The following is a 57671-nucleotide window of genomic DNA, read 5'->3' as shown; positions in this document are numbered from 1 at the left end:
CAAGTAATGCGGCGAGTGATGATGCTTTTGTTGCTGAAATTGTTAACTTAATCAGTAAATATAAAAATTAGAACACGCTATCATTGGATATACTGTAGCCTGATGTGCCAGCCATAATTTGAGCAGTAGTAATATCACGGTATTTAATGGTTAACCGTTCTTCCGGTTCGATATCATTACGTAAAATATTATTTGGACATTGATGGGTGTAATCAATAATGGATGCTTCGTTTAATTTCACTGTGAAATATTTTTCTATTCCGCCATTTTGAGCGGTACGATAATAATCGAAGACGAGATTGAGTGTTTCATTATTTGAAACGGCAATTAGCAATAATGGTGATGATTTATCAATCAGTTTGGTGAACTCGATAGGTTGGTGTGATAAGTTTTGGGCTCTGGATATGGAGAAGTTTAATTCTGTGACAAATATCGCGTCTTGCTTGCCCGATTGATAACGATTTCCGATGGAGTCCAATGTGCCGCAACCACGAGAAATCAGACCTTGCTGTTTCCCTTGTAACGTTAGATAGATTAAATTAGCCATTAATTGAGTCCGTTTTGAGTCCGTTTATAGGTAAATTTAAGTTATGTTAAACAATAAAATCGCCATCGTCACGTTATTGTTACTCTTAGGTAACCCAGTATCATCATATTCTGAATCAGTAAATAAATGCATTCCTGAAGAAAAAAATTTTGCTATCTGTGAAACTTTAGCTAAACAAGGGGATGATGAGGCTTTATTGGTGGTCGGGCGCTTTTATGAAACGGGTACTGGCGTCGAAAAAAATCTCGAAAAGGCAGAAGAAATTTATCAGAAACTGGCGGATAAAAATGATGCAAATGGGATGAATCGTTTAGCGATGCTAACAGAAGACCAAGGGAAAAAAGACGAAGCTATTTTACTTTATCAAAAAGCTGCTGAACTTGGGTCATCCTCCGCAGATTACAATTTAGGTATATTATACAAATATAATAATGACTACATCAAAGCGAGACAAATGTTTGAAATAGCAATCAAGAAACATCAATCAAGTAGCGCAATGATGAGTTTGGGAGATTTATATCGTGATGGCCGTGGAGGGGAGCAAAATACTGATTTAGCTGAAAAGTGGTATAAAGAATCAATACAATCTGGTAATTATTTTGCGATTACTCGATTAGGTGATTTGTACAGTGACTTAGAAAATTATGATGGCGCAATAAAATGCTATGAAATAGCCATTACAAAAGGGGATCCCGCTGCAATGAATTCAATGGGATTGCTTTTTCAGCATGGTTTTGGTGTTCAACGCGATATTAATAAAGCGGTAAAGCTCTATCAAGATGCTTCAAATAAAGAAGGGCTTGGTGGGTTGATTAACTTGGGATTGATGTATGAGGAAGGGCTAGGGGTACCTCAAAGCTACGAAAAAGCCATAGAATTATACGAAAGAGCCTATCAATTAGGTTATACGCAGATACAATCAAGGATCGATTTTTTAAATAAAAAATTAATAAAAAAATAATGAGGCTATAATTTAAATTACAGAGATTTTCGTTGAGGGTTGAGGCATGGTGACTAGGCTCATTCGCAACTCACTATCTATTTTATGTGGCAACCCAGCGACTCATTTACTTAGCTCCTAATTGCACCTTGAATTATTTGGAGTTTAATTTAACTCTAATACTGAGTGTAAAAACTAACTTCATCGATTGATTTTACGGCAATGTTAGGTTCGCTACTAACCACAGTACAATAGCGAATTTAGAACAGAATCTGGAATAGAGTTAAGCTCATTAAACCCTTTTTTCTCCCCGCAAAAAAACAACAAAAGTTGGCTTATTAATTCGATTTATGGTATAAAGCGCGCCGGCAATCCATATTCTCGATGAACAAATGTGACTTTAACCTTGGTTGATGGCACCACATAATTAGAATTATGGGTAAGCTTAAACTAAACTCAATTGTGTATAACACACACAGGTCGACACATGCACCGGGGTGCTCTTATGCGTCTAGACGCAGCTTTGGAGTCGGTGTTATGGGATCTGTGGAGGCATAACCCCAATTACTTAAATACAGAGGTATTAAATGGCAACTGTTTCCATGCGCGATATGCTACAAGCGGGCGTACACTTTGGTCACCAGACTCGTTACTGGAACCCTAAAATGAAACCTTTCATTTTCGGCGCTCGTAACAAAGTACATATCATCAACCTGGAAAAAACTGTTCCAATGTTCAACGAAGCTCTGGCTGAGTTGACTAAAATTGCTTCTCGTAAAGGCAAGATTCTGTTTGTTGGTACTAAGCGTGCAGCAAGCGAAGCCGTTCAAGAAGCTGCTAACAGCTGTGACCAGTATTTCGTTAACCATCGCTGGTTAGGCGGTATGCTGACTAACTGGAAAACAGTTCGTCAGTCAATCAAACGCCTGAAAGATCTGGAAGTTCAGTCTCAAGACGGTACTTTCGACAAACTGACCAAGAAAGAAGCGCTGATGCGTACTCGTGAACTTGGCAAGTTAGAAAACAGCTTAGGCGGTATCAAAGATATGGGCGGTTTACCTGACGCTCTGTTCGTTATCGATGCAGAACACGAACATATCGCTATCAAAGAAGCAAACAACCTGGGTATCCCAGTATTTGCTGTCGTTGATACTAACTCTGATCCAGACGGTATCGACTTTGTTATCCCTGGTAACGACGACGCAATCCGTGCAATCAAATTGTATCTGGGCGCTGTAGCAACTACTGTTCGTGAAGGTCGTTCTCAAGATCTGGCTGTACAAGCAGAAGAAAGCTTAGTAGAAGCTGAATAATAAGGCCTGCTCAGTAGAGCCCTTATTAACCAGGTATTGCTATATGGTTAGAAGGGGGCCTTTGTGGCCCCTTTTATCTATCTGAATCAGAATTATCCTTGGGGGGATCCTCCCGCAAGGTATATCGAGGAATAAATCACATGTCTGGAATTACCGCTGCATTGGTAAAAGAACTGCGCGAACGTACTGGCGCAGGTATGATGGAATGTAAAAAAGCACTCGTTGAAGCGAATGGTGATATCGAATTAGCCATCGACAACATGCGTAAATCAGGTCAGGCTAAAGCGGCTAAAAAAGCAGGCCGTGTTGCTGCTGAAGGTGTTATCCTTGCAGAAGTTTTTGCTGACGGCAAAACTGGCGCACTGATCGAACTGAACTGTGAAACTGACTTCGTTGCTAAAGATGCTGGATTCCTGGCATTCGGTAAAGAAGTGATGGCTTCCGTTGTTGCTGATAAAAATGCAGATATCGATGCACTGAAAGCAAAATTTGAAGACACTCGTACTGCTCTGGTTGCTAAAATCGGCGAAAACATCAACATCCGTCGCGTTGCAATCCTTGAAGGCGCACAAGTAGGTAGCTACCTGCACGGTGCACGTATCGGTGTTTTAGTTGCAGCTGAAGGCGCGGACGAAGAACTGCTGAAGCACATTGCTATGCACATCGCGGCAAGCAAGCCTGAATATGTTACTCCTGATGATGTACCTGCTGATGTTGTTGCTCACGAGCACCAAATCCAGCTAGACATCGCTATGCAATCTGGTAAACCACGCGAAATCGCAGAAAAAATGGTTATTGGTCGCATGAACAAATTCACTGGCGAAATCTCACTGACTGGCCAGCCTTTCGTTATGGATCCAAGCAAATCTGTTGGTGATCTGCTGAAAGAGAAAAATGCGAAAGTAACTAACTTTATCCGTTTTGAAGTGGGTGAAGGTATCGAGAAAGTTGAAACTGACTTCGCAGCAGAAGTTGCTGCAATGAGTAAGTAAGTAGTCAGCTTTACAAGGAGCCGCCGATTGGCGGCTCTGTTTTAATTAGCATATACCCGAAATCCTTCAAGTTACAGTTGTGTTGACTGTGTTCAGTTAGTCGAGTCATAGAGTTTATCTATGCTCCCCGTCTATCTTAACTCGTCGCTCACCTACAACTCGAATTATTTGGAGTATATCCCAAAAAATTAAGGTACGTAGAAATCGCCTTATGCATTCTGCGTGTGTTACCCCAATAAATTATCTGTGTAGGACAGAACACCATGGCAACCAATGCAAAACCCGTTTATCAGCGTATCCTGCTTAAGCTCAGTGGCGAAGCCTTACAAGGCGCAGAAGGTTTTGGAATCGATGCTAGCGTTTTAGATCGTATGGCTCAGGAAATCAAAGAACTCATAGAGCTGGGTATACAGGTCGGTGTGGTTATTGGCGGTGGTAACCTGTTTCGTGGTGCTGGTTTGGCACAAGCGGGTATGAACCGTGTGGTTGGTGACCATATGGGGATGCTGGCTACCGTGATGAACGGGCTAGCCATGCGTGATGCATTGCATCGTGCTTATGTGAATGCAAGACTAATGTCTGCAATTCCACTTAACGGCGTGTGTGATAACTATAGTTGGGCTGAGGCTATCAGTCTGTTACGTCATGGCCGCGTTGTGATTTTTTCTGCGGGAACAGGGAATCCATTCTTTACAACTGACTCTGCTGCGTGTTTACGTGGCATTGAGATCGAAGCAGATGTTGTATTGAAAGCAACAAAAGTTGATGGTGTGTATTCAGCGGATCCAGCAAAAGATCCAGATGCTGTACTTTATGAAACATTAACTTATCAAGACGTCCTTGAGCGCGAATTGAAAGTAATGGACTTGGCTGCATTTACGCTAGCGCGTGACCATAATTTGCCTATTCGTGTTTTCAATATGAATAAGCCAGGTGCTTTACGCCGTGTTGTTATGGGCGAAAATGAAGGAACTCTGATTTCTCACAATTAATACTCAGAGACATCGGCTGAGTTTAATTGTATTATCTAACGTAAATTCAGAAAGTTTAAGCGAGGCTGCATTGCGGCCTTTAATAACCAGTTTTTAAGGGTTGAAAACGTGATTAATGAAATCAAAAAAGATGCTCAAGACCGCATGGAAAAGAGCGTCGAAGCACTGAAAAATCAAATCAGTAAAGTTCGTACTGGTCGTGCATCTCCAAGCCTGCTTGATGGTATTATGGTAGATTACTACGGTTCAGCAACACCTTTACGTCAATTAGCGAACGTGACTGTTGAAGACGCACGCACATTAGCTATCTCTGTATTTGACCGTTCTATGTCACCTGCGATCGAAAAAGCAATCATGGCTTCAGATCTGGGCCTAAACCCATCATCAGCGGGTACAGTGATTCGTGTTCCACTTCCACCATTGACAGAAGAGCGTCGTAAAGACCTGATCAAAGTGGTTCGTGCTGAAGCTGAACAAGGTCGTATTGCTGTTCGTAACGTGCGTCGCGATGCTAACGATAAAGTAAAAGCATTGTTGAAAGACAAAGAAATCAGTGAAGATGATGAGCGTCGCTCACAAGATGACATTCAAAAATTGACTGATAACTTCATCAAAAAAGTTGATGATGCTTTAGCTCAAAAAGAAGCTGAGCTGATGGAGTTTTAATCCATCCAATAAAGCCATCAAAGGAGCAACTTTGGTGGTTTTATTCTCTCATATCAAATGATCTAATAATCATCCTTTCTTAGCGATCAAGCTGATATAATCTCAGTATTGAATAAATACAGAGTATCTGCATTATGAAACGTCTTACTATTCTAGGTTCTACAGGTTCAATTGGTACTAGCACACTTTCTGTTGTCAGAAACAACCCCGATAAATTTAAAATTGTTGCCTTAGTGGCTGGCAGAAATGTAGCTGAATTGGCAAAGCAATGTCTTGAATTCCAACCACAATATGCTTCGATGGCAGATGAGGTTTCAGCTCAAGAGCTACGTGTAATTTTGACAGATAATCACTGTAAAACGGAAGTTTTGTCTGGGCGTGAAGCGGCTATTCAACTTGCAGGCCTTGATGATGTCGACCAAGTCATGTCTGCAATTACAGGTGTTGCTGGCTTGCTCCCTACATTGGCAGCCATTCGCAAAGGAAAACGAATTTTATTAGCGAATAAAGAGTCACTGATCACCAGTGGTCGACTATTCTTTAATGCGATTCGTGAACATGGTGCTTCTGTTTTCCCAATTGATAGTGAACATAATGCCATTTTCCAAAGCTTGCCTGAAATTATTCAATTGAACCTCGGTTTTGCCGACCTATCTGCGTCTGGTATTTCGAGTATTATTTTGACTGGCTCAGGTGGTCCATTCAGAGAAACGCCATTATCTTATCTCGATAAGGTAACGCCTGATGAAGCCTGTAATCATCCAAATTGGTCGATGGGCCGTAAAATTTCTGTTGATTCAGCGACTATGATGAATAAAGGTCTTGAATATATTGAGGCTTGTTATTTCTTTAATGCCGATCAACAACAAATGGAAGTTATTGTTCATCCTCAATCGGTGATCCATTCAATGGTTCGCTACCGTGATGGTAGTGTGATTGCACAGCTCGGTACGCCTGATATGTGCACGCCTATCTCTTATAGCATGGCTTATCCACAACGTATTTCTTCAGGCGTTGAGCCACTGGATTTTGCAAAATTGTCGTCATTAACATTTGTTCAGCCTGATTATCAGCGCTACCCTTGTTTGAAACTTGCCATTGATGCTTGCCATCAAGGTCAAGCAGCAACCACGATTTTAAATGCTGCCAATGAAATATCCGTCGCAGCCTTCCTTGAAGGAAAGGTTCGTTTTACAGATATTGCGAAAATTAATCTTGCAACATTAGAAAAACTGCATTTATCTGAACCAGTTTCAATTGATGAGGTCTTAGACATCGATAATCAGGCTCGATGTGAAGCTGCACAATTAATCAAACAGACATTTTCGGTCTAGTATGTGATTTATTTAGTTGCTGATAAGCATGATAAGTCTTTAATATGTCACGCGCATATATACTCAAAAGAGTTCGAGTTGCGGGTAGGCGACAAGCGAAGATAGGCGGGGAGCATATATAGGTTATGTGGCTCGGCTAGTTGAGCGTAGTCAACCCCTCGGCAGCTTGAAGTATGACGAGTATAAAAACATAATATCGGTATTTAGCGCTGAATTAAGGATCTGTCTTATCAGCAAACTCAAAAATAACAGGTATGATTATGCTGAATTCTCAACGCTATGCATACAAGGATTAATATTTAATGAACTCTAGTGGTGAAAATCTCTCCAACTCAGGGCTACCAAAGCATGTTGCTATTATTATGGATGGCAATGGGCGCTGGGCAAAGCAGAGAGGGAAATTAAGAATAACTGGGCATAAGGCTGGCGTTGAGTCTGTGCGTAATGCGGTACGCTTCGCAGTTAAAAATAACATTAGTTCACTGACGTTATACGCCTTTAGCAGTGAAAACTGGAGAAGGCCTGAGAAAGAAGTCAGTTCCTTAATGGAGCTATTTGTATTTGCTCTCGATAATGAAGTAAAAAACCTACACAAGAATAATGTAAAACTACAAATTATCGGTGATATTGGTCGATTTAGCGAACGTCTTCAAAAACGTATTCAAAAAGCAGAAGAACTTACTGCAAACAATACAGGATTAAGGTTAAATATCGCAGCAAACTATGGTGGTCGTTGGGATATTGCTAATAGTGTGAAACAGGTTTTTGAGCGCGTACAAAACGGCGAATTGACTATTGATGATATCAATGAAGAGTCAATTAATGATTATGTTTGTATGCATGAGCAAGAAGACGTTGATTTGGTTATTAGAACGGGCGGTGAACACCGCATTAGTAACTTTTTATTATGGCAGGTTGCTTATGCCGAATTCTATTTCACCAATGTACTGTGGCCAGATTTTGATGAAATGGTGTTTCAGAATGCAATTGATGCTTTTAGTCAACGCGAGCGACGTTATGGTGGGGCTGAGTCAGATGATGAGCTCGTTAAGTAAAAGGGGTAAATTGTGCTGAAATATCGTTTAATTACAGCAATTATTTTAATTCCGCTGGTTATTGCCGCGCTTTTTTTGCTTTCACCTGCTGCATTTGGCTATGTTGTAATCGCAGTGTGTGCACTAGGGGCTTGGGAATGGGCACAATTTGCCGGATGGCAAACCCAAGCTAAACGCATCGTTCTTGCGGTCGTTTTTGCTGTTGCATTATTAGCAATGCAATTCTCTTTTGCTGATATGACCATGTTGGCGAATGAACCTTTGATTTTATATGGCTTGTGGGCAGGACTCATTTGGTGGGTCGTAGCGATAGTATTAGTTGTCACTTATCCTCAATCAGCCCAAGCTTGGGGACAATCAGCGATTGTTCGCGCTTTATTTGGTGTATTGACCATTATCCCTTTCTATTGTGGCATGATGGTATTGAGAACGATTGGCTATCATACTGATACTTTCTTTGGTGCATGGTGGTTGCTATATGTGATGTTGTTGGTATGGGGTGCAGATTCCGGAGCGTATGCTTTTGGCCGTACCATGGGACGTCATAAGATGGCACCAAAAGTTTCTCCTGGTAAAACATGGGAAGGGTTAGCTGGCGGCTTAATCACAGCAGGAATTATTTCTTGGCTATTTAGTTTATTTGCGCCAATCCCTGTTATGCCTGATTATTTGCTGGTTACATCAATTATTGTTGTTGTAGTATCTGTATTCGGTGATTTGACTGAAAGCATGTTTAAACGTCAATCAGGGATCAAGGACAGTAGTCATTTAATTCCAGGTCACGGTGGAATTCTTGATAGAATCGATAGTCTAACCGCTGCAATACCGGTATTTGCTGGCCTGAATTTATTAGTTTTTAATGGTTTCGGTCTTTAGGATAGGAAATGGGATTTTTTTGGAGTTTAGCGGCATTTATCATTGCTATTGGCGTGTTAATTACCGTACATGAATTTGGTCACTTTTGGGTCGCTCGTCGTTGTGGTGTTTATGTCGAACGTTTTTCTATCGGTTTTGGGAAAACGTTATGGCGTAAAGTTGACCGTCAGGGGACCGAATTTGTTATTGCCATGATCCCATTGGGCGGCTATGTCAAAATGTTGGATGAGCGTGTAGGGGATGTGACACCTGAACGTCGTCATCTAGTTTTTAATAATAAAACCATTGGGCAACGCGCCGCAATTATTAGTGCGGGACCAATTGCGAACTTTTTATTAGCAATTGTTGTCTACTGGTTGGTATTTATGATTGGAGTTCCATCCGTTCGCCCAATTATTGAAGATGTAAAAGTGGGTTCAGTAGCGGCTGAGGCAAATTTTTTGCCTGGAATGGAACTAAAATCAATTGATGGTATCGAAACGCCTGACTGGAATTCAATTCGTCTAGCGTTAGTGGGTAAAATTGGTGATCGTCAATTAACCGCAGAAGTGTTGCCTCAAGGTTTTAGTGAGCCTGTGACTAAAACAATTGATTTAACGACTTGGCAATTCGATCCTGAAAAGCAAGATCCTGTGCTTTCTCTTGGTATCATGCCTGTTTCGGCTAAAGTGTCATCTGTTATTTTAAAAGTTTCACCGGGGCTTGCTGGCGAACGCGCAGGTTTACAAGCAGGGGATAGAATTGTTAGCGTAGATGGGAATACCATTGATTTATGGAATCCTGTTACGCGGTTTATTCGTCAAAGTCCGAATCAACCAATGAAATTAGGCGTTGAAAGAGACAACCAGCTCATTTCGCTCATATTGACTCCAGATAGTCAAAAAGGGAAGGGTGGAGAGCAAATTGGAATTGCGGGAGTCGAACTTTCAGTGTTACCGTTAGCGGATGAATATAAAATGGTGCAGCAATATGGGCCATTTTCTGCAATTTACCAAGCTAGCGATAAAACATGGCAGTTGATGAAGCTGACCGTGAATATGATGGGTAAATTGGTTGTTGGGGATGTCAAACTTAACAACTTGAGTGGGCCGATCTCGATCGCTAAAGGCGCGGGGGTATCGGCAGAGTCAGGCTTGGTATATTATTTGATGTTCATCGCGCTGATAAGCGTGAACTTGGGCATTATCAATTTGTTTCCATTGCCTGTATTAGATGGGGGGCACTTGCTCTTCCTATTAATTGAGAAAATTAAAGGAAGTCCAGTGTCTGAGCGAGTACAAGACTTTAGTTATCGGATAGGTGCAATGGCATTGATTCTGTTAATGGGACTTGCACTTTTTAATGATTTCTCTCGCTTCTAACAAGTAAGCCGGGGACCAGTAAGGAATACGCATAACAACGATGGCGATGAAAAAGTTGCTCATAGCGTCGCTGCTTTTCGGCAGCGCCACTGCATACGGTTCAGACGGATTCGTAGTTAAAGACATTCGTTTCGAAGGTCTACAACGCGTCGCCGTTGGTGCAGCATTATTGAACATGCCTGTAAGGGTAGGTGACTCGATTGATAACGATGATATTAGTCGTTCAATTCGATCTCTATTCTCTACCGGTAACTTCGAAGATGTTAGGGTCCTGCGTGATGGAAACACGCTGATCGTTCAAGTTAAAGAGCGGCCAACCATCGCGAGTATCACTTTTACAGGTAACAAATCTGTTAAAGACGATATGCTCAAACAAAACTTGGAAGCATCAAATATTCGTGTTGGTGAAGCCCTTGACCGCACGACAATCGCGAACATAGAGAAAGGTCTAGAAGACTTTTACTATAGTGTTGGTAAATACAACGCGACAGTAAAAGCCGTTGCTACACCACTGCCTCGTAATCGTGTTGATTTAAAATTTGTATTCTCTGAAGGCGTTTCTGCAAAAATCCAGCAGATCAACGTGGTCGGAAATAAAAATTACACGACAGCGGAATTGGTCAATAAATTCCAATTACGCGATGATGTGCCATGGTGGAACTTAGCAGCAGACCAAAAATATCAGAAACAAAAACTGGCTGGTGATTTAGAAACCCTCCGCAGCTTCTATCTTGACCGAGGTTATGCTCGCTTCAATATTGATTCCACTCAGGTCAGTTTGACGCCAGATAAAAAAGATATCTACATTACGATTAATGTGACGGAAGGCGATCAATATAAGATCTCCGGCGTTGAGGTTAATGGTAATACGGCAGATCATCTCACAGAAATTCAAGAACTCATTACCATTACTCCGGGTGAGCTGTATAACGGTACCCAAGTAACGGGTATGGAAAACAAAATTAAAGACCTTCTTGGTCGATATGGTTATGCCTACCCACGTGTAATGACTCAGCCTGAAATTAATGATGAAGATAAAACCGTAAAACTGCATGTCAATATTGACGCAGGTAACCGTTTCTATGTTCGTCAAATTCGTTTCCAAGGTAATGATACTAGTAAAGATACCGTCTTACGTCGCGAAATGCGCCAAATGGAAGGTGCTTGGCTGGGTAATGATTTGGTTGAGTTAGGTAAAGAACGTCTGAATCGTACTGGCTTCTTTGAAACTGTTGACGTCGAAACGCAACGTGTGCCAGGTAGTCCTGACCAAGTTGATGTAGTTTACAAGGTAAAAGAACGTAACACGGGTTCAATGAACTTTGGTGTTGGTTTTGGTACTGAAAGTGGCGTCAGTTTCCAAGTTGGTGTGACACAAGATAACTGGTTAGGTACAGGTAATGCAGTTGGTATTAACGCAAGTAAAAACGATTACTCAACCAACGTTGAGATGTCATTTACTGATCCATACTTTACCGTTAACGGTGTGAGCTTGGGTGGTCGTATTTTCTATAACGACTTCCGTGCGAAAGATGCTGATTTATCTGGCTATACTAACAAAACTTATGGTTTAGACAGCTTCTTAAGCTTCCCATTCAATGAAAATAACTCATTCCGCCTTGGTGCGGGTTATGTTCATAACTCACTTTCTGATATGCGCCCTCAAGCTGCGATGTGGGATTACCTCTATTCAATGGGGGATAAGCCACCAATTAATGACGACGGTCGCAATAAAGAGAAGTTTAATGCCGATGACTTCACGGTTAACGTAGGTTGGACCTATAATTCATTAAACCGTGGTTTCTTCCCAACATCAGGTAATAAAACTAACCTGTCTGGTAAAGTGACGGTTCCAGGTTCTGATAACGAATACTATAAATTGCGTTTTGATACGGCTCAGTACTACCCAATCAATGAAGATGAAACTTGGGTGATTTTAGGCCGAGCACAAGCTGGTTTTGGTGATGGTATTGGCGGTAAGCAAATGCCATTCTATGAAAACTTCTATGCAGGTGGTTCGAGTACCATTCGTGGTTTCCGCTCCAATAACATCGGTCCGAAAGCCGTTTATCTGAAAAATGTGAATGGGGTCGTTGGTCCAGAGCCAGGTAGTCCATCAAGTGATGCGGTTGGTGGTAATGCGATGTATGCAGCGTCATTTGAGCTGATTACCCCGACACCATTCATTGATGAGAAATACGCCAACGCAGTACGTACATCGTTGTTTGTTGATGCAGGTACTGTATGGGATACCAACTGGAACAGTATTGATCCAGCATGGCGTGCGGGCATGCCTGACTATGGTAAAGCAACCAATGTCCGTGCATCTGCGGGTGTTGCTTTACAATGGATGTCGCCACTTGGGCCTCTGGTCTTCTCCTATGCGCAGCCTATTAAGGACTACGAAGGCGATAAATCAGAACAGTTCCAATTCAATATTGGTAGAACATGGTAATCTAGATCGTGTCTATCTAAGGAAAACCCCCATATATAGCGTGGGGGTAACCAAAATTTCCAGCCATAAATATGGGTTAAGGAGTTTCGTGTGAAAAAATTGTTGTGTGCAGCGGGTGTGAGTCTGGCTTTAGCGATGTCTGCGGGAGCTTACGCAGATAAAATTGCTGTTGTGAACGTTGGTGAAATTTTCCAAAATATGCCAGCACGCGAAGCCGTTGCTAAACAGCTTGAGAACGAATTCAAGAGCCGTGCGACAGAGTTGCAGAACTTGGAAAAAGATCTCCAATCACGCGTAGAGAAACTGCGCCGTGATGGTGCAACAATGAAGCAAAGCGATCGTGAAAAGCAAGAAAAAGAGCTGATGACTAAACGTGATCAGTTTGCTGAAAAAGCGCAGAAATTTGAAGAAGACAATCGTCGTCGTCAAATGGAAGAGCGCAACAAAATTCTCAGCCGTATTCAAGATTCTATTAAATCTGTTGCAGCCAAAGAAGGCTATGATGTCGTTATCGACGCAAATGCAGTTGCTTATGCAAAAGATAGCATTGACATCACCAGTCAGGTTCAAAAACAGGTTAAATAATAGATGTCTTCAATTCGATTAGCTGATCTTGCTCAGCAGTTGAATGCACAGTTACACGGTGATGGCGATATTGTCATCACCGGTATTGCTCCGATGTATTCAGCAAACAATCAACAAATTACCTTCCTGTCTGATAGCCGTTACAGCGATAAATTAGCTGAATGTCAGGCGGCTGCTGTAGTCCTAACAGCGAAAGACCTAGAAGCTTGCAAAGTTGCAGCTTTGGTTGTTGATAATCCATATCTGGCTTATGCACGCATGGCTCAAATAATGGATACCACTCCAAGTCCCGCAGAAAATATTCATGCGTCAGCTGTGATTGCTGAGGATGCGATATTAGGTAGCAATGTTGCGGTTGGTGCAAATGCCGTCATTGAAAGCGGTGTGGTGCTTGGTGATAACGTTGTCATCGGTGCAGGTTGCTTTGTTGGTAAAAACACGCGTATTGGTGCGGGTAGCCGCTTATGGGCAAATGTTAGCATCTACCATCATATTGAAATTGGAGAGCAATGTTTGATCCAATCAGGTACTGTTATTGGTTCTGATGGTTTCGGCTACGCAAATGACCGTGGTAAATGGGTTAAAATCCCGCAACTTGGCACCGTCATTATTGGTGATCATGTCGAGATTGGTGCATGTACCACTATCGATCGCGGCGCATTAGATAATACGGTTATTGGTAGTAATGTTATTATTGATAATCAATGTCAGATAGCACATAACGTAACCATTGGTGAAGGTACTGCCGTCGCGGGTGGGGTCATCATGGCGGGAAGTTTGAAAATTGGCCGTTATTGTATGATTGGTGGTGCGAGTGTGATTAACGGTCATATGGAGATCTGCGATAAGGTGACCGTCACAGGTATGGGTATGGTCATGAGACCAATTACTGAGCCTGGCGTATACTCTTCGGGTATACCTTTACAGCCTAATAAAACATGGCGTAAAACAGCAGCTTTAGTGTTAAATATCAATGAAATGAATAAGCGCTTGAAAACAGTTGAGCGTGAATTAGATAGCCAAATTCAAAAAAATCAGTAATCATTTTGTAATTCAGGTTAAAATAACCGACTGAGTTACGTTTTTCCGGCCTGCCAGTTAACCTAACTTCATGGTTAAAGCAGGCCGATTCGTTAATTAAATTGAATTAATAGACAGGAAGAGTATTTCGATGAGTGATAATCATACTCTGAACATTGAAGAGATTTTAGAACTGCTTCCGCACCGTTACCCGTTCCTTTTGGTTGACCGTGTATTGGATTTCGAAAAAGGGAAATCCCTACGTGCAGTAAAAAATGTCTCATTCAACGAGCCATTTTTCCAAGGCCATTTTCCCGGCAAGCCAATTTTTCCAGGTGTTTTGATTCTGGAAGCAATGGCACAAGCAACGGGGATTCTTGCGTTTAAAAGCGTAGGGAAATTGGAACCTGGTGAGCTGTATTATTTTGCTGCGATCGATAACGCTCGCTTCAAGCGCCCTGTGTTACCGGGAGATCAGATGATCCTCGAAGTAGAGTTTATTAAAGAACGTCGAGGCGTTGCGCGTTTTAAAGGTGTTGCAAAAGTTGATGGAGAAGTGGCCTGCGAAGCAGAAATGATGTGCGCCCGTCGCCGTGAGGTCTGATATGATTGATAAAACAGCCTGTATTCATCCCTCATCCATTGTTGAAGATGGAGCTATTATCGGTGCCAATGTTCGTATTGGCCCTTTTTGTTATATTGGCGCTAACGTTGAAATAGGCGAAGGCACTGAGCTCAAATCTCACATTGTTATCAACGGCCATACAAAAATTGGTCGTGATAATGTGATTTATCAGTTTGCTTCAGTTGGCGAAGCAAACCAAGACTTGAAATATCAAGGTGAACCTACACGTGTCGAAGTCGGCGATAGAAACCGTATTCGAGAAAGTGTGACAATCCACCGCGGTACAACTCAAGGTGGTGGTTTGACCAAAGTGGGTGATGACAACTTATTAATGGTTAATGCACATATCGCTCATGACTGCATCATTGGTAATCGCTGCATTATTGCTAATAATGGCACCTTGGGCGGACACGTTACACTCGGTGATTTTGCCATTATTGGTGGAATGACGGCGGTTCACCAATTCTGTCAAATAGGTGCTCATGTTATGGTCGGCGGTTGCTCAGGTGTTGCACAAGATGTTCCACCTTATGTTATCGCTCAGGGTAACCATGCGACACCTTATGGCTTAAATATTGAAGGCCTGAAGCGTCGAGGTTTTGATAAAGAGTCACTCCATGCTATCCGTAATGCTTATAAAGTGCTTTATCGATCAGGTAAGTCACTGGAAGATGCACGTAGTGAAATTGCTCAGCTTGCACTAGCAAACCCGCATGTGAAGGTATTTAGTGATTTCTTAGAAGATTCAGCAGAATCTAACCGTGGTATTATTCGTTAAATAAAAATAGCGAAATCAGGGCCGATACTCTAAATAACACAAGGTGCAGTGAGGCGACAAACCAATGCGTCGCTAGAAGCATAGAAAATTATGTGACTGGCGCGAGTGAGTGTAGTCATCCTATCTTAATGCGAAACGCTGCAACTTAAAAAGTATGGCGAGTATATTAAGGAGAGAACTTTGGCGGATCATAATCGCCCACTGACTATTGGCCTTGTCGCTGGCGAAACATCCGGCGATATACTGGGTGCAGGGCTTATCAGAGCATTAAAAGAGCAGGTTCCTGATGCACGTTTTGTCGGTGTTGCGGGACCTTTAATGCAAGCTGAAGGCTGTGAAGCTTGGTATGAAATGGAAGAACTTGCAGTGATGGGGGTTGTTGAAGTTTTAGGGCGCCTCCCTCGGTTATTGTCTATACGTAAAGATTTAACTGAACGTTTTACACAACTGCAACCTGATATTTTTGTCGGTATTGATGCACCTGATTTTAATATCACGCTCGAAGGGCGATTAAAATCAAAAGGTATTAAAACTATTCATTACGTTAGCCCATCAGTATGGGCGTGGCGGCAAAAACGGGTATTTAAAATTGGTCGATCCACGAATTTGGTGCTAGCCTTTTTACCGTTTGAAAAAGCATTCTATGACCGTTTTAATGTGCCTTGTCGTTTTATTGGGCATACTATGGCGGACGCAATTCCACTTCAAGTGAACCAATTAGCAGCAAGGCAACGTCTTGGTATACCTGATAATGCAAAATGTTTAGCTATCTTACCCGGAAGCAGGCATTCAGAAGTGGAGATGTTGAGTGCGGATTTTTTAAAAACCGCGGCCATTCTCAATCAACATTTTACCGAATTACATATTGTTGTACCGTTGGTCAATCAAAAGCGGCGCGAACAATTTGAAACTATTCGTCAGCAGGTCGCTCCAGAGCTGAAAATTCATTTATTAGATGGTCAAGCTAGAGATGCGATGATAGCAGCGGATGCAGCATTATTAGCTTCTGGGACTGCGGCGTTAGAGTGTATGTTAGCAAAATGTCCGATGGTGGTTGGCTATCGAATGAAGCCCTTTACCTTTTGGTTAGCAAAACGTTTAGTGAAAACGCCTTATGTTTCACTGCCCAATTTGTTAGCAGGAAAAGAAATTATCAAAGAACTGCTGCAAGAAGAGTGTCAGCCTGAGAAATTAGCCCAGCAATTAATGCCGTTATTAGAAGGTGGCGAACAGGTTGAGCAGTTAAAAGCAACATTTTTACAGCTTCACCAGTTGATCCGCTGTGATGCGGATAGGCAAGCGGCTGATGCTGTTTTGGACTTGGTTAGAAATTAATGGATTTTATATACCCGGAAGCCAACTTAATTGCTGGCGTTGATGAAGTTGGGCGTGGCCCACTTGTTGGTGCGGTTGTTACTGCCGCGGTCATTTTGGATCCTAATAAACCCATTATCGGGTTAGCTGACTCAAAAAAACTCACAGAAAAAAAACGCGAGCAGTTATTTATTGAGATCCAAGAAAAGGCATTGTGCTGGTGTATAGGCCGAGCTGAGCCAGAAGAAATTGATGAGATCAATATCCTGCATGCCACTATGTTAGCGATGCAACGAGCCGTTGCAGGTTTAAGCATCACACCTGATTTTGTTTTAGTGGATGGAAATCGCTGCCCTAAATTATCAATGCCTTCACAGGCGGTGGTCAAAGGTGATAGCTTGGTCAAAGAAATCAGTGCTGCTTCGATTTTATCTAAAGTCGTTAGGGATAGAGAAATGGTGGCGCTAGATAAAACTTATCCTGAATATGGCTTTGCGAAACATAAAGGCTATCCAACGGCTTATCATTTAGAAAAATTGGCTCAACATGGCGCAACAAAATTCCATCGTACGAGTTTTGCGCCAGTGCGCCGTGCATTAGCAGCGAAAGACTGAGTATAAATTAGATGGCTGAACCTCGTTTTATTCACTTACGCGTTCATAGCGACTATTCCATGATTGATGGATTAGCGAAAACTGGCCCATTAGTCAAAAAAGTGGCAGCAATGGGGATGCCTGCTTTCGCTATTACTGACTTTACTAACCTTTGCGGGTTAGTGAAGTTTTATGGTGCGACGCACAGTTCAGGGATCAAGCCTATTATTGGGGCTGATTTCTTTGTTGAAAGTGAACAATTGGGCGATGAGATAGCGCATCTAACCGTCTTAGCACGTAATAATGAAGGCTATCAAAACTTAACATTACTAATTTCAGAAGCTTACCAAAAAGGTTATGGTGCGATAGGCCCGACTATCCATCGTGATTGGTTAGTTAAACACAAAGCGGGTTTAATTCTACTGTCCGGTGGACGAAAAGGCGATGTTGGGCAATTTTTATTGCGGGGCAATCAGGCGCTTGTTGAGGAATGTTTAGCGTTCTATGAAACCCATTTCCCGAATAGTTATTATCTCGAACTAATACGAACGGGAAGGCCGGATGAAGAAAGCTATTTACATGCTGCGGTAGAGCTTGCGACTCAGCGTGGTTTGCCTGTCGTGGCGACTAACGATGTGCGTTTTATTGAGAGCAGTGATTTTGACGCTCATGAAATTCGCGTTGCCATTCATGATGGTTTTACTTTATCAGATCCTAAACGACCTAAAAATTATAGTCCTCAGCAATATTTACGCACTGAAGCAGAGATGTGTGAATTATTTGCTGATATTCCCGAAGCCTTAGAAAACAGTGTAGAGATTGCTAAGCGTTGTAATGTTACTATTCGCCTAGGTGAATACTTCTTACCTCAGTTCCCAACAGGGGATATGAAAACAGAAGACTTTTTAGTGATGCGCTCGAAAGAAGGGCTTGAAGAGCGCCTTGAATTTTTATTTCCTGATGAAAAAATTCGAGCGGAAAGACGACCTGAATATGATGAACGTTTAGATGTCGAGCTAAACGTAATCAACCAAATGGGGTTTCCTGGTTACTTCCTGATCGTGATGGAATTTATCCAATGGTCAAAAGACAATGGTGTACCTGTAGGGCCAGGGCGAGGTTCGGGTGCAGGTTCTTTAGTTGCCTATGCACTGAAAATTACCGATCTGGATCCGTTAGAGTTTGATCTTCTCTTCGAACGCTTCTTAAACCCTGAACGTGTTTCGATGCCTGACTTTGACGTTGACTTCTGTATGGAGAAACGTGATCAGGTCATTGATCATGTCGCACAGATGTATGGTCGTGATGCGGTATCACAGATTATTACCTTCGGTACGATGGCAGCAAAAGCGGTTATCCGTGATGTTGGTCGAGTACTGGGTCATCCATATGGCTTTGTAGATCGGATTTCTAAATTAGTCCCACCTGATCCAGGGATGACGCTGGATAAAGCATTTGAAGCAGAACCTCAGCTTCCTGAAATCTATGAAGCAGATGAAGAAGTTAAAGCGCTCATTGATATGGCGCGTAAGCTTGAAGGGGTTACCCGTAATGCGGGGAAACACGCAGGTGGCGTAGTTATTGCGCCAACCAAGATCACGGATTTTGCTCCCCTATATTGCGATGCAGAAGGGAACAACCCTGTTACTCAATTTGACAAAAACGATGTCGAATATGCGGGTTTAGTTAAATTTGACTTTTTGGGATTGCGTACGCTGACGATCATTAACTGGGCGTTGGAAATGATCAACCCAAGGCGAGCTAAGAAAAATTTAGAGCCTATTGATATTGCTGCGATCCCTCTACATGATCAAAAAAGTTTTGACATGTTGCAACGTTCAGAAACGACTGCGGTATTCCAGTTGGAATCCCGTGGTATGAAAGATCTGATCAAGCGGTTACGCCCAGACTGTTTTGAAGACATGATCGCTTTGGTGGCACTATTTCGCCCAGGCCCATTACAATCAGGGATGGTAGATAACTTTATCGACCGTAAACATGGGCGAGAAGAGATTTCATACCCTGATGTACAATGGCAACATGAGTCATTAAAACCTGTTCTAGAGCCAACATACGGTATTATCTTATACCAAGAACAGGTTATGCAGATTGCTCAGGTTCTTGCAGGTTATACATTAGGCGGCGCTGATATGTTGCGTCGTGCAATGGGTAAAAAGAAACCTGAAGAGATGGCGAAGCAGCGTTCTGTATTTGAAGAAGGCGCCATCAAAAATGGTATTGATGGCGAGCTGTCGATGAAAATCTTTGACTTGGTAGAGAAATTTGCCGGTTACGGATTTAACAAATCACACTCAGCAGCTTATGCACTGGTTTCATATCAAACATTATGGCTAAAAGCCCACTACCCAGCCGAATTTATGGCTGCGGTAATGACCGCCGATATGGATAACACTGAAAAAGTGGTTGGTCTTGTCGATGAATGTTGGCGGATGGGGTTAAAAGTGTTACCACCAGATATTAATTGTGGTCAGTATCATTTCCACGTTAATGATGAAGGTGAAATTGTTTACGGTATTGGTGCAATCAAAGGGGTTGGTGAAGGCCCAATCGAAGCTATTATAGAAGCCCGCCAAAAAGGAGGGATCTTTAAAGAGATTTTCGATCTTTGCGCTCGAGTTGATATCAAAAAAATTAACCGCCGTGTGATGGAAAAACTGATCATGGCAGGGGCGTTTGATAAATTGGGTCCACATCGCGCGGCGCTGATGTCTTCGCTTGAGGATGCATTAAAAGCCGCCGATCAACATGCGAAAGCAGAAGCTATTGGGCAAGCTGATATGTTCGGTGTGCTGGCTGAAGCACCTGAGCAAGTAGAAAGTTCGTATGCAAGTGTACCGAAATGGCCTGAACAAGTTGTACTTGATGGCGAACGTGAAACATTGGGGCTTTATTTAACTGGACATCCAATAACACGATACTTAAGTGAGATTGAGCGCTATACTAACGGTTTAAGATTAAAAGATGTGAACCCAACCCCTCGTGGTCAAGTGACAACTGTGGTAGGTTTAGTTCTTTCATCTAAAGTTATTACCACTAAGCGTGGCAATCGAATCGGTATTTGTACGCTTGATGATCGTTCCGGTCGTCTGGATATTATGCTATTTTCAGACGCACTAGATAAATACCAGCATTTGCTGGAAAAAGACAGTATCCTGATTGCCACTGGTCAGGTCAGCTTTGATGATTTCAACGGTGGTAATAAAATGACAGTGCGGGAGTTGATGGACATTAGTGAAGCAAGGGAAAAATATGCACGAGGGCTTGCTATTTCACTGTCAGACAAACAAATTAACGACCAGTTGCTGAACCGACTTCGCAGCACTCTTGAACCCCATCGTTCAGGAACGATTCCGGTTCATTTGTATTATCAGAAGGATGACGCCAGAGCCAAGCTTAAATTTGGTGTTGTTTGGCGTGTAACACCCGTTGATGCCCTTCTGAATTCTCTGCGAACTCTGCTGGGTAATGAGCAGGTAGAATTAGAATTTGACTAAAATAGGAATATTATGAGTCTGGATTTTCTTGATTTTGAACAGCCAATTGCTGAACTGGAAGCGAAAATTGATTCGCTGACCGCAGTTAGCCGTCAAGACAACAATTTAGAAGTCAACCTAGATGACGAGGTTGCTCGTTTACGTGAAAAAAGTCTTGAGCTGACACGTAAAATTTTCTCTGATCTGGGTGCTTGGCAAATTGCTAAACTCGCTCGTCACCCACGTCGCCCTTATACGTTAGATTATATATCTCGTATATTTACTGATTTTCAGGAATTAGCGGGCGATCGCGCTTATGCAGATGATAAAGCTATTGTCGGTGGTATTGCGCGTTTAAATGGTCTACCCGTTATGGTTATAGGCCATCAGAAAGGGCGTGAAACGAAAGAAAAAATTCGCCGCAATTTTGGTATGCCTGCACCTGAAGGCTATCGCAAAGCATTACGTTTAATGGAAATGGCTGAGCGCTTCAACTTGCCGATAATTACGTTTATCGACACCCCTGGCGCATACCCTGGTGTAGGTGCTGAAGAGCGTGGACAATCAGAGGCTATCGCTCGCAATTTACGTGAGATGTCTCGTTTATCTGTTCCTGTGATTTGTACCGTTATTGGTGAAGGCGGATCAGGTGGGGCATTAGCAATTGGTGTTGGTGATAAAGTAAACATGTTGCAATACAGCACTTACTCAGTGATTTCTCCAGAAGGTTGTGCTTCTATTCTCTGGAAAAGCGCTGATAAAGCACCATTAGCAGCAGAAGCTATGGGGATCACGGCTCCTCGCTTAAAAGAGCTGAAACTGATTGATAATGTTGTGACAGAGCCATTAGGTGGCGCACATCGTAACTATGATGAAATTGCGGCTTCTTTAAAAGCACGTATCGAGGAAGATCTAAATGAGCTGCTTGAATTAGATCAAGAAGCACTAAAGAATCGTCGTTACCAACGTTTGATGGAATATGGCTATTGCTAATCATTATTGATTAGTGCCGGAAAAACGGGAGTTAGGTAAAAGCCAGCTCCCGTTTTTATTGGTTGCAGAAAATATGAAGGGTGACCATGCGTCAGTATAACTATTTAATCTACGCATTTTTATGTGTGTTGATTTGGAGTTTTATTCCTATTGTTTCGCGCTTTGGGCAAAATGGGTTGGATAGTTTTCAATTTTTGTTTTGGTCTAACTTTATTTCTGCTATTTCAGTTATTTGTGTCGCTTTATGCGCTGGTTATCGGCCTGCTAACTTATTTATTCTACCTAAAAACATGTTGTGTAAAGTGTTTGTGCTTGGTTTTTTAGACTGTCTTTTTTATTTGTTACTGTATTACGGCTACTCGATTGAGAATGGCATTGCTGTTCTAGTCATTCAATATAGTTGGCCTTTAATTATTATTTTGCTATCTGTTATTTTACTGAAAGACAAGTTAGCGGGTAGACAAATTGTCGGTGTGATCATTGGTTTTATTGCTGTCATTATTACTTTTACAAAAGGCCATTTGACACAGCTACAAGTAGAAAATCCGATTGCGTTGTTACTTGTGTTTAGTGGTGCATTTTGCTTTGCACTAATGTCGGTATTCTCTAGACAGTACTCAATAGATCCTTATATTAGCACCGTCTGGTTATTTATATTTTCTACATTAACCTCATTAGTCTTGCTGCTTATGTTTAGCGAAATAAAATTACCCTCTAAAGCTGCATTCTGGCCAACTATCATTAATGGCGTATTGATTAATGGCGTCTCTTATATTTTGTGGTTTAAAGCTATGAATACTGGGCATTCCGCAAAAATTGCTTCAATTGTATTTTTATCACCGGTCTTGTCAGTACTGTGGTTAGTGATGATTTTAAGTGATCCATTTGAAATTGCGTATATCGTAGGAGTACTGCTAGTGATTATTTCTGGTGTGTTGTGTGTGGGTCGCGGTAAACAATAGAGAAGGTCTGAATAATGATGAAATCATCGCAAACCATCGTTGAACATGTATTCAACAAAATTGGTCATTTTAGAAAAATACTTGTTGGACTTAGTGGTGGTGTTGATTCAACGGTTCTACTTCACACGTTATATCAATTGAAACAGCAGCAACTTCCTGAACTAGAAATTAGAGCGATCCATATCCATCATGGCTTAAATAATAAAGCCGATGAGTGGGAAACGCATTGTTTGGAGTTATGTCATCAATGGGGAATTCCTTTTGTTTGTTATCGTGTTACGGTTGATCCCACTAAAAATGGTATTGAAGCTGCTGCTCGGGAAGCGCGTTACCAAGCCTATCGTGATGAACTTGCTGAAAATGAAATTATAGTGACAGCTCAACATTTAGATGATCAAGCTGAAACTTTCATATTAGCTTTGAAACGGGGGAGTGGACCCGCAGGGCTTTCCTCAATGCCCGAATCTTTAAATTTTAATGCAACAATTGGTCAAACGTGGCTATTGAGGCCTTTACTGGAAGTATCTCGCAATGATTTAGAAATATACGCGGCTAAAGAAAAACTTATTTGGGTTGAAGATGACAGTAATCAAGATGATCGCTATGACCGTAACTTTTTAAGATTGCGTGTTATGCCGACATTAGCACAGCGTTGGCCATATTTTGCAAAAGCAGTTTCACGTAGTGCGTCGTTATGTGCTGAGCAAGAAGCGTTACTTGATGAGCTATTACAAGATTCACTCGATGAAATGATGGACTATCGAGGCGGTTTATTTATTGATGGTCTACATGATTGCACGCAAGCAAAACGTAATGCGTTATTACGTCGCTGGATGGCACTGCATCAATTATCGATGCCACCTTTCAATCAATTACAGCGTATTTGGCTGGAAGTCGCATTGGCAAGGCAAGATGCGGAACCTATTTGTCAGCTCGGCAATGTCGATATTCGGCGGTATCAAGGAGCGTTGTGGATTGTACGTCGTATTAACAGCTTACTCGGGCAACAATTTACATGGCATTACCCGCAACCATTTATGTTACCTGAAGCGCTAGGCACTTTGAATGTTATGGTTGATGAAGGGCAAATTCGCCCGCCCATGCCAACGGAAAAGGTGACTGTACGCTTTGGTTTGCAGGGTACTTATAAAATTGTCGGTAGAATGCATTCCAGAAGCAGTAAGAAGATCTGGCAAGAATTAGGTATCTCTCCTTGGATGCGTGAGCGAACACCACTGATTTATTACAATGAACAATTGATTACTGCTGTTGGATGCTTTATTACCCCCGAAGGGTTGGTGGACAATGAGCAAGTGGGCGTTGCATTTCATTGGGACAAATTCGATGAATATCAACTTAAGTAGTCAATAAAATAAGAAGCCCCTTACGACAGGGATGTTCATAAGGGGCGCTGAAGGACTCAATAGTGTATGAGCTTTAGTGAGAGCTATCGACAACAATTGTGCCGATCTCAGGATGACTGAAGGTGTTGATGTGATCCAATCGAAGCTCTTTTGTGCCTTCTTGAGTCTCTAAAATGAGATACTCAACTTTTTTACGCAAGAGCAAATCGCTGGCTTTACCCTCGATGATTTCGCCGCCATGAAGTTTAATCTCAAGTTTTAACTGGCGCTGACAAGCGATTTCAAGATATTCGTAATCATCACAATTGATAGGTTGATATTCAGTATCTGTAGACATATTCCCTCACCACTGTGTTAGTGGCGGTTATTGCCGCCTTCGTCATACTTCGAGTTGTAGCATTATTGCTGGCGTTCACTCGCACTAGTCACCTATTGGTGTAGGCTCCTAGTGATTTGCTTACTTGCAGCCTAGCTATACCTCGAATTATTTAGAGTATATTTTCACTAAGCATCACATGCTTAATAGGATAATAGCACAGTAATTTTAAGAACAATAATCAGCGATGACTTAAATAAATAAATTCTTGTTCGCGAGTGACTCTATTTTGTTCAAGATGTCAGGAAAATCCGAAATATAGTCATGATAATATTTTTATTGGCGTAAAATGTTATCATTAATGTATAGACTAAAATTATAATAATGGAATGGTTAGGAGATAAAGGTAATGAAAAAATCACTATTATTAGCATTAATGGCGGCAGGTGTAGTAACACTCGCGGGTTGCCAAACAATAGCAAAACAACCTAACGTGACTTATATCGATAGAGCTTATACAGGAACATTGCCTTGTGCAGACTGCTCTGGAATTGAGGCAACATTACTCGTTAATCAAGATGGCACTTATGTAGAGCAATTGGTTTATTTAGATACCCGTGATGGTAACCAAACTTTTTATGAAACTGGCTCATGGGCAAAAGATGGTGAAAAATTGCGTATGACCAATGCGAATGGCGAACGCAGTTACTTCTTACCATCCGCAGATGATAAATCAATGATCCTTCTTGACCAAGAAGGTAACAAAATTGAATCGCAATTAAACTATACGTTAAACCAAGTAACCTCAACTAAAAAAGTGGGTGAATATCGTTATCTCGCAGATGCTGCGACTTTCACTGAATGTAAAACAGGTCGTACTTATAGCGCATCAGGTTTAGAGCTTGAAAAAGGTTATAGTGCGACAGGCGTAACAGGTGGAACACCTGTTTATGCTGAAATAGAAGGTTATTATACTATTCGTCCTTCGATGGAGGATGGTCAATTTGACCCAGCATTAGTGCAAACGGGGCAAATAATGTTTGATAAGTCGAGTTCTTGTAAATAAATTAATATTTTCTATATATTCTTATTTTAAAGCCGATTTCATATGAAATTGGCTTTTTTTGTTAAAAAACTACCAATTAATCCTTAAATAGAATATAAAATCAAATAATAACCATTAATGATACTCTCTAGTTGTTATTAATTGCTTGCTTATATTAATAAGTTATTTATAAGAAATGTGAAGAAGGTCATAGCTGTTGGTCAATGAGAAACAATTATAGATAGTGGTGAAATATTCATATTAAGGGGGATTACGTATACTCGATTCAACTAAAAGCAATCAAGGTTAAATTATAGAATATAAAAATATAATGATATATACGGCAGTTAATCGGTATTTAAAGCAGACGGATGAACGAGGGGTTTATTGTGGAAAAAAAGCTTATTTATTTGTTTTGCTCAGCTGGAATGTCAACATCTCTTCTTGTATCAAAAATGAGACAACAAGCTGAAAAATATGATGTTCCAGTTATTATAGAGGCATTTTCTGAAACACTTGTGACAGAAAAGGGAATTGATGCAGATCTTGTTTTACTTGGTCCTCAAATAGCATGGAAATGTTCTGAAATCCAGAAGCTCCTACCCACTAAGCCTGTAGAGGTTATTGATTCTGTACTCTATGGCAAAGTCGATGGATTGGGAGTACTAAAGTCAGCAGTAGCAGCAATAAAAAATAAATCTAGTCAATAAATATTAATTTTAAATAAATTAAATTCGTTATCTATTTGTTATGGTTGTCTTATTTCATACAAACAAGATATGTGATTAAAGTATCTAAGGATATTCTATGAATCATATGCTCACGTCACTTGAAAAGGTATTACTTCCAGTTGCTATAAAACTAGGAAATCAACCACATATAAATGCAATAAAAAATGGTTTTATTAAATTAATGCCTTTGGTATTAATTGGGGCATTATTCGTTTTGATAAATAACGTTTTTCTTAGCTTTGGTGAAGGTTCTTTTTTTTATTCTCTTGGCATTCATATTTCACCTGAAGCAATAGAATCTTTAAATAAATTTAAAGGGATTGGTGGTAATGTTTATAATGGTACATTAGGGATCATGTCTTTAATGACACCTTTCTTTATCAGTATGGCATTAGCAGAAGAACGCAAAGTTGATCCTATAGCCGCAGGGGTTATTGCTATTGCAGCATTTGTTACTGTTACTCCATTTGATGTGAATGGTAATTATGCAATAGGTGCAAATTGGTTAGGCGGTGCGAATATCATTTCGGGTATGATCATTGGCTTGGTTGTTGCTGAAGCATTTACGTTTATTGTTCGTCGTAACTGGGTTATTACATTACCTAGCACAGTACCTAGCGCAGTTAGTCGCTCATTCTCTGCATTAATTCCAGGTTTTATCATTTTATTGATTATGGGGGTTATTGCATGGAGCTTGGCAGGGATCACAACTAATTTCCATCAATTAATCATGGATGGTATATCAAAACCATTAGCTTCTCTTGGCGGCATTGTTGGATGGGCTTATACCATTTTTTGTACACTACTATGGTTCTTTGGTATTCATGGTGCTTTGGCGTTAACAGCGCTAGATTCAGGGATAATGACACCATGGGCGATAGAAAACGTGGCGTTATATCATGAATATGGCTCTGTTGAAGCTGCACTTGCAGCAGGGAAAACATTCCACTTATGGGCCAAACCCTTATTTGATTCTTATGTATTTCTTGGAGGATCAGGGGCTACTCTTGGATTAATTATTGCTATCTTCATTGCTTCACGCCGTGCTGATTATCGACAAGTTGCAAAACTAGGATTACCTGCATCAATATTTCAAATTAACGAGCCTATGGTATTTGGTATTCCTATCATAATGAATCCTATTATGTTTATCCCATTTGTTTTTGTTCAACCTATATTATTGGCGATCACTGTAATTGCCTATTATATGGGGATTATTCCGCCTATCACGAATATCGGACCATGGACAATGCCAACTGGATTAGGGGCTTTCTTTAATACAAATGGCAGTTTTGCAGCTTTACTTTTAGCTTTATTTAACCTTGGTATTGCAACGTTAGTTTATTTACCGTTTGTAATAATTGCTAATAAAGCCCAAGTGACGACGAATAAAGAAGAAAGCGAAGAAGAAACTAAAAAAGCATTACAGTTTTAATTGGTCGGTAATGTTTAATAATAAATGAGGAAGCTATGATTGATTTAGATAATAATGGAAATTTATCTTTTGATGATCTTGAAGAAATTGTTATGGGTCTCATTATTAATTCAGGTAAGGCAAGAAGTTTTGCTTATAAAGCGTTAGAGCAAGCGAAAAAAGGTCAATATCTTGAAGCTGCTGAGTTAATGGAACAATCAAAATTAGCATTGAGTGACGCACATAAAGTTCAAACTAAAATGATTGAAACTGATATGGGTGAAGGGAAAATTAAAGTGAGTTTGATTTTAGCTCACGCTCAAGATCACTTAATGAACACGATGCTAGCCAAAGAATTGGTAACGGAGTTCATTGAGCTCTATAAAAAAATAAACTCTTGATTAGGGGGTGTATGATGCAGCCAATAATAAGCACAAACAATTCTAATATGGATGTTAAAACTGTCTATGAAAATGATATTTTTAATGATAAGGATTTTCATGTGGTTATTTATAATAAAACAGAAAGTGCTACAGGGCTGCATCAACATGATTATTACGAGTATACGATTGTTCTTACAGGGCGTTATTACCAAAATGTTAACGGCAGAAAAGTGTTATTAGAAAGAGGGGAATTTGTTTTTTTACCTATTGGTTCAAATCACGAAAGTTTTTATGAGTTTGGCGCAACAAGAATTTTAAACGTTGGAATCAAAAAAACATTTTTTGAGGAGTATTTTTCACCTTTATTGCCTTCATTCTTTGTTGCTTCTCAATCTTATGCTTTGAAAAATGAATTTATGGCTTATATCGAATCAGTAATAGCTTCATTAAACTTTAGAGGAAATGAATTTAATGAATTTATTGAGATTGTTACTTTCAACGTTGTTAATCGTTTACGTCATTATAGAGAGAAAAAAGTGCAAGATGACACACCTCAATGGTTAAAAAATACAATTGAAGAAATGCATGAAATAGCGATGTTCAATGAAAATGCATTGGAAAACATGATTGCAATAACAGGGAAGTCTCAAGAGTATTTAACACGAGCAACAAAGCGTTATTACGGTAAAACGCCAATGCAAATTATCAATAGTATTCGAATAAATTTTGCAAAAAAACAACTAGAGATAACTAATTACTCTATAACTGATATTGCTTTTGAATCAGGTTATAGCAGTCCGAGTTTATTTGTGAAAAAATTTAAGGAAGCAACAACATTAACTCCGAGTGAGTATAGAAAGAGTTTACAAAGTGGCTAATATACTCGTCATATTTCAAGGTGCAGGGTTGTTGACTACGCTCAGCTAGCCGAGTCACATAGTTCATCTATGCTCCCCGTCTGTCACCTAGATGAATCTCGAATTATTTAGAGTATATAGATTAAATAAAGAAATTATATTATTTATTGTATTCCCTGTTTATATTTCAACTTAATTATAACTTACTATATCTAAATTTCATTAGTGAGGTCTGAACACACATGAGCAAAAAATTAAAAGTGGTGACTATTGGTGGTGGTAGTAGTTATACACCTGAATTAATTGAAGGCTTTATTAAACGTTATCATGATTTACCTATTAGTGAATTATGGTTAGTTGATATTGAAGAAGGACAGGAAAAGCTAGATATTATTTATGAATTAAGTTTACGGATGATAAAGAATGCGAATATACCACTTAAACTGTATAAAACATTAGATCGTCAGCAAGCATTAAAAGATGCAGACTTTGTGACGACACAATTTCGGGTTGGGTTATTAAAAGCACGAGAAAAAGATGAAGTGATCCCACTAAGTTATGGCTATTTAGGGCAAGAAACAAATGGTGCTGGTGGTTTATTTAAAGGACTACGCACAATCCCTGTCATTTTTGACATAATTAAGGATGTAGAAGAGCTATGTCCAGATGCGTGGATTATTAATTTTACCAATCCTGCTGGAATGTTGACAGAAGCTGTTTATCGGCACACTAATTTCAAACGTTTTATTGGTGTTTGTAATGTCCCGATTGGTATGAAAATGTTCATTACAGATGTATTAGGTTTAACAAAAGAAAACCAGCTATCGATAGATTTATTTGGTTTAAACCATATGGTATTCATTAAAAATATTACTGTTGATGGTGTTTCTCGATTTGATGAAGTATTGAATGGCATCATATCAAAGGCATATAGCACTAATTCAGTAAAAAATATTACAGGGTTACCTTTTGATAGTGGACTATTAAGTGCTTTGAAACTGATACCATGTTCATACTTACAGTATTATTTTAAACATAAAGAAATGTTAGTTATTGAAATGGCAGAGTTTTATAAAGAGGGCACACGAGCGCAAGTCGTACAAAAATTAGAAAAAGAACTTTTCGAGCTGTATAAAGATCCTGAATTAAAAGTAAAACCCAAGCAATTAGAGTCTCGTGGCGGTGCCTATTATTCAGATGCAGCCTGTGAAGTTATCAATGCTATTTATAATGATAAGCAAACGGAGCACTATGTTAATATTCCTCATTATGGCCATATAAATAATATTCCAGCCGATTGGGTGATTGAGGTAACCAGTAAATTAGGTCGTGATGGTGCAATACCGAGTGAAAGGATCACGTATTTTGACGAAAAAGTATTAGGATTGATTTATGCAATTAAAGAGTATGAAATAGCAACAACTCATGCAGCAATCAATGGGGATTTCAATGAAATTTTATTAGCCATGAATTTAAATCCTCTTATTAATTCCGATAATGATGCACGCCAGATGGCGAAAGATCTTCTCCTAGCGCATAAATATTATTTACCGAATTTTGCTGAAGCCATTAAATATATCGAACAGGAAAAAATTGTCTCTGGAGCTTAATAGGAATGGGATATGCCCTCTTTATTAATTATTAATGCTGATGATTTTGGATTATCTAAATCGGTTAATTATGGAATTGTTGATGCACACCGTTATGGTGTTGTGACATCAACGACAGCGATGATGAATATGCAAAATATTCAACACGCAGCGGAACTTGCCATCCAAGTACCCACCTTGGCGATAGGAATGCACTTTGTATTAACTACCGGTAAGCCTCTTACTGTAATGCCTACCTTAACCCGTGAAGGTAAATTAGGTAAATGGCTGTGGGAATTGGAAGCAGAGGGGCTATTACCTTTAGATGAAATAATGGCAGAGTTGAATGCTCAATATCAACGGTTTAATGATGTTTTTGGTCGCCCACCAAGTCATATAGATAGCCATCACCATATACATATGATTGCACAGCTTTTTCCATTAATTGCTGAATTTGCCAATCAAAAGGGAATACCCTTGCGGGTTTACCACGAACATAACAGTACTGAAAATATATTGAATATTCCTCGTAGTACTGATTATTTTTCACCTGATTTTTATGGTGAACCTAGTTCAGTTTCAGAGGCGCTGTTTTTGAGTATACTCGACAGATCAACAAAACAGGGATATCAATCTATAGAGATTATGTGCCATCCAGCATTTATTGATAACGATTTATTGATGAGTGGATATGCCTATCAGAGATTGACAGAGTTAGAGGTTTTAACTGGAAAAGGGCTTAAGCAAGCAATTAGGGATAGAGGGTATCAGTTAGCAACTTATTTGGACTTATAATAAATAGCCCAACCTATTTGTCTCTAATATAAATAGGTTGGGCAAGTAAAAATAGCAGATTAAATTATTTGCCCAGTTTCTCTTTTAAGAAGCTGATAACATTATCTAAGCCAACAAGTGATTTTTCGTCACTACGGCGAGCTTTGTATTCCACTTGGTTATTGTCTAAATTACGATCGCCAATAACGATGGTATATGGCACCCCGATCAATTCCATATCAGCAAACATAACGCCTGGGCGTTCTTTACGATCGTCAAAAATGACATCAATACCCTGTGCTTTTAAGTCAGCGTATAATTTCTCTGCCACTTCTTTGACACGGTATGATTTGTGCATATTCATCGGCAAAATCGCAACGTGGAATGGCGCTATCGCATCAGGCCAAATAATACCGCGTTCATCATGGCTTTGCTCAATAGCGGCGGCAACAATACGGGTTACACCAATACCATAGCAGCCCATAGTCACGATTTGGTTATGGCCTTCTTCATTCTGAACAGAGGCTTTCATCGCTTCCGAATATTTAGTCCCTAATTGGAATATATGGCCAACTTCGATCCCGCGTTTAATGAGTAACGTGCCTTTACCATCAGGGCTTGGATCGCCTTCGACTACATTACGTAAATCGAATGTTTCTGGCTGCGCAAGATCACGTTCCCAGTTAATGCCAAAGTAGTGTTTGCCATCGATGTTAGCGCCAGCACCGAAATCACTCATCACAGCAACACTACGGTCAATGACCATTGGCAATGGCATATTCACAGGACCAAGAGAGCCTGGAGCAGCTTTAATTGCTGCTTTGATTTCTTCCTCTGAGGCAAATTCTAATGGGCTAGAAATCAGTGGGTGTTTTTCTGCTTTGACTTCGTTTAGCTCGTGATCACCACGGATCAGTAGAGCAACGAGTGTATGACCTGAATCCTTCTTAGCACGAACAATCAGTGTTTTAACTGTTTTTTCAATTGGTAAGTTAAACTGTTCAACTAATTCAGCAATAGTTTTCGCGTTGGGTGTATCAACTAAACGCATTTCTTCAGTTGGAGCCGCACGTGAAGTCAGTGGTGTAACGGCTTCTGCGAGTTCAATGTTGGCTGCAAAATCAGATTCAGTCGAGAAAACGATATCATCTTCACCACTTTGAGCTAACACTTGGAATTCATGGGAGGCACTACCGCCAATTGAACCTGTGTCAGCTTGAACAGGACGGAAATCAAAGCCAATACGGGTAAAGATTTTGCTATACGCTTCATACATTGCATCATACGTTTCTTGTAATGATTCTTGAGATGTATGGAAAGAGTAAGCGTCTTTCATGATAAATTCGCGTGAACGCATGATCCCAAAACGTGGGCGTACTTCGTCACGGAACTTAGTTTGAATTTGGAATAGATTCAATGGGAGTTGTTTGTATGAAGTGATTTCATTACGAATTAGATCAGTAATGACTTCTTCATGAGTTGGACCTAAAACAAATGGGCGCTCACCACGATCAGTAAAACGTAGTAATTCAGGGCCATATTGTTCCCAACGACCACTTTCTTGCCATAAATCTGCGGGTTGAACTACGGGTAAAGACACTTCAATTGAGCCCGCATTTTCCATTTCTTCACGGACGATATTCTCGACTTTACGTAGAACACGGACACCAGTCGGTAGCCAGTCATAAAGACCAGATGCAAGTTTACGGATCATTCCTGCACGAAGCATCAGCTGATGGCTGATAACTTCCGCATCAGCAGGAGTCTCTTTTAGTGTTGAGAGCAGATATTTGCTAGTACGCATTGTATAGGTTCCATTAGAACAACGGGTTATGGCGAATATATGTATTCGCCAAAATCAATCTAGGTTGCTAAGCAACATGATAAACGGTTAGTTTATCAGTGACCGAGCTTTGTCAAAAGGGGTTAAACGGTTTTTTCATAAGGTTCGATAGCGAATACTTCCGTCACACTATCAATAACTCGCCAACGAATATTAAAATCCAATAAGTGAACGGCGTAATCACGTTGTTCATTAGTACCATGCTTTTTATAGGCAGGTCGAGGATCTTGCATAAGAACTTGTTGAATAAATTCGCTAAGACCTGGATAGCTTTGCTGGTATTTGACTAAATCTTGCTGAACTTGAGGAAGAAAAATAACCTGCATATCATCTGATGGCGCATCTTGTGCAAAGCCGGCTTTTGCTGTTGCAATAGATTCAGCAAAAGGCAAATAAGGTTTGATATCAATAACAGGAGTACCATCTACCAAATCCAAGCTACCTAGCTCTAAAATAACTTGATTGTTTTTAACTATGACATTTTTTAATTCGATCAGCGACATACCAATAGGGTTAGGGCGAAAAGTAGAACGTGTCGCAAAAACCCCCATTTTTTCATTGCCACCAAGCCGAGGAGGGCGGACTAAAGGTTTCCAGCCTCCTTGCATTGTTTGATGAAAAATAAATAAAACCCAGATATGACTAAATTGAGTGAGTCCCCTCACTGAATTCGGATCATTATATGGTGAATGCAAATGTAGACGTCCCGAGCCACCTGGTACAAGCCCAGGTTGGCGTGGAATGGCAAACTTTTCTTTATAGGGTGATTCGATATGCCCTATAACATTACACTCGAATGATTGCATATAATTATTATTCAACAATTTGTATTGCGCTACCTTCACAAATTGTTGCTTGATAGCAACCGGGTGATGCTAAGGTCTGGCACTGATGTAGCAGTACAGCGTCAGCTGCAATATAAGCTGCTTGTGTTAACATGCTTTTTTTAGCCGTATTTAAGTTGGCGGGTGGGCTTTTGATACTTTCACGACACGATTCGCCAGAAACAACCCCTAAATCTTTAAATGGCATCCCTAATAACTCTTCAGGGCTATTCATTAATTTTACATTAGCGGTATTTGGTTCAGCGACTTTCTTTGGCACTGGTTTAGATAGCTTCATACTTGTGAAGCCTTTATTTTGGCCCTGATGAATGTATTGATTCATTCCACACCCAGCTAAAATAAAAGTAGCGAGGGTGAGCAATAACAATCTCATAAGTTTTTCCTTTCTTATAGTAGCTCTTGGGGAAATACAGTTGCTATGTGTTGTCTTTATACTGGTCGTATTTCAAGTCGTTGTCTGTGCTTAAAAACACGAATCGCCTAGACGCACCTTGAATTATTTATAGTATGTATAATGCAAAAAATACTAGGTGGCATTGCACCACCTAGTATATTAATCATTTTTTAACTAATAAAAAAGATTACCAACCTTTAACTGCACCACCATCAAAGACCTCATCAGCCTTCTTAGCTACTTCATCTGATTGATATGCTTGAACAAATTTCTTCACATTTTCATTATCTTTATTGTCATCACGAGCAACAATAATATTCACATATGGAGAATCTTTGTCTTCTACAAACAAACCATCTTTTGCAGGGGTTAATTTAGGCGTTGCACTACTTGCCCATGTCGTGTTGATGATAGCTAATGCAATTTTTTGATCATCAAGTGCACGTGGTAATTGAGGAGCTTCTAATTCAACAAATTTTAAGCCTTTTGGATTTTCAACAATATCCAAAATTGTTGGCATTAGGCCTGTACCATCTTTCAGTTTGATTAAGCCTTGTTTTTGTAACAGTAGCAGTGAACGGCCAAGGTTAGTTGGATCGTTAGGTAATGCCACTTGTGAGCCATCTGCCAGTTCATCGGCCGATTTAATTTGTTTAGAATAAGCTGCGATAGGGTAAATAAACGTATTACCTACAGGGGTCAGCTTATAGTTTCTGTCTTTAATTTGCTGATCAAGATAAGGCTTATGTTGGAATGCGTTTGCATCGATATCACCTTTACTTAATGCTTCATTTGGCAGTACAAAGTCATTGAAAGCAACTAATTCAACATTCAAGCCGTATTTTTCTTTTGCTACTTTCTGTGCAACTTCAGCAACTTCTAACTCTTTACCCATAATAACGCCAACTTTGATGCTATTTGGATCTTTTTCTTTTTGACCACAACCAGTAAGTGCTAATGTGCCTAATAGCGCGCCAACAACTGCGATAGATTTTAACTTAATAGACATAGATATACCCCTTAAACGCTTTCTTTATAGCACCTCAATGGCGCTGCTATTTTTACGGACTATTTATGTGACACTTTTTTCATTAAATATTCACCGGTAAATTGTATGATGAATACTAAGATAATTAACAACACAAGTACGGTATTCATGACTAATGGGTTATAGGTGTAATAACCATATTGCATTGCTATCTGACCTAAACCACCTGAACCGACAGCACCACCCATCGCAGAATAACCAACTAACATAATGAGTGTGATAGTTGCTGCATTGATGATCCCCGGTAATGATTCAGGTAACAGAATTTTGCGAATAATTTGCAGTGGTGTTGCTCCCATCGCTCTTGAAGCTTCAATTAAACCGCTTGGAACTTCTAATAAGGTATTTTCAACCATACGAGCGATAAATGGGATCGCACCGACAGTTAGTGGAACAATCGCTCCTTCAATACCAATTGCAGAGCCAACTAAGAATTTAGTAAATGGGCTGATCCAAACTAAAAGAATAATAAATGGAATCGAACGGAAAATATTCACTATCGCTGAAATGACAGCATATAGCGCCTTATTTTCCATGACTTGCCCTTTACGAGTCACATACAGTAGAACGCCAGTTGGTACGCCCATGATAAAACCGAGGATTGCCGAAACGAAAGTCATAATAATAGTATCAATCGTTCCCGATATAAGCAGTGAAATCATTCCCTCAGACATAACCTAAAACCTCTACTTTGACATGATGCTCTTTCAAAAATTCAATTGTTGCTTCAACTCCACCATTAACACCATGCAATTCAGCTAACATAACACCAAATTTCACGCCGCCTGCATAGTCAATTTGAGAGCTCAATATATTGATATCAATGTCAAATTTACGAACCGCCATAGAAATTAACGGGGCATCAACAGATTGACCTGTAAATTCTAATTTTAATAATGGCGATAAATCTGCACTAGGTTCGCTTTTTAATTGCGCTTTATAGTCGTCAGGAATATCAATAACCAACGTAGATTTGATAAATTCTTGAGCAACTGGTGTTTTAGGGTGAGAGAATACTTCACTCACTTTATCTTGTTCTATTAATTGACCACCGCTAATCACGGCGACCTGATCACAAATACGTTTCACTACATCCATTTCATGGGTGATCAATAAGATTGTTAATCCTAAACGACGGTTAATATCTTTCAATAATTCAAGAATAGAACGTGTTGTTGCTGGATCAAGTGCACTAGTTGCTTCATCACACAATAAAACTTTTGGTGAGTTTGCTAAAGCGCGTGCAATAGCGACACGTTGTTTTTGACCGCCGGATAAATTAGCAGGATAAGCATCCTTTTTATCGGTTAAGCCAACAAGCTCAAGTAATTCATCGACGCGAGTTTTAATTTTTTCTTTAGGTGTATTATCTAATTCAAGTGGAAGAGCCACGTTGTCAAATACATTTCGTGATGATAATAAGTTAAAGTGCTGGAAAATCATGCCAATACCACGGCGAGCTTTCGTCAACGCTTTTTCAGGTAAGGCACTTAAGTCTTGCCCATCAACAATGACTTGGCCTGATGTTGGGCGCTCAAGCATGTTTACACAACGAATCAGTGTACTTTTGCCTGCACCTGATGCGCCAATCACGCCATAAATTTGCCCAGCAGGAACGTGCAGGCTAATATTAGTGAGTGCCTGAATGTTACGGCTTCCTTGTTGGAAAACTTTATTAATATTTGAGAGCTTTATCATTTATTTCTTCTAAATATATAGGAATCAATTTTTAGATATCTAAATCTAATATGCTTGGATGTTAAGGCGTCTAGACGTCTAAGTCAATAAAGTTTGATTTATTTATTCTATTCTCATTTATTTTCTTTTCATGAGATACTAAAAGTACATTTAGTTTGAGGAGTGAATCGGTGAGCAAAGGTATACCTGCGATCTTTTTAGATAGAGATGGCACAATCAATATTGACCATGGCTATGTACATAAAATAGATGACTTTCAATTTATTGATGGTGCAATTGAAGCGATGGCTGAATTAAAAAACATGGGTTATGCATTAGTTGTTGTCACTAACCAGTCAGGTATCGGTAGAGGCATTTATTCTGAAGATAGCTTTATGCAGCTAACCGAGTGGATGGATTGGTCTCTGGCAGACCGTGGTGTTGATCTTGATGGTATCTATTTCTGCCCGCATCACCCAGATGCGAAAGAAGAGGAATATCGACAAGACTGTAATTGCCGTAAACCAAAACCAGGAATGTTATTAGACGCGCAAGCATTTCTGAATATTGATATGGCATCTTCTATTATGGTTGGCGATAAGCTCGCAGACATGCAAGCGGGTAAAGCGGCAAATGTTGGTACAACTATTCTCGTTAAAAGTGGTGAAACAGTAACTGATGAAGCTATCGCAGCTGCTGATTTAGTCATAGAAAGCATCGCAGAACTGCCTAAAGCGGTTAAAAATATCAAAAAATAGGCGTTTTGGGTGATATATCAGCAACTGAAAAATTTTTTTAAAAAAACACTTGCTAGAATTTTCTGACTCCCTATAATGCGCCTCCACTGACCGACGATGAGCTGACACGAAATTTGATGGCAAGCCCAAAGGGGATAACCCAAAAGGCATTACGAAGGCAGCGAGAGATTCTGAAAAGAATAAGCGAAAAAAAAGCTTGACTCTCGATGAGGAAAGCGTATTATACGCCACCTCGCGACAACGACCTAAACGGTTAATATCGAAAGATAAAGTCGCAACGCTCTTTAACAATTTATCAGACAATCTGTGTGGGCACTCACAAGACACTATCAAAAAATATTTGATTTTAAAGTCTTGAAGAGTGACTAACACGTTAATTCATATACATATGAACTAATAGGTAATCTGGTTTCTTCGGAAATCAGGTGACAGTAAAACATTCTTTGAGCATCAAACACTTTTAATTGAAGAGTTTGATCATGGCTCAGATTGAACGCTGGCGGCAGGCCTAACACATGCAAGTCGAGCGGTAACAGGAGAAGCTTGCTTCTCGCTGACGAGCGGCGGACGGGTGAGTAATGTATGGGGATCTGCCCGATAGAGGGGGATAACTACTGGAAACGGTGGCTAATACCGCATAATCTCTTAGGAGCAAAGCAGGGGAACTTCGGTCCTTGCGCTATCGGATGAACCCATATGGGATTAGCTAGTAGGTGGGGTAATGGCTCACCTAGGCGACGATCCCTAGCTGGTCTGAGAGGATGATCAGCCACACTGGGACTGAGACACGGCCCAGACTCCTACGGGAGGCAGCAGTGGGGAATATTGCACAATGGGCGCAAGCCTGATGCAGCCATGCCGCGTGTATGAAGAAGGCCCTAGGGTTGTAAAGTACTTTCAGTCGGGAGGAAGGCGTTGATGCTAATATCATCAACGATTGACGTTACCGACAGAAGAAGCACCGGCTAACTCCGTGCCAGCAGCCGCGGTAATACGGAGGGTGCAAGCGTTAATCGGAATTACTGGGCGTAAAGCGCACGCAGGCGGTTGATTAAGTTAGATGTGAAATCCCCGGGCTTAACCTGGGAATGGCATCTAAGACTGGTCAGCTAGAGTCTTGTAGAGGGGGGTAGAATTCCATGTGTAGCGGTGAATTGCGTAGAGATGTGGAGGAATACCGGTGGCGAAGGCGGCCCCCTGGACAAAGACTGACGCTCAGGTGCGAAAGCGTGGGGAGCAAACAGGATTAGATACCCTGGTAGTCCACGCTGTAAACGATGTCGATTTGGAGGTTGTGCCCTTGAGGCGTGGCTTCCGGAGCTAACGCGTTAAATCGACCGCCTGGGGAGTACGGCCGCAAGGTTAAAACTCAAATGAATTGACGGGGGCCCGCACAAGCGGTGGAGCATGTGGTTTAATTCGATGCAACGCGAAGAACCTTACCTACTCTTGACATCCAGAGAATTTAGCAGAGATGCTTTAGTGCCTTCGGGAACTCTGAGACAGGTGCTGCATGGCTGTCGTCAGCTCGTGTTGTGAAATGTTGGGTTAAGTCCCGCAACGAGCGCAACCCTTATCCTTTGTTGCCAGCGATTCGGTCGGGAACTCAAAGGAGACTGCCGGTGATAAACCGGAGGAAGGTGGGGATGACGTCAAGTCATCATGGCCCTTACGAGTAGGGCTACACACGTGCTACAATGGCGTATACAAAGAGAAGCGACCTCGCGAGAGCAAGCGGAACTCATAAAGTACGTCGTAGTCCGGATTGGAGTCTGCAACTCGACTCCATGAAGTCGGAATCGCTAGTAATCGTAGATCAGAATGCTACGGTGAATACGTTCCCGGGCCTTGTACACACCGCCCGTCACACCATGGGAGTGGGTTGCAAAAGAAGTAGGTAGCTTAACCTTCGGGAGGGCGCTTACCACTTTGTGATTCATGACTGGGGTGAAGTCGTAACAAGGTAACCGTAGGGGAACCTGCGGTTGGATCACCTCCTTACCATTGAAGTGTTTTTGTGAAGTGCTCACACAGATTGTCTGATGAAATAGAGTCAACGGTATCATATAGGCTTGTAGCTCAGGTGGTTAGAGCGCACCCCTGATAAGGGTGAGGTCGGTGGTTCAAGTCCACTCAGGCCTACCAAAATCGAATGAATGCTACGTTGTATCTCAGCTCGTTTACCTAGTGTAAACGTCGCTAAGCTACGCCTTGCCTTAATTCGATTTCGTTTTTAATCACACCGATTAAAGACGGCGATGATACTGTCAAACCTGTTATGGGGCTATAGCTCAGCTGGGAGAGCGCCTGCCTTGCACGCAGGAGGTCAGCGGTTCGATCCCGCTTAGCTCCACCATAATACTTTTGAATTATTCAGAATAGATTAGTTAATTAAATAGTCTATTGCGAATAATTATGCTCTTTAACAATCTGGAACAAGCTGAAAATTGAAAACAACGCACATTGTTTATCGCTTAAACAATGTGAGAGTCTCTCAAAAATCTCAACTTGAAGATGTCGTCAACAGACAGAAACCGTCGGGTTTCATGTCGACTGACAAAAAAGACACCTTCGGGTTGTGAGGTTAAGCGACTAAGCGTACACGGTGGATGCCTAGGCAATCAGAGGCGATGAAGGACGTGCTAATCTGCGATAAGCGTCGGTAAGGTGATATGAACCGTTATACCCGACGATTTCCGAATGGGGAAACCCAGTGCAATTCGTTGCACTATCGTTTGATGAATACATAGTCAAACGAAGCGAACCGGGGGAACTGAAACATCTCAGTACCCCGAGGAAAAGAAATCAACCGAGATTCCCCTAGTAGCGGCGAGCGAACGGGGAGCAGCCCAGAGTCTTAATCAGCATCAGCATCAGGAGAACGGTCTGGAAAGTCCGGCAGTAAAGGGTGATAGCCCCGTATCCGAAGGTGTTGGTGTTGTGAACTCGACGAGTAGGGCGGGACACGTGTTATCCTGTCTGAATATGGGGGGACCATCCTCCAAGGCTAAATACTCCTGATTGACCGATAGTGAACCAGTACCGTGAGGGAAAGGCGAAAAGAACCCCGGCGAGGGGAGTGAAATAGAACCTGAAACCGTGTACGTACAAGCAGTGGGAGCACCTTCGGGTGTGACTGCGTACCTTTTGTATAATGGGTCAGCGACTTATATTCTGTAGCAAGGTTAACCGTATAGGGGAGCCGTAGGGAAACCGAGTCTTAACTGGGCGAATGAGTTGCAGGGTATAGACCCGAAACCCGGTGATCTAGCCATGGGCAGGTTGAAGGTTGGGTAACACTAACTGGAGGACCGAACCGACTAATGTTGAAAAATTAGCGGATGACTTGTGGCTGGGGGTGAAAGGCCAATCAAACCGGGAGATAGCTGGTTCTCCCCGAAAGCTATTTAGGTAGCGCCTCGTGAACTCATCTTCGGGGGTAGAGCACTGTTTCGACTAGGGGGTCATCCCGACTTACCAACTCGATGCAAACTACGAATACCGAAGAATGTTATCACGGGAGACACACGGCGGGTGCTAACGTTCGTCGTGAAGAGGGAAACAACCCAGACCGCCAGCTAAGGTCCCAAAGTCATGGTTAAGTGGGAAACGAAGTGGGAAGGCTCAGACAGCCAGGATGTTGGCTTAGAAGCAGCCATCATTTAAAGAAAGCGTAATAGCTCACTGGTCGAGTCGGCCTGCGCGGAAGATGTAACGGGGCTAAACCATGCACCGAAGCTGCGGCAGCGACATTTAGATGTTGTTGGGTAGGGGAGCGTTCTGTAAGCCTGCGAAGGTGTGCTGTGAGGCATGCTGGAGGTATCAGAAGTGCGAATGCTGACATAAGTAACGATAATGCGGGTGAAAAACCCGCACGCCGGAAGACCAAGGGTTCCTGTCCAACGTTAATCGGGGCAGGGTGAGTCGACCCCTAAGGCGAGGCAGAAATGCGTAGTCGATGGGAAACAGGTTAATATTCCTGTACTGGTGATAATTGCGATGGGGGGACGGAGAAGGCTAGGCTATCCGGGCGACGGTTGTCCCGGTTTAAGGATGTAGGCAGGTGAATTAGGCAAATCCGGTTCACCATGCTGAGGTCTGATGACGAGTCACTACGGTGATGAAGTAGCTCATGCCCCGCTTCCAGGAAAAGCCTCTAAGCTCTAGATTATCATTAATCGTACCCCAAACCGACACAGGTGGTCAGGTAGAGAATACTCAGGCGCTTGAGAGAACTCGGGTGAAGGAACTAGGCAAAATGGTGCCGTAACTTCGGGAGAAGGCACGCTGGCGCTAGGTGAAGTGGTTTACCCATGGAGCTGAAGCCAGTCGCAGATACCAGCTGGCTGCAACTGTTTATTAAAAACACAGCACTGTGCAAACACGAAAGTGGACGTATACGGTGTGACGCCTGCCCGGTGCTGGAAGGTTAATTGATGGGGTTATCCGTAAGGAGAAGCTCTTGATCGAAGCCCCAGTAAACGGCGGCCGTAACTATAACGGTCCTAAGGTAGCGAAATTCCTTGTCGGGTAAGTTCCGACCTGCACGAATGGCGTAATGATGGCCAGGCTGTCTCCACCCGAGACTCAGTGAAATTGAACTCGCTGTGAAGATGCAGTGTACCCGCGGCAAGACGGAAAGACCCCGTGAACCTTTACTATAGCTTGACACTGAACATTGAGCCTTGATGTGTAGGATAGGTGGGAGGCTTTGAAGTGTGGACGCCAGTCTGCATGGAGCCAACCTTGAAATACCACCCTTTAATGTTTGATGTTCTAACGTTGCCCCGTAATCCGGGGTGCGGACAGTGTCTGGTGGGTAGTTTGACTGGGGCGGTCTCCTCCCAAAGAGTAACGGAGGAGCACGAAGGTTGGCTAAGCATGGTCGGACATCATGCGGTTAGTGCAAAGGCATAAGCCAGCTTGACTGCGAGAGTGACGGCTCGAGCAGGTACGAAAGTAGGTCTTAGTGATCCGGTGGTTCTGAATGGAAGGGCCATCGCTCAACGGATAAAAGGTACTCCGGGGATAACAGGCTGATACCGCCCAAGAGTTCATATCGACGGCGGTGTTTGGCACCTCGATGTCGGCTCATCACATCCTGGGGCTGAAGTAGGTCCCAAGGGTATGGCTGTTCGCCATTTAAAGTGGTACGCGAGCTGGGTTTAGAACGTCGTGAGACAGTTCGGTCCCTATCTGCCGTGGGCGTTGGAAGATTGAAAGGGGCTGCTCCTAGTACGAGAGGACCGGAGTGGACGCACCACTGGTGTTCGGGTTGTCATGCCAATGGCATTGCCCGGTAGCTAAGTGCGGAAGAGATAACCGCTGAAAGCATCTAAGCGGGAAACTTGCCTTGAGATGAGTCTTCCCTGACTCTTTAAGGGTCCTAAAGGAACGTTTAAGACTAAGACGTTGATAGGCTGGGTGTGTAAGCGTAGCGATACGTTGAGCTAACCAGTACTAATGAACCGTGAGGCTTAACCTGACAACACCGAAGGTGTTTTAGAGAGATTGAGTTGTTTTTGGGCAGTGAGAAGCCGAAAGGTGAAGGACACGCAGCTTGTTTGAGATTGAAGTTCTGGTTTGCGTTGAGATAATTGCAAACGGGAACGAAACAGAATTTGTCTGGCGGCAATAGCGCGGTGGTCCCACCTGACCCCATGCCGAACTCAGCAGTGAAACGCCGTAGCGCCGATGGTAGTGTGGGGTCTCCCCATGTGAGAGTAGGGAACTGCCAGACATTAAATTAGTGAAGAAGCCACCCATTGGGTGGCTTTTTTGCGTTTGGAAAGAAATATTTTAGCTCTTTGGCGAGAAGTGATTTGGTGAGATAAAGTGCGATAAAGCTATAAAGAGATAACTATTTCATTGTGTTATACAGGCTATAACCCGCGACGGCACCGGCAACATCATAAGCAAAGTCATGCCAACTCCATCCAGTACCTTCTGGTCTACTATCATATAGCTCTTTGGCTGCACCTAAAGAAACTGACAATAAAATACCAAACTGCGCAGCTTCTCGGTGTTGCCAATTTTGTCTATCTGCATAGGCATTACCAGCCATAGCCATTGCAGCTGAAAATGCAAAATGTTGTGCTTTGTCTTGGCCTGTCCAATTATCGTTTGACCAATGGAAGCCTGTACAGCCAGTTGTTATGAGTGCTAATCCAATGAATGAATATGTGAATAGCTTTTTGGGTAGTTTCATATGTATTTTGTTGAATAAAGATAGATAAAAAAAACACCACATAAGTGGTGCTTTATAAATGCTCTATAAGATACGGCTGATTAACCGATCAACTCTGATTCGTCTTAGTCGGCGGATCAGTTTTTTCACTTTGACAGGATAGGTTTGAATGCTATCTAGCTCACGATAATGATTAACCACTTTAGTATGAGTACGAATACATTCGAGCTCATGTTGGCGTTGTTCCTGCATTTCCTGATTAGGATCGTGGATCAATACCGCATTTTCGAGGTCTAGCCCCCAAGCGCGTGGATTTAAATTATTACCAGTAATAAGCTGCCATTGGTTATCTACCCACATACCCTTTAGGTGATAGGTATTATCACCATCTTTCCACAAGCGAATGGTGAGCTGTTGACTATCAATAAATTTTTGTAGGCGACTAACAAATCTGCGTAAATTGATTTCATACAGATAAGGTAAGGCGCCAATAATTTTAAATGGCTCTTCAGGTGGAATATAGAAATCGTTGGCTGTTTTATCGCCAATAATAATTTCGATCTTTTTACCTTCACGCAGTAATCGACTAATCACCCTTACTAATACCGCAGGAAGGTTAAAATAAGGGGTGCAAATTGTGAGCTTACTTTGTGTCGATCCCATCAAATGGGTAATAGTTCGGTTTAAGTCATTCTTTTTACCTAAACCCACCAAAGGTGTGACTGCTAATTCATGATTTGATGCATTACCGACAAAGTGATATGAGCCGCCCCTAAGTGTGAGACGAAATTGTTTAATGATATTCTTGAATTCAGCCGTTTTAGGTCGATTAGCAATGTTGAGTAACTGTACTGCGTCTGCTTTTAATAACGTATCATCAATAAAAGCTTTCATTGACGCAGTTAGCTGCTCATTTTTAATCAGTTGATATCTATCGTAACGGTACTTTTCATGGCGCTGCAAGTACACATCATTAATACTTGCTCCACTGTATAATAAAGTATTATCAAAAAGAAAACCTTTGAGGTGCAATACCCCTAGCGCTTCTCGTGTATTGACTGGAATACCATAAACAGGGATATCGATTTCAGGGTACTGTTGTGCTACGTCGTAGTACCAATCTGCATTGGTAGAATTCGCAGCAGCACCGATTCTGCCACGTTGTGCACGGTGCCAATCAACCAGTATTTTTATCTCTAATGATGGATTTGCTTGCTTCGCCGCATAGAGGGCATGAAGTATGTCTTTACCTGCATCATCTTGCTCTAAATATAACGCAGTGATGTAGATGTAATGCTGAGCAACGGATATTTGCTTAAGCAAAGCATCACGAAAATCTTCTGTCTTATATAGCGTTTTAACATCAGCAATCGATTGTGTCAGCTTAGGCAAATTTGCCAAGTATTGTTGATGTTTTGCTTGTTTTAATTTTGACAACATCACAGTGTGAATTTCTCTTGTTAGGTCTAATCGCAACTCGCTTTAAGTATATATACTCATCATGCTTCAAGTTGCAGCGTTTGTTGAGCTTCGCTCATTCGCGCCAGTCACATCATTTTCTGTGTTCCTAGCGTCTCATTCATTTTTCGCCTAGCTGCACCTCGAATTATTTAGAGTATAAGTGAGCGAATGATCCGTCGATGATAGCATATTTAGCCAAACCATTTAGAATAAATTAAATTTCTGTTTAATTGTTGTACAAGGTTATTACACTGATTGCTCATAAGTGTAAGGTTAAGTTTACGACACCATCTTCAAACTGCACATCAATTTCGAATCCTAATTTTTTGGCTAGGCTGATCATATTACGGTTTTCTGGCATTGTAATCGCGCTCAGCTTTTTGATCCCGTGTGAGCGAGTATAGTTTAGTAGCTTGTTCATTAATTGGTAACCAAGTGTAAGTCCTTTCATATCTGAGCGAACAAGAACCGCAAATTCTGCCTCTTGATTATCAGGATCTGCCATTGCACGAGTGACACCGATAATTTCAGGCTCAGAGTCTTGATTCTTAACGGCGACAAAGGCCATTTCACGGTCATAGTCAATCTGCGTCATATTTGCGAGATCATCATGTGTAAACTCACTGATTTCACTAAAATAGCGATAATAAAGATCTTCTTTTGTGACCCGTTCGATAAATGATTTTAGGAGAGGTTCGTCTTCAGGCAAGATAGGGCGTAGTAGGCAAGTTAAGTCATCTTTTAAACTGATCGTTTCTTCTAATTCACTTGGATAGGGGCGGATCGCGAGTCTTGATTTTGGATCCTCTTGGTTTGGTGACAATGACATTGAGACATCAAGTAGAGTAAATTCGTCACCTGAAGCGAGTAGCGGATGGATATCAAGCCGAGAAATATTTGGGCAATCAATAATTAAATTGGAAACTCTCACTAATAAGCTTGCGAGTCCTGGGATATTTAAAGGCGCTAGCGCACTGCGTGATTTTATTTTATAGCCTTTAATAGCTTGAATAACTAAATAGCGAGCTAAGGCTAAATTTAATGGTGGTAAAGCAACAGCGGCTTGGCTTTCTTGTTGCCATTCGATACCGCCTTCACCAAGCATAATTAACGGTCCAAATATAGGATCCAGTTCAACGGCAATGCGCAGTTCTTGAGCACCAGCTCGGTTAGCCATACTTTGAACCAGTAAGCCCTCGACCCTTGCCTGAGGGAAATTCGTTGATACACGGTCAATAATCGCCTTAGCGGCTTCACCAACCTCTTTAGCATTACGTAAATAGAGCATAACCCCTTGTACTTCTGATTTATGCACGATATCAGGAGAACGTAACTTCAATGCGACGGGATAACCGATTTTTTCTGCTATCTCAATCGCTTCATCGCTAGAATGGGCGATCCAAGTTGGTAAACTGTTCAGCCCATAAGCTTGCAAAATTGGTTGAACTTCATGGGTATCTAAATGCAAATTGTTATTTTGCAATGCTTGTTGAATGTAATCATGTGCTTGTTGAGTATTCGCTGTAATACCGATAGGCAGAGCGGGGGTTTCTTTTAACTGTTTTTGGTTCCTACGATACTCAACCATATGCATATAAGCAGTTATAGCACCTTCTGGTGTACGGTAAGTTGGAATACCTGCTTCACTAAATAAACGGCGTGAGGTTTGTGATGAGTATTCGCCACACCAGTTAGTGAGTATTGTTAGCCATTTCCCTCTTGGGTGCTGCTTAATGGTTTTAATGATTTTTTCAGCCATGCCTTTACTTTCAGTGATGGCACTTGGCGTATAAATGAGTAATAGCGCATCATGATCATGGCTATCTAGCATTTTATTCAATACGCTAATGTAGCGATCAAGTGTTGCATCATCGCCTAAATCAATAGGATTTTGCGTTGATAGATCGAGGGGCAGAAGGGCGCTAAGTTCGGTTTGTGTTTCTTGGCCTAAAGTCGCTAGCTTACCATTGCGTTGTAATAATTCATCGAGTGCCATCGCAGCGGGTGCGGCACCATTACTGATGATTGATAAGCGTTCACCTCTTAAGGGGGTCATGTGGCTCAATGTTTCAACAGCTGAAAACATTTCATGAGTATCTTGAACTCGCAGAAGGCCGGCTCGCTGAATGGCAGCATCATAGGCAGCATCTAAGCTTGGTTTTTCGCCAAGTAACTGTTGTGCTTTACGGGTTCGACCACTTTTAACCACTAATATAGGTTTATTGCGCGATGCGCTGCGTGAAGCAGAAAGGAAGCGCCGTGCATCACTAATGCTTTCAAGATAGAGCAAAATAGCACTCGTTTTACTATCGCGCGCGAGGTAATCCAAAAGATCGTCGATATCAATATCGATACGATCACCAAGTGCAATAAAGTAGGAAAAACCGATTTCACGATGGCGAGCCCAATCTAAAACGGTATTAGACACTGCCGCTGATTGAGAAATAAAAGCCAATTTACCTTTTAAGATAGGGATTGGTGAGAAGCTCGCATTTAAGCCTTGCCATGGCGCTAAGATACCTAGGCTATTTGGGCCTAACAGCCTAATTTGATATTGATGAGCAATTTTTTTGAGTTCAGCAAATTGAATTGAGGGCGATGATAAAATAATCACCACTTTACAGCCATATTCGCCTAGTTGCCTTAAGCATTCTGGGTTTTTGGCATGGTGGGTACAAATTACAGCCAAGTCAGGTTTTAACGGTAATTTATCAATACTTGGATAAGCGAGTACCCCAAGAATAGAGCTACGGTTTGGGTTAACGGGGAGTATTGGTCCTTTGAAGCCACTGGTTAACAAATTTTTCATCATTACCGAGCCTGCTCGATTTGGATCTTCTGATGCACCAATGACCGCAATTGATTTTGGTCTAAATAAAGACTCTAACTGACTCACTAAACCCATGGTAGATCACCTTTTGCTTTGGTGAGCGAACATACCGCCCTATCAATATTGTGAGATATATCCTCTAATTTATTTCAGATACAGGTGGATGAAGAGCATATATAGGTTATGTGACTCGGCTAGCTGAGCACAGTCAACACCGCTGCATCTTGAAGTATGACGAGTATACTATGCCGTATCTCTCTAGTTGTGCCAGTTTATCAGTGGAATTATCTAATGATGTTCACGTTTTCTATTGTTTGATTATCTTAAAATTGCATATTTATCACGATAGTTATGGAAAATCGCATTGATACGCTACTCACAATGAGTTAACTGTTTTTCAGCTTGTCGCATTTGAGCCAACGGGTGGTGCGGTTTACCTTCTAGATACTTGTCTCTAAATAGATTGAAATGACTAAAGAGTTGTTGAGAGGCCAATGTATCGCCGGCAAGTTCTAAGAGGGTTGCGGCCACTTCGGCAGTACAGTGTTGTTCTTCCTTTGATGGAGTGCGCAGTAAGTAATCTGTTCTTGCTTTGGTGTTAATAGAAAGTACAGGGATATTATCGAGATAAGGGCTTTTACGAAACATTTTACGTGCCTCTGGCCATGTACCATCTAATAGAATAAATAATGGGGGTTTGTCAGAGATAGTCGGTTGATTAACCACTTTCCGTCCAGATTGGGCGTAACTTTCGGGAAAAATGAGATAAGGCTGTCGAGTTGGATCTTGTAAAACTGCAAGTAATCGCGAATCGGGTTCAGTTCTCGACCATTGAAAAGCTAAAGTGTCTGGCATGACATCTGCAATCAATTTACCAGTATTACTTGGTTTAAAGACTTCACCATCGAACATGATCAAGCAAAATTGGCTTTTCGCTTCGGTAGAGACTATATGCTGGCAAAGGCACTGTGGTGTAGGCAATAAACAGTACTGGCAGCGCTTAACTCGACAACCTCTTGCTTTAAAAGGTTTAGTTGATAGTAGTAGGCGTTGTTGGCGTAGAGCATAAACGGCGTTAGGGGTCATGATTGGCACAAGTTTTGGTGTTGATGAAAATAGAGCGCGTATTGTACGTAAATCCAATGAATGGTGATAGAGGTATATTCAGGATCTTTTCGGTGCAATAATGCGTGAATCAGTGGCGTAGCTCGGCAACATCATGTAATCTTCGCGCCATAGCTTTGTAGGGGATAACAATGAACGACTCAAATGATTTTAGTGGTAAGAACGGTAAAGTAAAAGTGATGTATGTCCGTAGTGAAGATCAAAATGACGGGCAACATAAAGGCAAACGTCAGCAAGATAATCGACGCGGTAACGATAAACGTGATGGTGGCCGCCGCAATGAGCGTTCAGGTCGCCCCGATGATAGAAGAAGCCAGCCACCACGTGAGCGTTCTGCTTGGCGTACGGTTTCAAAGCCAAATACTGATGAGTTGGTTAATGATCATGGCGGTATTTCAGGTAAAAGCCAAATTGACCCTGAGCAATTGCGTAAGCAACGTTTAGAAGAAACGCGTATTTATGGTGAAAATGCGTGTCAGGCCATGTTTAAAAATCGTCCTGATGCTATTGTGCGAGCGTGGTTTCTGCAATCAGTCACTCCACGTTTTCGTGATGCATTAAAATGGATGGCTGCAAATCGTAAAGCTTATCATGTTGTTGATGATGAAGAACTGACGAAGGCATCGGGAACCGAACATCATGGTGGTGTTTGTTTCTTGATTAAAAAACGCGGTGGCATGAGCGTTGAAACTTATTTGGAACAAGCTCCTGCAAAAGATTGTGTCTTGGCACTAGAAGATGTGGGTAACCCACATAATTTAGGTGGCATCATGCGTAGCTGCGCTCATTTTGGGATCCAAGGTGTGATTTTACAAGATGCAGGTATGCTGGAGTCTGGTGCAGCCATTCGTACAGCTGAAGGTGGTGCTGAGCATATCAAAGCTATTGATGCAGATGGGCTAAGCGCAACATTAAATCACTTCCGCCAAGCGGGCTATACTATTGTTACCACATCAAGTCATAAAGGCAGTCAAGACATTGCTAAAGCTCAATTACCTGAAAAAATGGTACTGGTGTTAGGTCAAGAGCGCGATGGGTTGAGTGATAGCGTGTGGGACGAGGGGGATATGAGCTTATATATTGGTGGGACAGGTAAGGTTGAGAGTCTCAATGTTTCTGTCGCTACAGGTATTATGTTAGCGCAATGGTGGCAACAGAATAAAGCCAAATAAATAAGGTATAATACTCCGTTCATCGTTTCAATATGATGTAGAGTAATGGATCGTAACGGCACATTAAAAGTAGAAAACCTACTGTTTAATGTGCCGTTTTTGTTATTAGGCGTTAGTGCGCGCCGCCGCCATCACTTTTGGCTCCCGCTCCAAATGGCGGTTTGGCAAACCAAATAATGACCATTAGTAAGATAAAGATCCCCGCCGACAACCAAAAAATTTCATTAGCTGAAATAATTAATCCTTGATCGGTAATGCTCTTAGCAAGGAAGGCTGCACTTTGAATATCATTCATCCCCATTTGTGCAAGGTCGCTGTACATGTGTTGTGAATTGACATTGTAAGGGTTGATGAATTCAGTCAACACTTCATGATGCATGGCTTCTCGTTGCGTCCACACGGTGGTGGTAATCGATGTACCAATAGCCCCAGCGAGCGTTCGCGTAAAATTAGATAAGCTGGAAGCAGAAGCCATTTTTTCTGGAGGAAGTCCCGACAAAGTAATGGTGGTTAACGGCATAAAGAAGCATGCGATCGCCAATCCTTGTACGAACTGAGGCCAAGCCGCTGCGGCAAAGCTCATACCTGGCTCAAAAGTATAGGCGCGCCAATAATAGCAGAGAGCATAAATAATAAAGCTGAATGTCACGAGGTAACGCATGTCGATACGGTTACCAAATCGACCGATTATTGGAGTAATCAGCAAAGGAAGCAAACCAACGGGGGCAGAGGCGAGTCCGGCCCATGTCGCGGTGTAACCATAGACAGATTGTAATAGCTGGGGGATCAGAACGATGGTGCCAAAATAGAGCATGTAAGCGAGGCTTAATGCAAGGCAGCCGATAGTAAAGTTACGTTCCTTAAAAAGTGATAGATCAATGACGGGATGATCATCGGTTAGCTCCCAGACCACTAAGAAGGCTATGGCGACAACCGCTATTACCGTAAGTACAATGATCTCGGTAGAATTAAACCAATCGAGTTCTTTGCCCTGATCTAACATAATCTGCAAAGCCCCAATACCGACCACGAGTAACACTAGGCCAACGGTATCAATAGGGTTAATCGAGATTTTGGTTTCACGGCCTTTGAGTGTCTGCATAATGGCAAAAATGATGGCAATACTAAAAGGTACGTTGATAAAGAATATCCAGCCCCAATGGTAGTTATCACTGATATAGCCGCCAAGAATTGGACCACAAATAGGTGCAACAACAATGGTCATTGACCACAGGGCTAACGCCATATTGCGTTTTTGTGGTGGATAGTTGTTTAGCAACAAACTTTGAGACAATGGGATCAGAGGCCCAGCCACCAAACCTTGCAGAACACGGAACAGGATCAGCATTTCTAAGCTGTTTGAAATACCACATAGCCATGAGGTTAGGGCAAACAGTCCTGTAGACCATAAAAATAGCCTAACTTCACCGATGCGGCGTGCAAGCCAACCCGTCACTGGAATTGAAATGGCATTTGCCACACCAAAGGAAGTGATCACCCAAGTTCCCTGAGTAATTGAAGAGCCTAGATTCCCTGCGATAGTTGGTATAGCAACGTTCGCAATGGTTGAATCTAAGACTTGCATAAATGTGGCGAGCGAAAGCGCGATAGTCATCCATGCAAGTTTAGAACCTGTTAAAGGTGCTTTAGTCACGTTCACCTCAGATTAATTGTTTCCAGAGTTACTATTAATAATCTCAGTAACTATTTTGTCCGCAGGAGACATATCAATAGCGAGTGCAGATGTGTGATAAGCGGGAGCTTCACGCATACCTTTTGCGAGTACTTTGCCATCTTTATTGAGGGTATCTACAGTGACTTCAGTGGATAAACCTAAGCGTAATGGATACTGTTCTAACTGAGTAGGCTCTAACGCGACACGAACCGGTAGACGTTGTACCACTTTGATCCAGTTACCTGTTGCATTTTGTGCTGGAAGTAAAGAGAACGCACTTCCCGTTCCCATATCCAAACCTACGACCGTGCCATTAAACACAATGTCTTTACCATAAAAATCGGTTGTTACTTTGGCTGGTTGGCCTATACGCATATCGGCAAGTTGAGTTTCTTTGAAATTTGCATCAATCCACATACCTTGCGAAGGAACGATAGCCATAAGGGGGGTTGCTGTGGTGATTTGTGAGCCGACTTGAACGCTACGCCGTGAAACATAACCATCGACAGGACTGACTATTTTTGTTCGTTGTAGTGCGAGCCATGCATTTCTAACTTCTGTTGCAGCTTGTTCAACGGCAGGTTGTTTAGATAATGGCGTATCCAGCACAATAGCATTGTTTGCATTTAATTGCTCAATAGCGACATCTAAAGCTGCTTTTGCACTGACAACGGCTTCGCGTGCGTGTTGTAGCTCTTCTTTACCAATTAAATTGCTGCTACCAAGGACTTCTCGGCGTTTTAAGTCATTTTGTAATCTCACCAGTTCAGAGCGTTTCATATTAATATTAGCTTGGTATTGACGGCTATTAACGATCTGCTGGTGGGATTGGCGTACGCTGTTAGCTAAAGTCGTTTTAGCTTTTTCTAAGGCGAGTTGAGCATCTCTAGGGTCTAATTCAACGAGAATGGTACCACTTTTTACAAAATCAGTATTATCTACATTGACGGTCATCACACTACCGGCGATTTGTGACTGTATTTGTACCTGATTACCTGCGACATAAGCATTATCTGTTGATTCGTAATGACGCAGAACAAAGAACCAATAAGCTGCCCAGCCAATGCCAATAGCGACAAATAATAGTGTGAGAAGTGCTAGGGCGCTTCTACGTTGTTTCTTTTTATTGCGCTGAGGCTGTTGTGTGGTTTGCATTTCCTCGTGGGCACTCATACTAGTGTTTCTCCGCTTATGGGCATTTTTAATCACGAATGTTCCCAGTAGTTAACGCTAACCACTGGAAACTGGGACGACAATTGATAGGTTTGCTTGTTGGAATATCGTAAGCACAAGGTAGAAAGGATAACGAAATCTTTTAGACAGAAAAGTCTTTTTTCGCCTTTCGGATTATAAATGACTCAAATACATTATCCACACTAATATAGAGGTTATTATGACTTAGTATAATCTCTTACTGTATCCAGCTTTATAAGTAACTTACGCATCAATTTATTTAGCTGTTGCTGTTCGTCAATATCAAGTACAGACCAGATATCTTTTAAAGCCGCATGTTGAGGTGGTAAGAGCCCACCTAAAAACTGCGAGCCTTTTTCTGTAAGGTGGAGATGTAAGCAACGGCGATCGTTATGGCTTTCTTTGCGTTCAATCCAACCATTTTTTTCAAGTTCATCGGCGATGCGAGTCGCATTTGTGCGTGAGGAACCCAAAGCAGCGCTCAGCTCAGAAGGTTGAATACTACGGCTATCTTTTGTATCAAGGATCATCAATGCCATAAAGAGGGTTTCGTTAATTCCTTGGGCCTTGAGCATATTGTTACGAGACTCAAGTAACTTGCCATGAACGTGCATACATAGGCGAGTCAGAAGGATCTCCTGATAGGGTATTGGGTTATTATGTGAATCTTGCTGTGCGACACGAGCATTTAGTAGCTCTTCTGTCGGAGTAAATGAACTTTCCATTATTTGGATACCTTATTAGTTTCAGTTGGTAAGATTACAACTGTCATCAACCATCTAAATGGTATATCAAAAGACAAAATTAGCAATTGTAGTTAATTGATACCATCAAATTTATTTTGATAATGATACATAATTCATAAATTTTATGAATGTAATTTACTTAGGTTAGTATAGCGTAATTAGGTGTTTTTGCTTTTTAATTTGTTTTATTTCAATAAAATCATAGCGTTGATTTATTTTGCTAATGGATAATTATGGAGTAAAACAAAATAAAATCATGTAATTAGAATGTATAACTACTTAAGTAGTTGCACTTTTTGGGTATTTGTAACGCTTTCATCTATTCAGTAAGTATAATCTCATCAGCGCTAAATCGCTGCTTACTATGTAACCTTATAATAGTAACTCATGTAAATGATATTGTAACTTTATGTTAAGGCATATCGTTTGTTTAACTGTGTCATTTGATGACTTTTGCCTATGCAACTATTACAAAATTAAACCATCTTGAAAAAATTGTGATTTGATGCTCAGAGGATGAGGGGGAATTAGACATTTTAGGGGGCGGCTAAGTTGAAATATATTACGTTATCTGATGATTTTTATATTAAATAATTGAAGGTGGCTAATAATAGCCACTCTCAATAATAGATTTGTTATTCATCTGATGAGTATATGGTGGGGTCAAAGCGGATGCCAATTGCCCAAATAATCAGACTAACTACAGACAAAATGGCACCAGAAGCAGCGACACCTTCCCATCCTGCTTTTTCGTAAGCATAGCCCGAAAGTAATGAGCCTAGTGCTCCGCCTATAAAATAGCTGGTCATATAACCTGCGGTTATGCGATTACGGGCTTCAGGTAAAATACGATATAAGGTGCTTTGGTTAGTAACGTGTACCGCTTGCACAGCAAGATCAAGTATTAATACACCAATAATGAAGGCAATCAGTGACTCTTTTGCAAAGCCGATTGGTGCCCATGAAAGTAATAATAAAATTAAACCAATGGTGGTGACTCGCTTACCTTTACCCTTATCAACCAAGTGACCTGCTTGAGATGCCATTAGTGCACCCGCCGCTCCCACTAATCCAAACAAGCCAATCGTGCCTTCAGAATAACTAAAAGGTGGGGTAGCAAGCAGGAATGCCATTGCAGTCCAAAGTAGGGCGAAGTTGGCAAAAACCAGCGCGCCAAGTAATGCTCGAACTGCAAGTACTGGTGTCCCGCAAAACAAACGTACAATTGAAAATAAAAGTTGGAAATAATTGAGGTTAGTTTTTTGATGATAACGTGGTAGCTTCAGGGCAAGCACGATAATCAATAAGAACAATAATCCAAAAGCAACCCAATAGATGGCTCGCCATCCGCCTACCATTGCAACAGCGCCCGAGACGGTTCTAGCGAGTAAAATCCCCAGTAATAGCCCGCTCATAATGATACCAACAGCTTTTCCTCTTTGATTAGGTTTGGCTAAAGTGGCTGCCATTGGGATCAGCACTTGTGCGACAACAGAGAATAATCCTGTCAGTGCTGTGCCTAATAAAATTTGCCATACATTGTTTGATAATGCGGTGATAAGTAAACCGATCGCAGACAGTGATGTCATGGTTAAAATAAGACGCTTACGTTCAAAAATATCGCCAAGGGGGACTAAAAAAAGTAATCCCGCTGCATAACCTAATTGTGCTGAGGTGACAATAAACCCTGCCATATTCGTGGTTAAATTAAATTGAGAGGCGATAGTTTCAAGGAGGGGTTGCGCATAGTAGTTACTGGCAACAACTAAACCTGTTGCGACAGCCATCAAAACGACTAGACCTGTCGTTAATTCTGCTTGTGGTGCCTTATTCATGTGTTATCTACTCATTATTGATTAGGCAGTCATTATAGGCTTTTTTTATCATTAAGATGGGGGATTTTATTGATAATGAATATCGAAATTAATGAATAAAGCCACCGGGTTAGGGTGGCTTTAGGTATAAAGAAAATAAATTTATTTTTCAGCAGCTTTGCGTGCTTCATCAACCCAGCCATCAAAAGTAGATTGATGCGCCTTGATCCATGCATCAGTATGACGGCGAATATCAGCTTGTGATGCTTCACCATTATGCATTCTCAAGTTCTGAGCATTGATATCTGCAATTGGCAATTTCATGATTTCAAACAATTTTGCTGCGGCAGGGTTATCCGCTGCCCATTTTTTGTTGGCTGCAATATGCATGGTATTCGGTGGGAAACCATAGTTTTTGCCATTAGGTAACGCTGTATCGGTTTTTTCACCATTAGGCATTGAAGAGAAAGGTACTTCTAGCCAAACAACATCACGACCTGGTTTTAGCACATCACTGATCCAATATGGTGTCCACGTATAATAAAGTATTGGTTTACCTTCTTTATAGCGCGTGATGGTATCCGCCATCATTGCCGCATAGTTTCCTTGATTATGCTCAACCGTTTTTTCTAAATCATAAGCTTTGAGATGATTGTTGATTGCGGCTTCGCATCCCCAACCAGGGTTACAACCAGTGAGGTCAGCCTTACCATTACCGTTGGTATCAAACAATTTGGCGATTTTGGGATCTTTTAATTGTTCAACATTGGTAATGTTATATTTGTCTGCGGTTTTTTTATCAATCAGATAACCTTGAGCCGCATTGACGACATAATTACCTTGGCGATAAAAAGCGTTGTCACCCCCAGCTGCGTTATATTGTGCATCATGCAGTGGTACCCAACTAACCGCTAAGTAAGTTGCATCGCCATTGGCAATTGATGCATAGGCGACGTTGTAATCAACTTCTTTGATGGGTTCGACTTCATAACCTAGTTTCTCAAGCGCTTTTGCGACGAGTAAGGTTTGAAAGGTTTCTTCGCTAATCGTACTTTGTACCGGAGTGACTTTGACTCCTTTGCCTGGCAGATCTTCGGCATTAGCGAGTGGAACGGCAAGTAAGGCTGTCAGGGCAGTTGCCAATAGTATTGGTTTTTTCATTATTGATACCTCTATTTGTCGCATTTGGCTTGCCTTGGCAAGCGAAGAGCCAATAAATGGCTCTATCGGATGAATTTATTTTTTAGAGAATGGGCGAGTGATCAGGCCAATCGGGCCTTGTTGATACCAACGCGTAGCGACTTTGCTGCGCGTATTTTTCCCAAGAGATTGAGTTAGTCGGTCAAGGACAATGGCGAGTACCACGATACCGACACCACCCACAGAGGCTAATCCCATATCAAGGCGACCTATACCTCGTAGTACCATTTGTCCTAGACCACCAACAGCGATCATGGATGCTATCACCACCATTGAAAGCGCTAGCATCAAGGTCTGGTTGACGCCGGCCATAATGGTTGGCATGGCTAATGGT

48 protein-coding genes, 2 tRNA genes and 3 rRNA genes (2 of these 53 only partly in view) are annotated in these 57671 nt (G+C 41.5%); 35 read left to right on the top strand and 18 right to left on the bottom strand.

Features of this window, described 5'->3' with window-relative positions; all coding sequences use genetic code 11:
* On the top strand, positions 1 to 71 hold the final stretch of the coding sequence (locus tag M1E96_RS16190) for a hypothetical protein (RefSeq protein ID WP_272580649.1). The gene continues 946 nt to the left of window position 1, outside the view; only the last 71 of its 1017 coding nucleotides appear in the window; the start codon falls outside the window, past its left edge; the stop codon is at positions 69 to 71.
* Here the strand turns inward: M1E96_RS16190 and M1E96_RS16185 are convergent.
* A complete protein-coding gene (locus M1E96_RS16185) occupies positions 68 to 547 on the bottom strand; it encodes an Hcp family type VI secretion system effector (protein ID WP_140180482.1) in 480 nt (159 codons plus the stop codon). The two genes, M1E96_RS16190 and M1E96_RS16185, sit on opposite strands and share 4 nt — an antisense overlap.
* Positions 548 to 590: 43 nt before the next feature.
* Here M1E96_RS16185 and M1E96_RS16180 point away from each other — a divergent pair, with 43 nt between their 5' ends.
* The 20 genes from M1E96_RS16180 (at position 591) to tilS (ending at position 24259) form a co-directional block, all read left to right on the top strand.
* Positions 591 to 1508 carry a tetratricopeptide repeat protein gene (locus tag M1E96_RS16180; protein ID WP_140180484.1) on the top strand — a complete coding sequence of 306 codons (918 nt, stop codon included), beginning with the start codon at positions 591 to 593 and terminating at the stop codon, positions 1506 to 1508.
* 566 nt (positions 1509 to 2074) lie between these two features.
* Positions 2075 to 2800, top strand: coding sequence for a 30S ribosomal protein S2 (gene rpsB, locus M1E96_RS16175; protein ID WP_070927341.1), 726 nt, complete (start codon positions 2075 to 2077; stop codon positions 2798 to 2800).
* 140 nt (positions 2801 to 2940) lie between these two features.
* Entirely contained in the window at positions 2941 to 3792 is an 852-nt protein-coding gene (tsf, locus tag M1E96_RS16170) for a translation elongation factor Ts (RefSeq protein WP_070927343.1), read from the top strand.
* A 263-nt stretch (positions 3793 to 4055) separates the two neighbouring features.
* Entirely contained in the window at positions 4056 to 4784 is a 729-nt protein-coding gene (gene pyrH / locus M1E96_RS16165; RefSeq protein ID WP_070927344.1) for a UMP kinase, read from the top strand.
* Between the two features lie 108 nt (positions 4785 to 4892).
* Positions 4893 to 5450 carry a ribosome recycling factor gene (frr, locus tag M1E96_RS16160; RefSeq protein WP_070927346.1) on the top strand — a complete coding sequence of 186 codons (558 nt, stop codon included), beginning with the start codon at positions 4893 to 4895 and terminating at the stop codon, positions 5448 to 5450.
* Positions 5451 to 5584: 134 nt separating this feature from the next.
* The gene (gene ispC, locus M1E96_RS16155; RefSeq protein WP_070927348.1) at positions 5585 to 6784 is read left to right on the top strand and encodes a 1-deoxy-D-xylulose-5-phosphate reductoisomerase; all 1200 of its coding nucleotides are present in this window, start codon (positions 5585 to 5587) and stop codon (positions 6782 to 6784) included.
* A 302-nt stretch (positions 6785 to 7086) separates the two neighbouring features.
* Complete coding sequence (gene uppS / locus M1E96_RS16150; RefSeq protein ID WP_070927350.1) at positions 7087 to 7839, top strand: polyprenyl diphosphate synthase; 753 nt, start codon at positions 7087 to 7089, stop codon at positions 7837 to 7839.
* A gap of 12 nt (positions 7840 to 7851) precedes the next feature.
* Positions 7852 to 8715: a phosphatidate cytidylyltransferase gene (gene cdsA / locus M1E96_RS16145; RefSeq protein ID WP_337979551.1), complete on the top strand. Its 864-nt coding sequence runs from the start codon at positions 7852 to 7854 to the stop codon at positions 8713 to 8715.
* 8 nt (positions 8716 to 8723) lie between these two features.
* Complete coding sequence (rseP, locus tag M1E96_RS16140) at positions 8724 to 10076, top strand: sigma E protease regulator RseP (RefSeq protein ID WP_369427206.1); 1353 nt, start codon at positions 8724 to 8726, stop codon at positions 10074 to 10076.
* 40 nt (positions 10077 to 10116) lie between these two features.
* Positions 10117 to 12531 carry an outer membrane protein assembly factor BamA gene (gene bamA, locus M1E96_RS16135; protein ID WP_140180486.1) on the top strand — a complete coding sequence of 805 codons (2415 nt, stop codon included), beginning with the start codon at positions 10117 to 10119 and terminating at the stop codon, positions 12529 to 12531.
* A gap of 90 nt (positions 12532 to 12621) precedes the next feature.
* Positions 12622 to 13116, top strand: a complete 495-nt coding sequence (gene skp, locus M1E96_RS16130) for a molecular chaperone Skp (protein WP_140180488.1) — start codon at positions 12622 to 12624, stop codon at positions 13114 to 13116.
* Between the two features lie 3 nt (positions 13117 to 13119).
* Positions 13120 to 14157 carry a UDP-3-O-(3-hydroxymyristoyl)glucosamine N-acyltransferase gene (gene lpxD / locus M1E96_RS16125; RefSeq protein ID WP_070927358.1) on the top strand — a complete coding sequence of 346 codons (1038 nt, stop codon included), beginning with the start codon at positions 13120 to 13122 and terminating at the stop codon, positions 14155 to 14157.
* A 130-nt stretch (positions 14158 to 14287) separates the two neighbouring features.
* Complete coding sequence (gene fabZ / locus M1E96_RS16120; protein WP_004916757.1) at positions 14288 to 14740, top strand: 3-hydroxyacyl-ACP dehydratase FabZ; 453 nt, start codon at positions 14288 to 14290, stop codon at positions 14738 to 14740.
* A 1-nt stretch (position 14741) separates the two neighbouring features.
* The gene (gene lpxA / locus M1E96_RS16115; protein WP_070927360.1) at positions 14742 to 15539 is read left to right on the top strand and encodes an acyl-ACP--UDP-N-acetylglucosamine O-acyltransferase; all 798 of its coding nucleotides are present in this window, start codon (positions 14742 to 14744) and stop codon (positions 15537 to 15539) included.
* Positions 15540 to 15719: 180 nt separating this feature from the next.
* Complete coding sequence (gene lpxB, locus M1E96_RS16110) at positions 15720 to 16874, top strand: lipid-A-disaccharide synthase (RefSeq protein ID WP_070927362.1); 1155 nt, start codon at positions 15720 to 15722, stop codon at positions 16872 to 16874.
* Complete coding sequence (gene rnhB, locus M1E96_RS16105; RefSeq protein ID WP_369427205.1) at positions 16874 to 17467, top strand: ribonuclease HII; 594 nt, start codon at positions 16874 to 16876, stop codon at positions 17465 to 17467. Before lpxB ends, rnhB begins: the two co-directional genes overlap by 1 nt.
* An 11-nt stretch (positions 17468 to 17478) precedes the next feature.
* Complete coding sequence (gene dnaE, locus M1E96_RS16100; RefSeq protein ID WP_349485518.1) at positions 17479 to 20961, top strand: DNA polymerase III subunit alpha; 3483 nt, start codon at positions 17479 to 17481, stop codon at positions 20959 to 20961.
* Between the two features lie 12 nt (positions 20962 to 20973).
* Positions 20974 to 21933, top strand: a complete 960-nt coding sequence (accA, locus tag M1E96_RS16095) for an acetyl-CoA carboxylase carboxyl transferase subunit alpha (RefSeq protein ID WP_070927366.1) — start codon at positions 20974 to 20976, stop codon at positions 21931 to 21933.
* An 86-nt stretch (positions 21934 to 22019) separates the two neighbouring features.
* On the top strand, positions 22020 to 22895 hold the full coding sequence (locus M1E96_RS16090; RefSeq protein WP_272580646.1) for a DMT family transporter: 876 nt from the start codon (positions 22020 to 22022) through the stop codon (positions 22893 to 22895).
* A gap of 14 nt (positions 22896 to 22909) precedes the next feature.
* Complete coding sequence (gene tilS, locus M1E96_RS16085) at positions 22910 to 24259, top strand: tRNA lysidine(34) synthetase TilS (protein WP_070927369.1); 1350 nt, start codon at positions 22910 to 22912, stop codon at positions 24257 to 24259.
* Positions 24260 to 24332: 73 nt separating this feature from the next.
* Here tilS and rof read toward each other — a convergent pair whose 3' ends face one another.
* Positions 24333 to 24596, bottom strand: coding sequence for a Rho-binding antiterminator (gene rof / locus M1E96_RS16080; RefSeq protein WP_070927372.1), 264 nt, complete (start codon positions 24594 to 24596; stop codon positions 24333 to 24335).
* Between the two features lie 388 nt (positions 24597 to 24984).
* Between rof and nlpE the strand changes: the two genes are divergently transcribed.
* The 7 genes from nlpE (at position 24985) to chbG (ending at position 31389) form a co-directional block, all read left to right on the top strand.
* A complete protein-coding gene (gene nlpE / locus M1E96_RS16075; RefSeq protein WP_140180492.1) occupies positions 24985 to 25641 on the top strand; it encodes an envelope stress response activation lipoprotein NlpE in 657 nt (218 codons plus the stop codon).
* Positions 25642 to 26009: 368 nt separating this feature from the next.
* Positions 26010 to 26330 (top strand): PTS sugar transporter subunit IIB, encoded by a 321-nt coding sequence (locus M1E96_RS16070; protein WP_070927402.1) that lies wholly within the window; start codon positions 26010 to 26012, stop codon positions 26328 to 26330.
* 97 nt (positions 26331 to 26427) lie between these two features.
* Positions 26428 to 27786, top strand: a complete 1359-nt coding sequence (gene chbC / locus M1E96_RS16065; RefSeq protein ID WP_140180494.1) for a PTS N,N'-diacetylchitobiose transporter subunit IIC — start codon at positions 26428 to 26430, stop codon at positions 27784 to 27786.
* Positions 27787 to 27821: 35 nt separating this feature from the next.
* Positions 27822 to 28166 (top strand): PTS N,N'-diacetylchitobiose transporter subunit IIA, encoded by a 345-nt coding sequence (gene chbA / locus M1E96_RS16060; protein ID WP_070927378.1) that lies wholly within the window; start codon positions 27822 to 27824, stop codon positions 28164 to 28166.
* Between the two features lie 11 nt (positions 28167 to 28177).
* A complete protein-coding gene (chbR, locus tag M1E96_RS16055; protein WP_272580645.1) occupies positions 28178 to 29026 on the top strand; it encodes a transcriptional regulator ChbR in 849 nt (282 codons plus the stop codon).
* 221 nt (positions 29027 to 29247) lie between these two features.
* Positions 29248 to 30615 carry a 6-phospho-beta-glucosidase gene (locus tag M1E96_RS16050; RefSeq protein ID WP_272580644.1) on the top strand — a complete coding sequence of 456 codons (1368 nt, stop codon included), beginning with the start codon at positions 29248 to 29250 and terminating at the stop codon, positions 30613 to 30615.
* Between the two features lie 12 nt (positions 30616 to 30627).
* Entirely contained in the window at positions 30628 to 31389 is a 762-nt protein-coding gene (gene chbG / locus M1E96_RS16045; protein WP_272580643.1) for a chitin disaccharide deacetylase, read from the top strand.
* A 64-nt stretch (positions 31390 to 31453) separates the two neighbouring features.
* Here the strand turns inward: chbG and proS are convergent, their stop codons facing one another.
* The 6 genes from proS to metN form a co-directional block, all read right to left on the bottom strand.
* Complete coding sequence (proS, locus tag M1E96_RS16040; RefSeq protein WP_070927387.1) at positions 31454 to 33172, bottom strand: proline--tRNA ligase; 1719 nt, start codon at positions 33170 to 33172, stop codon at positions 31454 to 31456.
* A gap of 122 nt (positions 33173 to 33294) precedes the next feature.
* Positions 33295 to 34017, bottom strand: coding sequence for a tRNA (N6-threonylcarbamoyladenosine(37)-N6)-methyltransferase TrmO (gene tsaA, locus M1E96_RS16035; protein WP_319067371.1), 723 nt, complete (start codon positions 34015 to 34017; stop codon positions 33295 to 33297).
* 7 nt (positions 34018 to 34024) lie between these two features.
* Positions 34025 to 34429, bottom strand: a complete 405-nt coding sequence (gene rcsF / locus M1E96_RS16030) for an Rcs stress response system protein RcsF (protein ID WP_070927390.1) — start codon at positions 34427 to 34429, stop codon at positions 34025 to 34027.
* Between the two features lie 208 nt (positions 34430 to 34637).
* Positions 34638 to 35459, bottom strand: a complete 822-nt coding sequence (locus M1E96_RS16025) for a MetQ/NlpA family lipoprotein (protein ID WP_070927392.1) — start codon at positions 35457 to 35459, stop codon at positions 34638 to 34640.
* 59 nt (positions 35460 to 35518) lie between these two features.
* Positions 35519 to 36172, bottom strand: coding sequence for a methionine ABC transporter permease MetI (metI, locus tag M1E96_RS16020; protein ID WP_070927394.1), 654 nt, complete (start codon positions 36170 to 36172; stop codon positions 35519 to 35521).
* On the bottom strand, positions 36165 to 37196 hold the full coding sequence (gene metN, locus M1E96_RS16015; RefSeq protein ID WP_272580641.1) for a methionine ABC transporter ATP-binding protein MetN: 1032 nt from the start codon (positions 37194 to 37196) through the stop codon (positions 36165 to 36167). The genes metI and metN overlap by 8 nt, the downstream gene beginning before the upstream one ends.
* A gap of 170 nt (positions 37197 to 37366) precedes the next feature.
* Between metN and gmhB the strand changes: the two genes are divergently transcribed.
* From gmhB to rrf, 6 genes are all read left to right on the top strand, one after another.
* Positions 37367 to 37933: a D-glycero-beta-D-manno-heptose 1,7-bisphosphate 7-phosphatase gene (gene gmhB, locus M1E96_RS16010; RefSeq protein ID WP_070927399.1), complete on the top strand. Its 567-nt coding sequence runs from the start codon at positions 37367 to 37369 to the stop codon at positions 37931 to 37933.
* A 461-nt stretch (positions 37934 to 38394) separates the two neighbouring features.
* A 16S ribosomal RNA gene (locus tag M1E96_RS16005) occupies positions 38395 to 39934 on the top strand.
* A gap of 67 nt (positions 39935 to 40001) precedes the next feature.
* Positions 40002 to 40078, top strand: a tRNA-Ile gene (locus M1E96_RS16000).
* 135 nt (positions 40079 to 40213) lie between these two features.
* Positions 40214 to 40289: transfer RNA gene (locus tag M1E96_RS15995), tRNA-Ala, on the top strand.
* 226 nt (positions 40290 to 40515) lie between these two features.
* Positions 40516 to 43418 (top strand): 23S ribosomal RNA (locus tag M1E96_RS15990).
* Between the two features lie 139 nt (positions 43419 to 43557).
* Positions 43558 to 43673: ribosomal RNA gene (gene rrf / locus M1E96_RS15985) — 5S ribosomal RNA — on the top strand.
* Together the 16S, 23S and 5S rRNA genes with 2 tRNA genes alongside form the textbook arrangement of a ribosomal RNA operon.
* A 120-nt stretch (positions 43674 to 43793) precedes the next feature.
* Here the strand turns inward: rrf and M1E96_RS15980 are convergent.
* The 4 genes from M1E96_RS15980 to M1E96_RS15965 all read right to left on the bottom strand — a co-directional run bounded on the left by M1E96_RS15980 (position 43794) and on the right by M1E96_RS15965 (position 49497).
* Entirely contained in the window at positions 43794 to 44141 is a 348-nt protein-coding gene (locus tag M1E96_RS15980) for a YfiM family lipoprotein (protein WP_070925092.1), read from the bottom strand.
* Positions 44142 to 44204: 63 nt separating this feature from the next.
* Entirely contained in the window at positions 44205 to 45560 is a 1356-nt protein-coding gene (gene pssA, locus M1E96_RS15975) for a CDP-diacylglycerol--serine O-phosphatidyltransferase (RefSeq protein WP_349485660.1), read from the bottom strand.
* A 280-nt stretch (positions 45561 to 45840) separates the two neighbouring features.
* On the bottom strand, positions 45841 to 48486 hold the full coding sequence (locus M1E96_RS15970; RefSeq protein WP_272581395.1) for a bifunctional acetate--CoA ligase family protein/GNAT family N-acetyltransferase: 2646 nt from the start codon (positions 48484 to 48486) through the stop codon (positions 45841 to 45843).
* Positions 48487 to 48783: 297 nt separating this feature from the next.
* Entirely contained in the window at positions 48784 to 49497 is a 714-nt protein-coding gene (locus tag M1E96_RS15965) for a tRNA-uridine aminocarboxypropyltransferase (protein ID WP_272581394.1), read from the bottom strand.
* 170 nt (positions 49498 to 49667) lie between these two features.
* Here M1E96_RS15965 and M1E96_RS15960 point away from each other — a divergent pair, with 170 nt between their 5' ends.
* Entirely contained in the window at positions 49668 to 50708 is a 1041-nt protein-coding gene (locus M1E96_RS15960) for a tRNA/rRNA methyltransferase (RefSeq protein ID WP_140186822.1), read from the top strand.
* A gap of 112 nt (positions 50709 to 50820) precedes the next feature.
* Here the strand turns inward: M1E96_RS15960 and emrB are convergent, their stop codons facing one another.
* The 6 genes from emrB to proW all read right to left on the bottom strand — a co-directional run.
* Positions 50821 to 52362: a multidrug efflux MFS transporter permease subunit EmrB gene (gene emrB, locus M1E96_RS15955; RefSeq protein WP_369427204.1), complete on the bottom strand. Its 1542-nt coding sequence runs from the start codon at positions 52360 to 52362 to the stop codon at positions 50821 to 50823.
* Between the two features lie 12 nt (positions 52363 to 52374).
* Positions 52375 to 53556, bottom strand: coding sequence for a multidrug efflux MFS transporter periplasmic adaptor subunit EmrA (emrA, locus tag M1E96_RS15950; RefSeq protein ID WP_070925087.1), 1182 nt, complete (start codon positions 53554 to 53556; stop codon positions 52375 to 52377).
* A gap of 218 nt (positions 53557 to 53774) precedes the next feature.
* The gene (gene mprA / locus M1E96_RS15945) at positions 53775 to 54302 is read right to left on the bottom strand and encodes a transcriptional repressor MprA (protein ID WP_070925086.1); all 528 of its coding nucleotides are present in this window, start codon (positions 54300 to 54302) and stop codon (positions 53775 to 53777) included.
* A 656-nt stretch (positions 54303 to 54958) separates the two neighbouring features.
* Positions 54959 to 56158 (bottom strand): MFS transporter, encoded by a 1200-nt coding sequence (locus M1E96_RS15940; RefSeq protein WP_369427203.1) that lies wholly within the window; start codon positions 56156 to 56158, stop codon positions 54959 to 54961.
* Positions 56159 to 56299: 141 nt separating this feature from the next.
* Positions 56300 to 57298 carry a glycine betaine/L-proline ABC transporter substrate-binding protein ProX gene (gene proX, locus M1E96_RS15935; protein WP_318709564.1) on the bottom strand — a complete coding sequence of 333 codons (999 nt, stop codon included), beginning with the start codon at positions 57296 to 57298 and terminating at the stop codon, positions 56300 to 56302.
* Positions 57299 to 57373: 75 nt separating this feature from the next.
* On the bottom strand, positions 57374 to 57671 hold the final stretch of the coding sequence (gene proW / locus M1E96_RS15930) for a glycine betaine/L-proline ABC transporter permease ProW (RefSeq protein ID WP_070925083.1). It continues 821 nt past the right edge of the window; the window shows 298 of its 1119 coding nt (coding positions 822-1119); the start codon falls outside the window, past its right edge; the stop codon is at positions 57374 to 57376.

This window comes from Providencia sp. PROV236 (assembly GCF_033676985.1).
GTDB classification, from domain to species: Bacteria; Pseudomonadota; Gammaproteobacteria; order Enterobacterales; family Enterobacteriaceae; genus Providencia; species Providencia manganoxydans.
This window is presented reverse-complemented; position numbering and strand designations above follow the sequence as displayed.

Coding starts and splice junctions, on each gene's coding strand:
- M1E96_RS16185 (WP_140180482.1), bottom strand. CDS start 547: ATGGCTAATTTAATCTATCTAACGTTACAAGGGAAACAGCAAGGTCTG.
- tilS (WP_070927369.1), top strand. CDS start 22,910: ATGATGAAATCATCGCAAACCATCGTTGAACATGTATTCAACAAAATT.
- bamA (WP_140180486.1), top strand. CDS start 10,117: ATGGCGATGAAAAAGTTGCTCATAGCGTCGCTGCTTTTCGGCAGCGCC.
- lpxA (WP_070927360.1), top strand. CDS start 14,742: ATGATTGATAAAACAGCCTGTATTCATCCCTCATCCATTGTTGAAGAT.
- metN (WP_272580641.1), bottom strand. CDS start 37,196: ATGATAAAGCTCTCAAATATTAATAAAGTTTTCCAACAAGGAAGCCGT.
- nlpE (WP_140180492.1), top strand. CDS start 24,985: ATGAAAAAATCACTATTATTAGCATTAATGGCGGCAGGTGTAGTAACA.
- fabZ (WP_004916757.1), top strand. CDS start 14,288: ATGAGTGATAATCATACTCTGAACATTGAAGAGATTTTAGAACTGCTT.
- rpsB (WP_070927341.1), top strand. CDS start 2,075: ATGGCAACTGTTTCCATGCGCGATATGCTACAAGCGGGCGTACACTTT.
- emrA (WP_070925087.1), bottom strand. CDS start 53,556: ATGAGTGCCCACGAGGAAATGCAAACCACACAACAGCCTCAGCGCAAT.
- M1E96_RS16050 (WP_272580644.1), top strand. CDS start 29,248: ATGAGCAAAAAATTAAAAGTGGTGACTATTGGTGGTGGTAGTAGTTAT.
- M1E96_RS15960 (WP_140186822.1), top strand. CDS start 49,668: ATGAACGACTCAAATGATTTTAGTGGTAAGAACGGTAAAGTAAAAGTG.
- M1E96_RS15965 (WP_272581394.1), bottom strand. CDS start 49,497: ATGACCCCTAACGCCGTTTATGCTCTACGCCAACAACGCCTACTACTA.
- tsf (WP_070927343.1), top strand. CDS start 2,941: ATGTCTGGAATTACCGCTGCATTGGTAAAAGAACTGCGCGAACGTACT.
- chbC (WP_140180494.1), top strand. CDS start 26,428: ATGAATCATATGCTCACGTCACTTGAAAAGGTATTACTTCCAGTTGCT.
- chbG (WP_272580643.1), top strand. CDS start 30,628: ATGCCCTCTTTATTAATTATTAATGCTGATGATTTTGGATTATCTAAA.
- ispC (WP_070927348.1), top strand. CDS start 5,585: ATGAAACGTCTTACTATTCTAGGTTCTACAGGTTCAATTGGTACTAGC.
- M1E96_RS15940 (WP_369427203.1), bottom strand. CDS start 56,158: ATGAATAAGGCACCACAAGCAGAATTAACGACAGGTCTAGTCGTTTTG.
- M1E96_RS16025 (WP_070927392.1), bottom strand. CDS start 35,459: ATGTCTATTAAGTTAAAATCTATCGCAGTTGTTGGCGCGCTATTAGGC.
- M1E96_RS15980 (WP_070925092.1), bottom strand. CDS start 44,141: ATGAAACTACCCAAAAAGCTATTCACATATTCATTCATTGGATTAGCA.
- M1E96_RS15970 (WP_272581395.1), bottom strand. CDS start 48,486: ATGGGTTTAGTGAGTCAGTTAGAGTCTTTATTTAGACCAAAATCAATT.
- metI (WP_070927394.1), bottom strand. CDS start 36,172: ATGTCTGAGGGAATGATTTCACTGCTTATATCGGGAACGATTGATACT.
- tsaA (WP_319067371.1), bottom strand. CDS start 34,017: ATGCAATCATTCGAGTGTAATGTTATAGGGCATATCGAATCACCCTAT.
- rseP (WP_369427206.1), top strand. CDS start 8,724: ATGGGATTTTTTTGGAGTTTAGCGGCATTTATCATTGCTATTGGCGTG.
- rof (WP_070927372.1), bottom strand. CDS start 24,596: ATGTCTACAGATACTGAATATCAACCTATCAATTGTGATGATTACGAA.
- M1E96_RS16090 (WP_272580646.1), top strand. CDS start 22,020: ATGCGTCAGTATAACTATTTAATCTACGCATTTTTATGTGTGTTGATT.
- chbR (WP_272580645.1), top strand. CDS start 28,178: ATGATGCAGCCAATAATAAGCACAAACAATTCTAATATGGATGTTAAA.
- dnaE (WP_349485518.1), top strand. CDS start 17,479: ATGGCTGAACCTCGTTTTATTCACTTACGCGTTCATAGCGACTATTCC.
- lpxD (WP_070927358.1), top strand. CDS start 13,120: ATGTCTTCAATTCGATTAGCTGATCTTGCTCAGCAGTTGAATGCACAG.
- M1E96_RS16180 (WP_140180484.1), top strand. CDS start 591: ATGTTAAACAATAAAATCGCCATCGTCACGTTATTGTTACTCTTAGGT.
- mprA (WP_070925086.1), bottom strand. CDS start 54,302: ATGGAAAGTTCATTTACTCCGACAGAAGAGCTACTAAATGCTCGTGTC.
- rnhB (WP_369427205.1), top strand. CDS start 16,874: ATGGATTTTATATACCCGGAAGCCAACTTAATTGCTGGCGTTGATGAA.
- rcsF (WP_070927390.1), bottom strand. CDS start 34,429: ATGAGATTGTTATTGCTCACCCTCGCTACTTTTATTTTAGCTGGGTGT.
- proS (WP_070927387.1), bottom strand. CDS start 33,172: ATGCGTACTAGCAAATATCTGCTCTCAACACTAAAAGAGACTCCTGCT.
- uppS (WP_070927350.1), top strand. CDS start 7,087: ATGAACTCTAGTGGTGAAAATCTCTCCAACTCAGGGCTACCAAAGCAT.
- accA (WP_070927366.1), top strand. CDS start 20,974: ATGAGTCTGGATTTTCTTGATTTTGAACAGCCAATTGCTGAACTGGAA.
- proX (WP_318709564.1), bottom strand. CDS start 57,298: ATGAAAAAACCAATACTATTGGCAACTGCCCTGACAGCCTTACTTGCC.
- pssA (WP_349485660.1), bottom strand. CDS start 45,560: ATGTTGTCAAAATTAAAACAAGCAAAACATCAACAATACTTGGCAAAT.
- chbA (WP_070927378.1), top strand. CDS start 27,822: ATGATTGATTTAGATAATAATGGAAATTTATCTTTTGATGATCTTGAA.
- pyrH (WP_070927344.1), top strand. CDS start 4,056: ATGGCAACCAATGCAAAACCCGTTTATCAGCGTATCCTGCTTAAGCTC.